The organism is Campylobacter sp. RM9328, from assembly GCF_012978615.1.
The window spans coordinates 1-49,282 of sequence record NZ_LIWF01000015.1 but is presented as its reverse complement, the minus strand read 5'-3'; the positions used below and the strand labels follow the sequence as shown (position 1 = coordinate 49,282).

Genomic DNA, 49,282 nt, shown 5'->3' with positions numbered 1-49,282 from the left:
GTTTTTGGTTAGTGAAATTATATATTATTTACTATGAGAAAAACATGAGAAATAATGAAAAATTAAAAATACCGTATTTTGGGCATATACAAGTATATTTTGACATAATAAATAGGTATTATGAGATTTTTTTTTAAATATAAGCTTGATTTTTTTAAGAAATTATTAAATATAAGAGAAGTGACATTTTTTGATAAACTAGTGTAAATTTATAAAAAATAAATTTTTAAGCAAAGAAAAATGAAATTTTTAATATAATCCCAAAATATTTTTGGTCCCGTAGCTCAGTTGGTAGAGCACTACCTTGACATGGTAGTGGTCGATGGTTCGAGTCCATTCGGGGCCACCATTTATGCTTTATCTCCCCATAATTTTGATTTATATTTTAAATTTAAATATCTGTGCATGTTTGTATTATTGTTTGATAATAAAATGTGCGAGGTAATCTCCCCGCACGATCCTTGGAGAAGGAGAAAATGTTTTTGAGTAATGCAAAGACAAAACATTTGTGAAAATACTAACGCCTTTTCTCTTAAAATATAATTAATTATATAGATAAAATATATTTAAATATACTATTAAAAGCTATTTAAATTTTATTAAAATATTAAGTTTAGCTTAAAGTCCATTTGGATACAATCAAAACCTAGTTCTTTTAATGTAAAAAAGACAATCCAGTAAAACAAAGGAAATCAAAATGAGCGATATAATCGCATACAAACTAAACGGCGAGATAGTCGACACTCAAAGCATCGCAGGACGTGAAAGCGAAGCTTCTCCTATATATTTCGACAACTCACCGGAAGCATTAAATGTCATTCGTCACTCCTGTGCTCACCTCATGGCACAAGCCATAAAAGAGATCTACCCTGGGGCTAAATTTTTTGTCGGACCAAATGTAGATGATGGTTTTTACTACGACTTTAAAGTAGATGAGGCAAATACCAAACTTACTGAAGATGATCTAGCGGCAATAGAAAAAAAGATGAAAGATCTTGCGGAAAAAAAGCAAGATATAGTCAAAACAAGCTCTACAAAAGCTTTTATGAGCGATAAATTTAAAAATGACGAGCTAAAACAAGAGGTGCTAAAACGCATACCAGATGGTGAAGTTAGTAGCTATACACAAGGAGAATTTGAAGACTTGTGTCGCGGACCACACCTTCCAAATACAAAATTTCTAAAATTCTTTAAGCTAACTCGCGTAGCCGGAGCTTATCTGGCAGGCGATGAAAATCGCGAGATGATAAATAGAATTTATGGCACAGCCTATGCCGATAAAGAGAGCTTAAAAGAGCATATTCGTGTTATCGAAGAGGCAAAAAAGCGCGACCATAGAAAACTTGGCGTAGAGATGAAACTCTTTAGCTTTGATGAAGAGGTTGGCGGCGGTCTTGCTCTGTGGCTACCAAACGGCGGACGCTTAAGAAGTAAGCTAGAGCAATTGCTTTATAAAGCTCACCGCGTGCGCGGATATGAGCCTGTTAGAGGTCCGGAGCTTTTAAAAGCAGATGTTTGGAAGAAGTCGGGACACTACGCAAATTATAAAGAAAATATGTATTTTACGACCATAGACGAGCAAGAGTATGGTATAAAGCCGATGAACTGCGTTGGTCACATTAAGGTATATCAAACAGATATTAGAAGCTACCGTGACCTACCACTTAAATTTTTTGAGTATGGTGTAGTGCATCGCCATGAAAAAAGCGGTGTTCTTCATGGACTTTTTAGGGTTCGCGAATTTGCTCAAGATGACTCGCATATATTTTGTATGCCAAGCCAAATAAAGGAAAACATACTTGAAATTTTAAGTTTTGCCGGCGCTATCATGAAAAGTTTTGGTTTTGAATACGAAATGGAAATTTCTACAAAACCGGCTAAAGCTATCGGTGATGATGAAATTTGGGAAACAGCAACAAAAGCACTAAAAGAGGCTCTTGACGAAAATGGTTTTAAATACGGCATAGACGAGGGTGGCGGAGCGTTTTACGGACCAAAGATCGACATAAAAATCACTGACGCATTAAGAAGAAAGTGGCAGTGTGGCACTATCCAAGTAGACTTTAACTTACCTGAGAGATTTGATCTTGGATATATAGATAGCAACAACGAACGCCAACGTCCGGTTATGTTACACCGTGCATTACTTGGAAGTTTTGAGAGATTTATAGGAATTTTACTCGAACACACAGCAGGTGAGCTACCGTTCTTTATCGCTCCAACGCAAGTTGTTGTCGTGCCGATAAATGACGCTCATCTTGAATACGCAAAACATGTTTCAAAAGAGCTTATGAAGGTAGGTGTTGATGTTGAAATTTCAAGTAAAAATGAGAGCTTAAATAAAAGAATAAGAACGGCTGAGAAACAAAGAGTGCCTATGATACTTGTGTTGGGTGATAGCGAGGTAGAAAACCAAACTGTAGCTCTACGCGATAGACAGGCTAGAACGCAAAGCGAAATGAGCTTAGCGGAATTTGTAAATTTAACAAAGGAGAAACTTAGTGAGGTGCATTTTTGAGTAAAGAACAAGAAGTATTGCTCAATGAAGATATTAGGGCGCGCGAAGTAAGATGTGTCGGAGATGACGGCACTGCTTACGGTGTTGTTTCAAGAGACGAGGCTTTAAAGATAGCTGAAAAACAAGGGCTTGATTTGGTGCTTATAGCACCTGATGCAAAACCGCCTGTTTGTAAGATAATGGACTATGGAAAATTCCGTTATCAACAAGAAAAAAGGCAAAAAGAGGCTAAAAAGAAGCAAAAAGTCATTGAGGTAAAAGAGATAAAACTCTCTGTTAAAATCGCACAAAACGACATAAACTACAAAGTAAAACATGCTTTGGAGTTTTTAGAAGACGGAAAACATGTTAAATTTCGTGTATTTTTAAAAGGTCGCGAGATGAGCACGCCGGAAGCCGGTATTATCATGTTAAATAAAGTCTGGGAGTTGGTTAAAGATGTTGCAGACCGTGACAAAGAACCACTCTTGGAAGGTCGCTATGTCAATATGCTAGTAACCCCTAAAAAAGGCTAAGAAGACTCAAAGAGTGGAGCTATCCACTCTTTTATTATTAATCCAAATTTTCTTTTCTTTCGCTACTAAATACTCTTAATATAACAAAACCTATAACCCCTGATATAACAGAGCCTATCAAGATAGCTAGCTTATCAGTGTAGGCAAAGGCATCTGTGTCGTTATAGGCTAAACCGTTTACAAAAAGACTCATTGTAAAACCAACTCCGCAAAGTATCGCTACTCCGTAAAGTTGCGCCCAATTTACGCCGTCTGGAAGTTTTGCCATCTTAAATTTTATAGCCACAAAGCTAAATCCAAATACACCAAGTTGTTTGCCTATAAAAAGACCAAGAGCGGTTCCAAGAGCAACAGGAGATAAAATTTCATTTAGTCCAACACCTTTTAAGGCAATACCCGCATTTACGAAAGCAAATATCGGAAGTATCGCAAAAGCAACCCAGGCGTGCAGGTCGTGCTCTATCTCTTTTAGCATTGATTTTGGACTATTTTTAAAGCTTAAAGGTATAAAAAATGCCGCCACAACGCCTGCAAGAGTGGCATGGACACCTGATTTTAGTACTGCAACCCACATGATAGCACCCACTAGTAGATATGCTGCCTTACTTTTTACTCCGTAGCGATTTAGTGCAAAAAGAGCTATAAGGCAAAGAGACGATATGCCAAGTGATAAGACGCTAAGCTCGCTTGTATAAAATAGTGCGATGATTATAATGGCACATAAGTCATCGATGATCGCTAACGTCATAAGAAAAATTTTAAGACTAGTTGGCACGCGTGAGCCAAGCAGGCTAAGTATGCCTAGGGCAAATGCTATGTCGGTAGCCGTTGGTATAGCCCAGCCCTTAAGTGCAAAACTATCATCTGCGGCAAAGATGTAAAAGATCAGCGCAGGAACTATAACGCCACCGGCAGCCGCGATCGCAGGAAGAGCTATTTGCGATGGATTTCTAAGCTCACCTTCTAAGACCTCACGTTTTAGTTCAAGACCGACTAAAAAGAAAAAAACCGCCATCAAGCCATCATTTACCCATAATATAAGAGCCTTGCTAAGTCCGATATCTCCGAAGCTTATAGTGAATTTCGTCTTTAAAAATTCATTATAAAATTCGCTTAAAAATGTATTTTGGCAAACTAAAGCCAAAATAGTTGCTATCATCAACAAGACACCACCGCTAGCCTCGTGCCTTAAGAACTCTTTGATATTTGACATTTTTTTCCTTTAAAATTTTTTCTATCTTAGCAAAAAATTAAAAATATACCAAATTTTAGTTATAATCTTACGTAAAATTTTTAAGGCTACATACAATGCATCGTAATTTTAAAAACATCAAGAAAATCGTAATAAAAGTCGGCACTTCAACTCTTACAAATTCCGATGGCTCTCTTAATGAAACGCTTATAAAATCCATAGTAGCTCAAATTTGCGATTTTAAAAATCGCGGCTTTGAGGTGATTTTAGTGAGTTCTGGCGCTGTAGGTGCAGGCATGGGGTTGCTTGGGCTTGATAAAAAACCGAGTAATATAAATGAAAAACAAGCTCTAGCGGCGGTAGGTCAAGTGGCTTTAATGCATCTTTATGAGCGAATTTTTTGGGCACATTCTAAAAATATCGCCCAACTTCTACTTACAAGAGGCGACTTTAGTGATCGCAAAAGATATTTGAGTGTTAGAAATGTTTGCTTAAAGCTTTTAAGTTTGGGTATCGTGCCTATCATAAATGAAAATGACCCGGTGGTTGCTGATGAGATCAAGGTGGGCGACAACGATACTCTAAGTGCACTTGTAGCAGGCTTAGTTGATGCTGATTTACTTATTATACTAAGCGATATCGATGGGCTTTATGATAAAAATCCAAATACAAATTTGGACGCAAAACTAATAAACACCGTTGAAGAAATCGACGAAAATATAGAAAAAATGGCTGACGGTGACGGGGGTAAATTTGGCACAGGGGGTATGACTACTAAGATCAGCGCAGCCAAAATGGCAAATAAGATCGGCACAAATTTAATCATTGCAAATGGCAAAATGCCAAATGTGTTGTTTAAAATTTTAAATGAAGAAAAGATAGGAACTCTCTTTTTGGCAAATCAAAAGAGGCTAAGCTCAAGGAAGTATTGGCTTGCTTACGGCGCTACGCAAAAAGGTGAGATAGTGGTTGATGATGGAGCGATAAAGGCTTTAGCGCAAGGTAAAAGCCTGCTTAGTGTTGGAATTTTAGATGTTATATCGGAGTTTGAGAGAGGTGATATGATAAGCGTAAAAAGTCGCGAAGGCAAGGTCGTCGCCAAAGGCATAAGCAATTACTCAAGTAGTGAAATTTCTCTTATAAAGGGTCATAAAAGTGATGAGATAGAGCAAATTTTAGGTCACAAAAGTGATAATGACGTTATACATGCAGATAACTTAGCCTCTAAAGATCAAAACTAAAAGGTATGAAATGAATGAAATTTTAGATATTGCAAAACTGGCAAAAGAGGCAACTGGCGAGCTTGTAGCATTAAAAAGTGAGACGAAAAATGAAATTTTACGAGCCGTATCTGCTGAAATTTTAGCAAAAAAAGAGCAAATAAAAGCTGTAAACGAGATAGATATAAAAAACGGAGAAGCGTCAGGTCTTAATGTTGCTTTGCTTGATCGTTTGAGACTAAGTGACGCCAGGATAGAGGCGATGGCTAACGGATTGCTTGAAGTGGCTGACTTTGCCGATCCTATTGGTGAAATTTTAGATGGATGGCGGCATAAAAATGGCATGCAAATAACAAAAACACGTGTTCCTCTGGGCGTTATCGGCATGATATATGAGTCAAGACCAAACGTTAGTATAGATGCGGCGGCACTTGCATTAAAAAGCTCGAACGCTATCATTCTTAGGGGGTCGGCAAGTGCGATAAATTCCAACAAATTTCTTGTAAATTTATTTAACGAGGTAGGATCTAAAGCAGGGCTTGTAAAAAATGCCGTGCAACTAGTGCAAAGCACGGATCGAAGTGTGGTAGAGCAGATGATAAAAATGCATGAATTTATCGACGTTTTAATCCCTCGCGGTGGTAAAAATTTAAAAGAATTTATAATCAAAAACGCAACTATCCCTGTGGTTGAGACAGGTTCTGGTGTTTGCCAAATTTTTATCGATGAAAGTACCAATATAAATGAAGCCGTAAATATCGTAAAAAACGCAAAAACACAGCGACCAAGCGTATGTAATGCGGTTGAATGTGTGCTTGTGCATGAAAATATCACGGATAAATTTATACCTGCTCTTATCAAAGAGTTAAGTGAAGTAGAGTTAAGACTAGATGATGAAATTTATACTAAATTTATGAATGAAAAAAATGTTGTAAAAGCTAAAGATACGGACTTTGGAGCAGAATTTTTAGATCTTATCTTGGTTGTTAAAAGCGTTAAAAATACAACCGATGCTATAAGGTATATAAATGAGCACTCAAGCGGACACTCAGACGCGATACTAAGCCAAAACTACGCCAATATAGAGCTGTTTTTAAACTCGGTAAATAGTGCCGTCGTGTATGCAAACGCTTCAACTAGATTTAGCGACGGTGGGGAATTTGGCTTTGGCGGAGAGATAGGAATTTCGACACAAAAACTTCATGCAAGAGGTCCGATGGGTGTTAGAGAGCTTACGACTTACAAATATGTCGTAAGAGGAAACGGGCAGATTAGGGGGTAATGATGAAGGTTGGATTTATAGGTGTTGGAAATATGGGCGAGGCGATACTTGGCGCGGCTATAAAACAGGAATTTGTAAAAGAGCAAGAAATTTTTGCCTTTGCAAGAAGTAAAAACAGCGCGTTAAAAGATAAATTTGGCATAAATGTATGTGACAATGAGCACGAAGTGGCTAAAAATGCCGACTTGTTAATTATCGCTATTAAGCCTGCAGGATTTGAAGAGTTGCTAAAAGCAATAAAAGACGACACTAAAGACGGTGCGATAATCTTAAGCGTTGCAAGCGGGATTAGCATAAATTTCATGAGCGAAAGGCTAAATAAAAATGTCAAAATAGTTCGCAGTATGCCAAATGTCGCAGCCGCTATCTCTCAAAGTGTAACCGCCATATGTTTTGGTGAAAATTTTACACATGAGGATCGTAAAATTGTGATGAAATTTATAGAGAGTTTTGGCTCTGCTCATGAGATAGAAGAGAAGCTGTTTGCTGCTTTTGTAGCGATAGCCGGAAGTCTTCCTGCTTATGTTTTTGTCTTTATCGAGGCTTTGGCGGATGGAGCGGTTTTAGAGGGTATGCCACGCCTTAAGGCTTATGAGATCGCATCTCGCGCGGTTGCCAGCTCTGCAAATTTAATCTCACAAACCGGCAAGCATCCAGCGCAGCTAAAAGATGCCGTCTGCTCGCCCATGGGGACTACTATAGAAGCGATCGCGGCACTTGAGAAAAATGGTTTTAGAAATGCCGTGATAGAGGCGGTAAAGGCTTGCAGTAAGAAAGCAAAGTCGTAATGGATGCTTTTGAGCGATCTGTTTTTGCTGCGATCGTTGGCGAGAAGAAGATGGTGGTGATAAGCGAGCTTTGCAGGCTGCGTGATGAGAGAGGATTTGCTTTTGCAAGTATCGAAAAACTTTGTGAGTTGGCAAATGCAAGCAAGCCTACTGTTATAAATACGCTAAATTTATTAAAAGAAAAAGGCGTAATAGAGCGCGTAAAAAACGGTGTTTATAAATTTTGTATTTAAACTTTTACACCTACTATTATTTGAGAAGTTTTAATGATAGCCGTTACTTTATCGCCCGTCTTTAAGGCTAGCTTCTTACAAGAGCTCTTTGTTATAAGGGCTGAAATTTGATCATCTTTTATATCGATAATGATCTTGGAATTTGTTGCAGTGTCTATGATCTTGCTGATTGTTCCTGAAATTTGATTTGTCGCACTTAGCTTTAAATTTCCGTCTTTTGCAACGACAACATTTGAAGCTTCAAATAAAAATACCGCTTTTTTGCCGATTTTTAACTCTAAATTTTTCTCGCTACTAACACTAATGGTTGCTTTTAAAATTTCACCGTTTTTTAGTTTAGCGGTTATTAATGAATTTATAGCACCTGTTTTAACGTTTGAAATTTCAACATCAAGTCGGTTTCTAACACTAATCGACATTTTTATAAGCCGGCAGCTGTTAATGCCTCGGCTTGATAGTGGGCGATAAGCGGTTCTATGATCTCGTCAAACAACCCAGCCATCATGATAGCGTCCAAACGGTAAAGGGTCAGGTTTATGCGATGATCGCTTATACGGTTTTGCGGGAAGTTGTAAGTGCGTATACGACCGCTTCTGTCGCCGGTTCCTACTTGTGATTTACGTTCATTCATCTCTTTTTCAAGACGCTCAGCCTCTTGCATTTCGTAAAGGCGTGCTTTTAGTACTTTCATCGCAGCTTCTTTGTTTTTGTGTTGCGATTTGCCGTCTTGGTTGGTTACGACTAGACCTGTTGGGATGTGTGTGATACGGACGGCCGAGTCGGTTGTGTTTACGCTTTGTCCGCCATGTCCGGAGCTACGCATAACATCTATACGAAGGTCGTTGGGGTTTATCTGCACTTGGCTGTCTTCAACTTCCGGCATGATGGCTACAGTAACGGCTGATGTGTGCACGCGACCTTGGCTTTCGGTTTCGGGCACACGTTGAACACGGTGTGTTCCACCTTCAAATTTGAGCCTTGAGTATGCACCAGCGCCTTTGATAAGCACGATGATCTCTTTAAAACCACCCGCACTTCCCTCACTTTGACTTACTATCTCAAATTTCCATCCGTGAAGTTCGGCGTATCTTATGTATGCATTAAAAAGATCGCCGACAAACAGAGCTGCCTCATCGCCGCCTGTTCCGGCACGGATCTCTAAAAAGATATTTCTATCGTCATTAGGATCTTTCGGTAAGAGTAGAATTTTTATATCGTCCTCAAGCTTAACGATACGAGATTGAGCGTTTTTTAACTCCTCTTTGGCTAGTTCGCCAAGTTCTGGATCGTCAAGAAGGGATTTGTTTTCTTCTATATCGTTAAGTGTTTGCAGATACTCACTTGCCGCATTTTTGATATCTTCTAAAGATGACTGCTCTTTTGAGAGCTTAGTCATCTTTTCTATATCGTTGATTATGCTTGGATCGCTTAGAAGTAGAGAAATTTCATTATAGCGATCCAAAAACGGTTGGAGTTTATCGGCAAACATTAAGGGTTAATTACGCAGCTTTTAATGTATTTACAAGTTTTGCAAGACGACTAACACGGCGTGCAGCTGTTTCTTTTTTGATTACGCCCTTGCTCACAAAGCTATGAATACTTTTGTTTGCAACTTTTAAAGCCTCGTTAGCAGCGTTTAGATCTTTAGCTTCAACAGCTACGCGCACAGCTTTTGTTATGTTTTTAAGTCTTGTGCGGTAAAATCTATTTCTCTCAGTTCTTTTTATAGTTTGTCTTGCTCTTTTTTCAGCAGATTTGTGATTTGCCATAATTTACCTTTTTGATAATTTTAGTCCGTGATTATATGTAATTTTTATTTAAATATTGCTTAATTTAAGTAAAATTTAAAATTTTTTAGATCGCTGTAAATTTTATCGGCCATAAAAGCGATAACTGCCATCTTTTTATAATATTTTAGTGTTTTTGGTTTTTATATAAATTTATATTTTTTTGATAAAATAGCAAAATTTGCGTATGAATTATTTTATATGCATAAATTTACTAGGAAGTAAAGTCTTAGAATAAGGAACAATTATGAAACTATTTGGTACCGACGGAGTTCGTGGCAAAGCGGGAGAAAAACTATCCGCACAAACGGCTATGCGCCTAGCAATGGCAGCGGGAATTTATTTTAGAAAGTATTCGGTTACAAATACGATTTTGCTTGGAAAAGATACAAGAAAAAGCGGTTATATGATAGAAACGGCCATTGTTGCTGGTCTTACGGCTGTTGGCTATAATGTCTTGCAAATAGGACCTATGCCAACTCCTGCGGTAGCGTTTTTGACTGAAAATATGCGATGTGACGCTGGTATCATGATAAGTGCCTCACATAATCCTTTTTATGATAACGGCATTAAATTTTTTGACGGAAAGGGCGATAAACTTGAAGAGGATATCGAAGCCGAGATAGAAAAAATTTATTTTAACGATGAGTTGATAGCAAATGCGCAAAAGACAATGACTGAAATTGGTGCAAACAAACGTATAGATGACGTTATTGGAAGATATATCGTGCAGATAAAAAATTCTTTCCCAAAAGAGTTAACTCTTAAAAATTTACGAGTTGTTCTTGATGTGGCAAACGGTGCTGCATATAAAGTCGCTCCGACTGTTTTTAGCGAACTTGGAGCCGATGTTATCGTTATAAACGATGAGCCAAACGGCAGTAACATCAACCAAGGGTGTGGCGCGCTTCATCCTGAGGAGCTAGCAAGCGAGGTTAAGAGACTTCGTGCGGATATAGGATTTGCCTTTGACGGCGATGCAGATAGGATAGTGGTTGTTGATGAGCGTGGCGAAGTGGTGCACGGCGACGCGCTAATTGGCGTTTTAGCCACGTTTTTAAACGAGCAAAATATGCTAAAAGGCGGCGGCGTAGTTGCTACTGTTATGAGCAATGCGGCTCTTGAGGATCATTTAGCTTCACACGACTTAAAGCTCATTAGGGCTAATGTCGGTGATAAATACGTTCTTGAGCTTATGAAAAAACATGGTATAAATTTTGGCGGAGAGCAAAGCGGACATGTGATATTTAACGACTTTGCAAAGACGGGCGATGGGCTTGTAACATCCATGCAAATAGTTGCGATGATACTTAAGAAAGGTAAAAAAGTAAGTGAAATTTTTAGCGCGATAAAACCTTACCCGCAAATTTTATTAAATTTAAAGATAAGCGAGAAAAAACCTCTTGACAAGATAGATGGGCTTAAAGAGCTTGAGGCAAGTCTTAAAAAAGACGGCATAAGGGCGTTATTTCGTTACTCCGGGACAGAAAATCTCATCCGCCTTTTGCTCGAAGGTAAAAATCAAGCCTTGGTTGAAAAGCGTATGGCAGAGGTTGAAAAATTCTTCATAAAAGCCTTAAATGCATAAAATTTTATTTAAATTTTTAGTTGTTTTTGTTTTTGTATTTTTACTTGACCAGGCGATAAAACTAGCCTATGTCGCAGGATACGGTAGATATGAGGGGGAGTTTTTCTCTCTCATACTTACTTATAATTTTGGCGTGGCATTTTCTATGTTTTCTTTTTTGGGGGAGAATTTAAAATTTATTCAGCTAGCACTTCTTGTGGCTGCTTTTATGTATCTTTTAAAAGAGAGGGAAATTTTAAGCTCAAACACAACCGCGGTCGGTCTGATCTTTGGTGCAGGATGCTCAAATATCCTTGATAGATTTGTTCATGGCGGTGTAGTGGATTATGTATTTTGGCATAAGTGGTTTGAGTTCGCGGTGTTTAATCTTGCCGACGTGATGATAGATCTTGGCGTTGTTTTAATACTTTGGCATAGTTTTTTTGCTAAAAAGAGTAAAATTTAAAATAATTTAATAATTTTTAATTTAGAATTAATATTTAAGATCAAAAAGGAAGAGCAATGAATAACATATATGTAGCTTACGCGCTTTGGTTTTTCTTGGGCTGGCTTGGTGCACATAGGCTCTATCTTGGTAAATTTATAACAGGCTTTTTAATGATGGGGCTGTTTTTTATGGGGACCATGCTTCAAGTTGTGCTTGTGGGATATGTTTTTCTCTTGATCTGGGGCATTTGGTGGATAGCGGATGTATTTTTAACAGGTAAGTATGTCGATGAAAATATCCTAAAAGAGGGGCTTAAGCGAGATCTTAAAAATCAAGATATCGCAAATGACCTAAAACGTCTTTACGAGCTTTATGAAAAAGGTGAGATCAGTAAAGCCGAATTTGAAGCCAGAAAAGAAATTTTATTTAGATAACAAAACAATTCAAAGGAGATAATATGTCAGATATTTTGGCGGAGTATTATAATTACTTCAGATTTGCACACTATATATTTTTCGTATCGTGGATGGCGGTATTGTTCTATCAGCCACGACTTTATGTCTATCATGCGGAAAATATGGATAAACCAGACTATGTAAAAGTAGTTGAGGTTATGGAATACAAAATGTATCATTATATCGGCTGGATCGCGTTAATAGGCTCATTCGCAACGGGAATTTTAATCATCCTTTCGATGCCTGACTTGCTAAGATCAGGTTATATACATGTAAAGCTGACCGTGGTTGTGCTAATGGCGATATACCATCTTGATCTTGGCAGATACATGAAGTTGCTTCGCGAAAAGCGCTGTAATAAATCGGGCATGTTCTTCCGTGCTTATAACGAAGTACCGACTGTGGCTATGCTAATTATCATCTGGATGATAGTATTTAAACCGTTTTAATAACCCTCTAAAGGCGTCAAATTTTATCTAAATTTAGACGCCAAATACACTTTGTTATTATTTTTACCTTGAAATTTTGTTAATTGTTAATGGATAGAATTTATAAAATTTAAATTACAAGGATAAAAATGAAACTTTCCATACTAAATTTAGTTCCGATCCGCGAGGGACAAACTTACAAAGAAGCCGTAAATTCTATGCTAAATTTAGCCAAATTTGCTGAAAATTTAGGCATAGAGCGCTACTGGATAGCAGAGCACCACAACATGCCGCATATCGCAAGTTCGGCTACTGCCTTGCTTATAGAGCATACACTTTCGCATACAAATACATTGCGAGTTGGATCCGGGTGAGTGATGCTGCCAAACCATAGCCCATATGTTGTAGCTGAACAATATGCTACCTTAGAAAGGCTTTATCCCGGTCGTGTCGAGTTAGGGCTTGGTAGAGCTCTCGGCACTGATACTCCGACGGCAAGAGCTCTAAGAAGGGGGCGTAGCGAGGTTGACTTTAGAGACGATCTTGCAGAGCTTAGAGGGTATTTTGAGGGAACAAATAACGTGCAAGCATATCCTGCAAAGGGCTTAAATTTACCATTTTATATACTCGGCTCAAGCCTGCATAGTGCGTATTTAGCGGCAGAGCTAGGGCTTACTTATGCGTTTACGTCTCATTTTGCTCCAAGGGATTTATATGATGCGGTAGAAATTTATAGAAGAAATTTCAAGCCATCTAAATTTTTGGATAAGCCCTATGTTATCATCGGTGTAAATGCTTATGTTGGTGACAGCGATGAAGAGGCGATGAGTCTTGCTACCTCTCAAACCATGTTTTTCATAAATGTCGTAAGCGGCGGCAATCAAAATTTAATGCCTCCTGTAAAAGACGATGAGGCTGTATGGCGAAATTACCAAAAGGCAACGCAGGCTCCACATTTTGGTCCGGTTGATTTTAAAAATACAAATTTGATAAATCAAGAGCGAGCGGTAGTTAGACAAATGACCGCATGCTCTTTAATCGGCAGTAAAGAGAGTATTAAATTTCAACTTCAAAGCTTGGCTCAAGAGGTTAAGGCAGACGAGATAATGGCTGTTAGTTATATATTTGACGAGCAAAAACAGCAACGATCTTATGCTTTATTAAAAGAGATCGTTGATGAAATTTAGCGAAAATTTTTTAACACTGTTTTAGTTGTTCTTTGGTATTATTGAGATCAAATTTCATTAAGGAGAGAAGATGGACTTAAAACACATCGTTAAAATCGCAACTGTTGCAGCACTGGGCATGCTACTTGCCGGTTGTGCAAGCGAAAGTTCAAGAACGCTTGAAACGCCAAAAGTAAGGGCTGCTAGCACTGTTTATCACGGTGAAAAACATACCGTATCGGTAGGTAGATTTAACAACCAATCCTCATATCAAAACGGAATTTTTAGCGACGGCGAGGATAGACTAGGCAATCAAGCCGCAACTATACTTGTGACCAATTTACGCGATAGCGGTAGATTTAACGTGCTTGAGCGCACAAATATGAAAGCTCTTGAGCAAGAGAATAAATTTAACAAAACACAGGCAAATTTTAAAGGCGCAAGATATGTTGTTACCGGTGATGTAACGGAATTTGGCAGAAAAACTACCGGCGATCATCAGCTTTTTGGCATACTTGGTAAAGGTAAAAAACAAACCGCTTATGCAAAAGTAAATTTAAATGTCGTAGATACAAGCACTTCAGAAGTAGTATACTCATCACAAGGTGCAGGCGAGTATGAGCTAAGCAGTAGAGAGATTATTGGATTTGGCGGTAGTTCAGGATATGATGCGACACTAAACGGCAAAGTTTTAAGTTTAGCCATAAGAGAGGCGGTAGACAACTTGGTGACAGGACTTGAAAGTGGCAGCTGGAGCATCAGATAAGCATGAGATATAAAATTTTATTAGTTGCGCTTTGCGCTTTTATATTTGCTGGTTGTGCTGGAGATAAGTCAAGCGCGCTTTACTACTGGGATGGCTCATATACAAGTGCCAACTACAAGTATCTAAGCGATGAGTATGACTTAAATGAGCAAATCTCTATGTTAAGAGATAGCGAGCAAAGAGCGTATGAGAAAGGCTTAAAAGTTCCTCCGGGGTTTTATGCTCATCTTGGTTTGCTTTATTCAAATTTAGGCAATATGCCTCAAGCTAAGGCGTATTTTCAAAAAGAAGTAGAGCTTTTCCCTGAGTCTAAAAGCTACATCGAGTTCTTGCTAACTCAAGACAAAACCACAAAGGCTAAAAAATGAAATTTTTAAATATATTATTTCTAGCGTTTATTGCGCTATTTTTTAGTGCTTGTGCTGCTTCAAAAGGTTATGACTACTCGAATTTCTTACAGACGAAGCCGCGCTCTATCTTGGTGCCTATGCCTACGAATGAAACAGCGGAGATCAAAGCTTCAGCAGCTGTTTTAGCACACTCTCTTGCGCCGTTGTCAGAGGCTGGATACTATGTATTTTCACCGGCTTTAGTAAATGACACTTTTAAGCATAACGGTATAACAGAGCCAAGTGAGATCGCTCAAATTCCTCTTAGTAAATTAAAGCAAATTTTTAACGCAGATGCGGTGCTTTACTTAAATGTATCACAATACGGCACCTCTTATCAGCTAATAAACAGCAAAACAGCCGTTGCCGTAGAGGCAAAGCTTGTTGATATAAATACAGCAAATACCCTTTGGGAAAGAACGGTTTTAGCACAACAAGACTCAGGTGGAGGTAGCGGCGGTTTGCTAGGCATACTGGTTTCGGCTGTTGTAAATCAGATAGTAAACAGTGTCGGTGACGCAGGATATGATATGTCGGCGCAAGCCATGATGATGCTTTATGCACCCGATTGTTATGATTGTTTATTGCGCGGACAATACTCTGCAAAATACATGCAAGACAAGCAGCTAACGCGCTAAGACTAAGCCGAGTTCTCGCTCGGCTTAAAATTTAGTTACCAACGCATATATAAAAAACCCACCACATAAAAAATTACATATCATAACAGCACTACTAGCGGCATCTTTTGCGCATTTTGCTAGAGGATGGATGTTTGGACTTGCAAGATCAACTACTCGTTCGATGGCTGAGTTTAAACACTCGCATACCAAAACCAAGGTCATTGAAAAGATAATGGCTAAATTTAAAATCAAGTCAAATTTCCAATAAAAAAGACTTAATCCAAGTGCCGTAAATACGACAAGCTCTAAGCGAAAGCTACTTTCGTTTGCGTAAATATCTTTAAATCCATCTATAGCATAGCTCCAGTTTTTAAAAAATTTATATTTTGGTTGATTTCTCATGCCAGGCCTCTTGTTTTATAAATAAATAAAACACAATAATACTATAAAATAAATTAAACCCGCCGCCTGATAAGCGTTAAAAGCTAAAATTTTTTTGCTATACTTCTTTTAAAAAGGATAAAATTTGAAACTTATTAGTTGGAATGTAAACGGACTTCGTGCCGTAACTGCAAAGGACGGTTTTTCGTGGCTTAACGAGCATGATCCTGATTTTCTAGGGCTTCAAGAGGTTAAGGTAAAAGAGACTGATGTACCAAAAGAGATATATGCCTTAGGCTTTAATGAGATAAATATAAACTCTGCCCAGCGTGCCGGATACTCGGGCGTGATGAGTATGTCCAAATTTGATACAAGCACTTTTAAGTCGCAATTTTTCGAAGATAGTGAGGGGCGAGTTTTGGAACATCGCCTCGGTAATTTAGTGATCTTTAATATTTACTTTCCAAACGGGCAAAAAGATGAAATCCGCCTTGCTTATAAAATGGACTTTTATAGCAAATTTTTAAAGTATATAAACGAGCTTACGGCGGCCGGATATGATGTGATATTTTTTGGCGATGTTAATACCGCACACAAAGAGATAGATCTTAAAAATCCAAAGTCAAATTCCAAAACCTCTGGCTTTTTACCTATAGAAAGAGCTTGGATAGATGAGGTTATAAAAAGCGGCTTTATCGACACTTATCGACAAATTCATGGCGATAAAGAAGGGGCTTATTCGTGGTGGAGTTATAGATTTAACGCAAGAGCTAAAAATGTCGGTTGGAGGATTGATTATTTCTTTATTTCACAAAGCCTTAAAGATAGACTAAAAGACGCTTTTATATTAAGTGATATAGCAGGCAGCGACCACTGCCCAGTTGGCATCGAGATACAAATGTAAGGTTTTAGCTACGAGCAGGACTTATTAAAAGTTAAATCCATGATCAAGTAAGTGTGTTATCAAAATTTCACAGCCTAGAAAAATAAGTATCGCTCCGCCTAGCACCAGAGCTTTTGAGTGTAGATATGAGCCTATAAATTTTCCAATATAGCAAGCTATGATACAAAGCGCAAAGCAAAATATCCCGATGATAAGACAGGCACTTAAGATGTTGGTTTGTTCAAAACTAAAAGTTACGCCAACGGCTAGTGCGTCTATACTGGTTGCTATGGCACCTAAAAGTAGCTCTTTTAGGCTAAGTTTTTCTAAATTTTCATCGCACTCTTCACGGCTTTCTTTTATCATTTTTATGCCTAAAAACAGCAAAATTCCAAATGCTATAAAGTGATCTATGCCGGCGATAAAAGAGATGAAACTAAGCCCTAAAGTAAATCCTATCAAAGGCATTAATGCCTGAAATACTCCAAATACCGCAGAAATTCTAAGTATATGAGAAATGGATATTTGCGGGTTTTTGGCGCCGTTAATGATAGAAAGGGCAACAGCGTCCATAGCAAGGGCAATGGCTAGAAGAAATATCATTTTACACCTCTAAATTTAAAAGGGCTTATTGTATCTTAAAAAGCTTTTGGGTAAAATTAAAAATTTTAACAAGGACACAAATGAAAAGCAAACTTATACTCGCGCTTTGCGTTGCGCTAAACCTTAATGCGTTTGATATAACAAATGTCTTAAAACAAGGCGGAGAGATACTAAATAATTCAAATTCACAAGACTATAAAAGCCTTTTAAATGTAGCGATCTCAAAAGCTGTAGATGAGCTAAAGGGCGGTTTTATAAATAACGCTACAGCCAAGATCGACCTACCTCCGACTCTTAAAACGGCTGCAAATTTAGCTAAAAGCGTTGGCGGAGAAAAGTGGGCTAAAGATATGCAAACGAGCATAAACGAAGCCGCCACTCAAGCCGTCGCAGGTGCGGCACAGATTTTTACGGATAGTATCAAAAACATGAGCCAAGATGATGTTAAAACGCTTATACAAGGCGGAGATGACGCCATGACAGCCTATCTTGAAAAGAGCTCAAGCGCCAAATTAGAAAAAGTTTTTACTCCTATTATCGAAAAAATAATGAGTCAAAACAGCTTTGCAAACGCGTATAACGGACTAAATTCCTTCATCTCAAATACGGCTTCAAATTCTCAAACCGCAAAGGAGCTAAAAAGCTTAGCCTCAAATTTAGGAGCCGATAAGTACATACCGCAAGATGGCGAAAATTTAAACGAATACATCAGCAAAAAGACGCTTGAGGGCTTGTTTGCAGTTATGCGCGAAAAAGAGAGCGCACTTAGAGCCAACCCATTAAACGGGGGTAAAAAGCTACTTGATGGACTACTAAAATAAATTAAAGGCAAAATTTGACTACCGCAAGCGCAATAAAAGCAGATAGAAGAAAGGAATTTTACGCCGATTTTACCCTTGTTATTGTGGGTATCGTGTGGGGAGTTACCTTTTTGCCAATGGCAAAGGCTCTTGATACAAACGGCGTTTTTACTATACTTTTTTGGCGATTTCTTATCGCATTTGCGTTACTTTCGCTTATATCATTAAAATTTATAAAGAGGATCGATCCAAAAAGCATAAAATACGGCGCGATAGTGGGTGTGTTTTTATTTGCGGGATTTGCCCTGCAAACCTTTGCTCTTAAATACACTCTAAGCTCCACAGTTGCCTTTATAACGGGGCTTATCGTCATATTTGTTCCGTTTTTGATGTTTGTATTTTTTAGAACCAAAATTCGAGCCTACACATATATAGGAGCTAGTTTGGCTACGGTTGGGCTTTATATGCTTTGTGACGGTGAGCTTGGATTTGGACTTGGTGAGCTTTTAAGTTTGTTTTGTGCTTTTGCTTATGCGTTTGAAATCATGCTTGCCGGATATTTTGTTAAAAAATGCGAAATTTTTGTCATGGTTGCGACGGAATTTTTAGTAGTTTGCGCCCTATCTTTGATATGCGCCGTAATTTTTGAAGATACGCCTGTGCCCGTGCTTGATAGAGAATTTGTCGTTGCTGTCGGAGTAACGGCTACTTTGGCTACGGTTTTTGCATTTTTTGCACAAAATATAGCACAACGCTATACAACACCCGTTAAAACCGTGCTTATCTTAACTCTTGAGCCGGTTGTGGCGGGCTTTGTGGGGTATTTTTTCGGTGCGGAAATTTTAAGTTCATGGCAAATTTTAGGTGCATTTGTCATACTTGTGGGTATTTTAGCTAGCGAACTTGGTTCATACATAACTCCAAAGATAAGACGCAAAAGAGGCTTTGACGAGTAGTTAAATTTGATAAATTTTATGTAAAGTTCGTCTTTATGGGCTTTTCATGCACTTGGTTAAAATATTTTAAAGCATAATTAAATTATCATTTCATCTTTACAAAAATGTGATTTTAGTGAGATTAGGAGGAGATATGCTTAGAAATTTATCTACAAAAGAGACTTACGCGGACCTTGCTCTTATTGCTACGGCTATTGTTTGGGGTGCGACGTTTTTACCTATGGCTACCGCCACGCAGACAAATGGTGTTTTCACGCTACTTTTTTGGCGCTTTTTGATAGCTTGTTTTATCATGGCGTTTATAGCCTTTAAATTTGATAAGAAATTTGACATAAATAGCATTAAATACGGACTTATCCTTGGCGTGATACTATTTTTTGGATTTGCCTCACAAACCTTTGCTTTTAAATTTGCCCAAAGTGCAAATGTAGCGTTTATTAGCGGACTAAACGTAGTCATCGTTCCATTTGTGGTTTATGCTTTTTTTCGCGAAAGGATAAGCATATATGCCTATATCGGCGTTGCTTTAGGATGTATAGGGCTTTACTTTTTGAGCGATCCTAGTGTTAGCTTTGGCAAGGGAGAGGCTTTAAGTATAGTTTGTGCGTTTGCCTGGGCTTTTCACATCGTATTTACTAGCTTTTATGCTAAAAAATGCGAACTATTTACTCTTCTTGCGACACAGTTTGGTGTCATCATCGTGTTAAGTGCGATTTTTGCATTTGCTTTTGAAGATGGTATAACGCCGAATTTAGACTATGCTTTTTACAAAGCGATGGTGATATCTATCTTGTTTGCAACCATTTTTGGCTTCATCATGCAAGCAACCATGCTAAAGCTAACGACACCTGTAAAGGCCGCTCTTATCTTTACGCTTGAGCCTGTTTCTGCGGGAGTTTTGGGGTATTTTGCGGGTGGAGAGATGTTTGGTGTGTGGCAAATTTTGGGTGCGCTTATCATACTTGCAGGAATTTTAATCAGCGAGATAGGAACTATTTTACAAAAAAACTCTTGCGCTAAGACGCAAGCCGTGCACGTGTAATGGATTTATTGTTAAAATATTGTTTTTTAGATATAATCCAAACTTATGTTCAAATTAAACAAATAGGAGGAAACCGATGAAAAGAGGTTTTACTATGATCGAGTTGATCTTCGTGATCGTTATACTTGGTATATTGGCTGCGGTAGCGGTGCCAAGACTTGCTGCGACTAGAGATGATGCCGAAGTGGCAAAAAGCTTAAATGAAATTTCAATGGCTGTTGGCGATATCACACAGTATTATGTAGCTAGAGGTGCTATAAGCACAAATATATCTGACATGACAAACGTGCGTTTAACAGGTGCTTTTACTAACGATAATAATGTTCCAGGCGGCTCTGTTACTTATGATACAAGAAACGCATCTGGCACCAATTCAGCTTGTGTAACAATAGCGATAGAGGCCGTAACTGAAACAATCGCCGCAACTACTCCTGGTGGTCAGTCTACTACAAGAACTACAGGTTATGCCCTAACCTTAGCTCCTGTTACTGATAATACAGGAACAATATGTCAAGCTATCCGTAATTCGGAGTCTTTCCAAAGGCTTGCTCATAATCAAAATAATAACGGAGCATATGATACTTCAACTAAAAAACAACACATGATAACCGGTGCAGGTGTAAAATTCTAATCCAAGCCCCTTTTGGGGCTTTCTTCTACTATTTTTCTATCCTCTAAAGCGTCTAAAAAATATACTAAATACAAAAAAACAAACCGAAGCCACAAGTATAATACTAGCTCCGCTAGTTAAATTTAACCAAAAGCTCAAAAATAGCCCTACAACGCAAAATACAGCCGAAAAGAGTGCGGAGATAAGCATCATAGAGCCAAGTCTGCTAGCAAGACCTTGCGCTATATAAGGCGGTATAGTAAGAAGAGCGATAACAAGTATAAGACCTACTACTCGTATGGTGGCTACCACGCAAAGTGCAGTCATGCAAACTAGGATATAGTAAAAAAGCTTTGTATTTACTCCGCGCAAGCTTGCAAATTCGCTATCAAAACTAACCGCCACAAACTGACGGTAAAAAAGAACGATAACGGCGGTAAAAACCACACAGATAACACTCATAAAGTAAATATCCGTATCACTTACGGCTAGTATCGAGCCAAAAAGATAACTCATCAAATCAGAGCTATATCCAGGAGTAAGGTCTATAAATATAATACCTATCGCCATGCCAAATGCCCATATAGCCCCTATGACGGAGTCGATACGAGCCTTGTCGTTTAGGGTGATGGTTGCGATTATGAGAGCAAGCAAGAGCGAGAAAACCCCTGCTCCTAAAAGCGGCTCAAGCGAGAAGAAAAACGCTATGCCTATACCGCCATACGCCCCATGGGCTATGCCTCCTGCGATAAAAGTCATGCGATTTATCACGATAAGAGAGCCGATAAGACCACATATAATACTTACTAAAATTCCAGCCATCAAAGCATTTTGCATAAAATTTAAATTTAATACCTCAAGCATGAAAACCGCCTAAAATTTTATGTTTTGCAGGAGTGAATTTAATAGCGCTTGCATGTAGTGAGTCTTTGCATTCGCACTCACCAAGGGCTATCTCAACATCGCAAAAATGGCTATGAGAGCTGCTTAGGTGGTTTATAAATTCTTGTTTTTTAGCGCTTTTATCGATGTCGTGGATATATAAATTTTTACTTACGTAAGCGACTTTTGTGGCAAAATTTAGCGTGATATTTAGGTCGTGGCTGATCAAAACTATGCCGGTTCCTTGGGAGTTTATGTTTTTTAATATATTATAAATTTCAGTTTGCCCTTTTGTATCGATACTTGCGGTCGGTTCGTCAAGCATTAAAATTTTAGCATTTGCGCAAAGCGCTCGCGCTATATAAGCACGTTGCCTTTGTCCCCCGCTAAGCTCTCCGATACGGCGATAGACGAAGTCTTGCATGCCAACTTTTGCAAGGGCTTGCATGGCACTTTCTTTTTGGGCTTTTGTGTAAAAACCAAAAATTTTTTTATCGATAAGCCCCATCAAAACGACCTCTATAACGCGCATCGGGAAATTCGGGTTGGATATTAAATTTTGTGGAACATAGCCGATAAGCTTGCTTACTTCATGCGGAGCTTTGCCAAAGAGCTTTATCTCGCCGCTTTGAGGCCTTAAAAGCCCTAGCATGAGTTTAAGCAGGGTGCTTTTACCTCCTCCGTTTGGCCCGACGATAGCTAAAAAGTCGTTACTGTTGTAGGTTAGGTTGATATTTTCAAGGACAACTTGATCGTCGTAGTTGAAATTTAAATTTGAAATTTCTATCGTATAGCTCAAAATACACTCACTTGTAACACCGATGTAAAAAGCATAAAAAGCCCAAGACTAAACATAAACAAAAGCGCGATGAGTTCTGGATAAATTTTAAATTTTTCCAGCTTTTTAAACGCACCTTTGTTTACGGTCGCTCCAAAAACTGCCGCTATAAATATCACCGCACTCATGCCAAGAGCCATGAAAACCCCACTTAAAAACCCTAGAAGATAGCTTCCAAGCTCATAAGCTAGGATAAAAACAAGTATAGTCCCAGGGCAAGGAACTAGCGCAACCGCCGCCGAGATCAGCCACTCTTCGTAGGATTTTTTATCATCTTTTGCTAACGCACTGCAGACATGGCAACCGCAACCCGGCTTATGTGGACTAAATTTATAGTCGTGAGCATTTTTGCTTTTGGTGTAAAATTTGAGTTTATTATATATCATATAAAGTGAAATAGCAATGATAATAATCGCCGAAGCTATCGTAGTAAGTCGTGCGGCATCTTTGGTATATGTCGGGCTTATTTGCGAGATGCTAAAAAACATTATAAATACAAACAAAAACGCCCCAAGAACATGCATGAAGCCGATCTTTAAAGAAAATATCGCCGCTTTTGTGTAGCTACCGCCGGTTGCGGCAAAATACGAACTTGTAAGCATTTTGCCATGTCCTGCTCCAGCCGCATGTAAAAAGCCGTAAACAAACGAGCAAAACAGCATAAAAAATAACCCCGCGCTTGTGCGTGTTTCGTTGTTGTTTTTGATAAGCTCTTTAAGTCTATCAAGATAACTTAGTCTCGCTTTTGCGATGAAGTTAAATTTCTCTTCGTCTATACGGTCGATCTCTTCGTGTTCGTTTTGGTTTGTTACTATGGATTTTAAGGTCGGCTTGTCGTTGTGCGCTTTTGCCTCGTGTTTATTTGAGAGAGTGTAAAATGCGATGTTTGAATTTAGGTTGGGTATGACCCAAAAGCCGTCATTTATCTCGTAAGCATCGCTATCTATAAATTTAAAATGAAAATACTCCTCTTTATCTAGTATCTCAACAGATAGCACAAATCCCTCTTTAAGCGGTAGTTCACTCTTAAAAGATAGGTCAAATTTTAGCCTTCCTTCATCAAAATAAAGCTCATAATCTTTCAAATAAAGCTCAAATTTAACGGCATCAGTATCTTTTTCGTAGTATTCGACGTTTGTGAGATAGTGTCTTGGAACTAGATAGTCAAGTAAAAGCAGTCTTATCTCTCTTATCTCTTTTTTATCGATAATTTTGTCGGAGTTTATATCAAAATTTTGTCTCATCAGCTCTGAGAAATTTTCAGAAAAACTCCATGTAAAATTTACGCCTGTGATATTTGTCGAGTTTGTATCAAATTTTGTGCTAACATGCGCAGTCGGCGAGTAAAGGGAGCAAAGAGCGCACCCAAATGCGTTAATGCTAAAAAGTATAAGCACTAAGATGCGCGTCATCATTTACAGACTTTTGGCTAAAATTTCAGCCGTTTTTTTCATCTCTTCTTCCCATTCAAGCGGTAGTTGATCGATAGAAACGACATTAGCGTTTATTTGACTTGCTATAAGCTTTGCGGCTTTTTGCGAAAATTGTGGCGCAACAAAGATAACTTTTACGTTATGCTCTTTTGCTTCCTCGATAAGTTCTGCGATCTGAGCCGGCTTTGGCTCCTTGCCCTCGATCTCTATGGCGATTTGCTCTAGGTCATATCGGTGTGCAAAGTATCCCCAAGATGGATGATAGACTATAAATTTACGGTTTTTAGTATCTTTTAAAAGGTCTGAAATTTTCTTATCAAGCGCGTCTAGCTTAGCTTGAAATTTGGCTAAATTTTGCTCATAAAGCTCTTTGTTTTGCGGGAAAGTTTCCAATAGAACTTTTGCTATATTGTTAGCTTGCGCCTTTACAAGCACGGGATCAAGCCAGATATGCGGGTCAAGTCCGCCGTGATCGTGGTCGCAGTGTGGACCATGTTCGTGATGGTGCTCGTGTTCGTTTACCATGGAGATCTTTTTGATACCTTCATCGGTGTGGGCTATCTTTAAATTTTTAAATGTTTTAGTAAATCTTTTTAGCCAAACTTCTTCAAATTCCGTTCCGACGGCAAAATAAATTTCGCTTTTTTCAAGCTCTTGCATCTGCTTTGGTTTTGGCTCGTAAGTGTGTGGATCGGCTCCTTTACTAACCATGACATTTACCGTAACGGTATCTTGAGCGATTTGTTCGATGAAGTATTTTGTAGGTAAAATACTTGCCGTAACTATCGGTTTTGCAAACAGTGCGATTGCACTTAACATTAAGAAAGTGAAAATCTTTTTCATGTCATCTCCTAAAAAATAATTCGCAAAGTCTAGCAAAATGCAACTAAGTTGCAACTTAAATGCCAAAATAGCGCGAATTTTATCTTAACTTTTGAAATTTATATTAAATTTACTCTTTTTGGCGTAATATGAAAGCAAAATTTAAAAGGCTAATCGTGCAAGCAGAAAATATTTTACAAGAACACGGAGTAAAACCGACCGTTCTTCGCGTTAGGATAGTAGAAATTTTAAAAGCAAGCCAAACTCCGCTTAGTTATGATGAGATACTACAAAATTTAGACGCAAATAAAACCACTTTTTATCGCAGTATGCAACTTTTTGAAGAGCACGGGCTTATAATTAGAACTGAAAATAACCACAAAAGCTATTATGAATTAGCAGACGGTGCGAAAGCGTATTTTATATGCGATATTTGCCACAAAGTAACAAATATCGAAGTGCCTATGCCAAAAGAGGCAAAGGTGGTAAAAAGCGCCGTTATAAAGGGGATTTGCGGCGAGTGTGAGGCTTAATCACTCATAAAGTTTTAAAATTTCTTGCGGTATGGCTTTTGGACGGCTCTTTTGCGGATCAAAATAAACAAAACAAGTCTTTGCCGTAGCAAAAATTTCGCCGTCTTTTTTAAATTCGAAAAATCTAACCGAACTCGCACGCTTTAAAGCCTGCGTCCAGGTATAAATTTCTATCTTATCACCAAGCTTGACAGGAGCGATATATGAGGCCTCGTTTGTCGTGATAAGCCAAACCCCGTTTCGCTCTTTTTGCGCCTCTATCGTATCGCCGACCGTGTTTGAGTGTGCAAAAGCCGCCTCTTGCATAAGTATGAAATAATACGTGTTGTTCATGTGTCCGTGCATGTCGATGGCTTGCGGGGGAACTGTGGTTTTATATATAAATTCTTTCATTTTGTCGCCCTTTTTTGCTAAAATTATATCAAAAATTTGGAGTATGACATGAAAAACATGTGGGATAAAAAAGCGAATAATTATCAACGATATAATGGGAAACTCGGTGAATTTCAAGCTAAATTTTTTGAAGTTTTGCATAATTACGGTATAAATTTCACAGATAAAACACTTGTTGATATAGGTTGCGGAACGGGAGTTTATACGCTTTACTTAGCTACAAAATGTGCTCACATAACAGGGGTTGATAACTCACGGGGTATGCTTGAAATTTTAAAAGAGGATGCGGATAAATTTGACATCAAAAACCTTAGCCTCATTTGTAAGCCTTGGAGTGAGTTTAAAAGTGATAAGAGCTATGACATCGTATTTTGCACGATGAGTCCTGCGATACAAAGCGAGGCTGATTTTGCCAAATTTAACACCCTTGGTAATGAAAAAATTTATCTTGGTTGGGCAAAACCTAGAAGCTCTGATTTGCTTGAGCCGTTTTTTGAAAAATATGGAAGAAAAACCACAAATTTTATAGTTGCAAATAAGCTCAAGTCATGGCTTGAAGCACAAAATATAAAATTTAAACATGAAATTTTAAGTGAAACCAGAGTTGTAACTAGAAAATTTGATCAAGCTTTTGAAAATATCTGCTGGCATCTTGAGATAAATGAACTTGTGTATGATAAAAACGAAGTTTACGTTATGCTTGAAAAAATGTGCAAAAACGGTGAAATAAATGAAAAAATCGACTCTTTAATGAGTGTTTTTGTATTTTAAAGGTATAATGGCGGCTAACTTTTTGGAGAAAGCATGAGAAAAATTTTTTTACTAATGTTTTTTATGGTGTCTATTTTTGCAGATAGCCTATCATTTTCGCCACTTGTAAAAGTAGAATACGACAAAGAAAAAGCCATGCTTGGCAAAAAGTTATTTTTCGACAAGCGCATAAGCAGAAGCGGAACTTTGTCTTGCGAAAGTTGCCATAACCTCTACTGGGATCTAAGCGGCACGAGCAGGGAGCGTCCGCAAAAGGGCATGCTAAATCCTATAAGCGTTTTAAACGCAGCCTTTACTTATATATTTTACAGTGATGGACGAAAGCGAGATATATACGATCAAGTCGTTGAGTCTATCACTTCAAGATCAGAACTAAATTCAGACGAAGACCAGATAATGAATGTCTTAAACTCTATACCGGAGTATAGAATTTTATTTAGAAAAGTCTATAAAGATGATATTAAATTTAAGCATATCGTAGACTCAATAGTTGAATTTGAAAAATCCGTCTCAAGCGTAAATTCAAGATTTGATAAATATCTGTTAGGTGATAGCAGGGCGCTTAATAGCGAAGAAAAACGGGGATTTGAGCTTTTTCAAAAGATAGGTTGCATGGCATGCCATAACGGTAAAAATTTAGGTTCAAATTTACTTCAGGATACGGATTTTCATAAACATGCTAACTCGTGTGTCATAAACGCGGATGAAAAATCAAACAAAAGACTTCATAAAGTGCCTTCTCTAAGAAATATCGCTAGAACCGCTCCGTATCTATATGACGGAAGTATAGAAGATCTGCGTGATGTTATAAGGATGGTAAGCCATCATCAACTACAATACACGATAAACAAGGAAGAGTTAGATAGTATATATAGCTTTTTGTTATCGTTGGATGGGGAAGTCCCAAGGATAATCAATGACTCCGCATCTAATTAAATTTTTAACATCTTTAATAACAATAATATTTTTAATATGCTCGTTTAACCTATATAAACTAAACCAAGTTTCTGTTGTAAATGATAAAATAAGCTCTGAAATTTTAAATTTAAAGCTTATAAATAAAGACATAGACAATGGCTTGGAGCATAATATCTTCTCGTCAAGTCTGGATAAACTAAACGACGATATCAAGAAATTTAGCACCGCACTTACAGCACTAAAAGAGATAAATACAAAAACTCTTTCAAAAGGTTTTTACGATCTTTCGGCAAAGATAGAGGGGCTTGATGAGCTTTATTTGCAAAAACAACTTTTGATAGATAAGTCAAACTATATCAGCTCAAGCATAATGTCTTTTATCTATATCGGCGAGCATGAGGCTAAAAAATACGAACTTCAAGACTTTGACTCATTGTTTTTAAAACTAAGAAGTATAATCGCATTTAATGCCGAAAAGCCAAAGTCGATAGAGGCTGATATTGATCTATTTTTTAGCATGTTCCCAAAAGATCAAAACATACTCAAAATGATAAATAGTGCCAAATACGCACTTAACCTATCTTACGAACTAGATGAAATTTTAAATAAAAACAATGAGCTAAAGCTAAATAAATTTATAGATGATTTTGAAAAAGAGCATATCGAGTGGAGACAAAGCTCGCTAGAGCGCTTTGAAAGACTTCAGGTTGTTACGTTTATAATGTTTTTTATCCTTTTGGGATTTATCATACGTCAATTAAGGCGTATCGAAAACGACGAAAGAAGTATAAGAATTTTAAAAACAACTATCGATAACGATCACAGCTCTATCGTTCATACCGACCATAACAACCGCATACTTTACGTAAATAAAACATTTGAAGATACGACCGGTTATGCCTTTAAAGAGGTTAAAGGCAAGGATCCAAATTTACTAAAATCATACATGCACACACCAGAAATTTACGACTCGATTAAAAATTCGGTCACAAAGGCACTTCCTTGGGAGACCGAAGAGCTGATAAGCAGATGTAAAGACGGTTCGCTTGTGTATGAAAAGGCTAAATTTATACCGTTTTTCTTTAAGTCTAAGCCCGAAGGTTTTATTGCTATAAAGCTTGATAGGACGCGTGAAACTAGAGTCTTAAATGAACTTACGATAAAAAATGAGCAGGTAAAGGCACAGTCTGTCGTGGATAAATTAACAGGCTTTGGTAACTATTTCGCACTAACGGAAAAACTAGAAGCAGGTAAAGACGGAATGCTCGTTTGCATCAGCGTTAGAAACTTTAAAATGCTGAGGTTTTTTTACCAAACAAAGATCATAGACGCAATGCTTAAAGCTCTTGCTAACACGCTTAAGCTTTGCGTTGATACTTCCGAGATAAACGCAGAGTTGTTCCGCTTTCAAGATGATGCGTTTTATATTTGGTACTACGGCGATACTATTGTTAGAGATATCGAGCTTATAAAGGATTATTTTGATTTTAACAAGATCGATGTCGTAGTAGACGGCAAAACCGAGACCTTGCCAGGACCAAAAATCGTCATAGGTGTTTCGCTCGCCGCCGATACGGTGCAGACAAACCGCTTGATGCAAGCCGTGCTAGCCAACCAACAAGCGCTTAATCTAGGAACTGATGTTTATTACTATCAAGAAAACGACGCGATCGAGATACAATACTATAAAAACCAGTTGATAACTCAACTTATCGAGTATGCACTTGAAAATAACATGGTTATAGTAGAATGTCAAGGCATATATGATATATCACAAGATGAAAAAGAGCCGAAATTTTATGAAGTCTTGGTTCGTATAGTGGATCAAAGCGGTAAAATTCGCTATCCGGGAGAGTTTTTGGAAGTTGCTATGCAGACGCAACTTTATGTGCAAATCACAAAAAAAGTTATACTCCACGCATTTTCGCTTGTCGAGCGTTACCCGGAGTATACGTTCTCCGTGAATTTATCAAGCTCGGATATCGCCGATGTATCAGTGCGCGAGCTACTTGAAGAGAAGTTAAAACTTTGCTCTAACCCTAGCCACATTTGCTTTGAGATGCTTGAGAGTGAAGAGATTAGCGACTATGCGACGGTAAATTTATTTATCAAGCGCGTAAAAAGTTATGGTTGTAAAATTTCTATCGACGACTTTGGCTCAGGATACTCAAACTACTACCGAATTTTAGAGCTTGATATAGATAATATCAAAATCGACGGCTCTATCATCAAAAAACTTCCGTTTGATCAAAATGCAAGGGTTTTGGTCGAAACTATCGTGAGCTTTGCAAGCAAACAAGGCTATAAAATAGTAGCTGAATTTGTAAGCACGCCTGAAATTTTAGAACAAGTTAAATTTTTTGGCATCAAGTATGGACAGGGATTTTTCTTAGGAAAACCAAAGCCTATGGACTTTTAATTGAAATAAAGTTTTATAAAGATATTTAAAATTTGGAAGTAAAGTTAAGAAGTGGTGACCCATACGAGACTCGAACTCGTGTTACCGCCGTGAAAGGGCGATGTCCTAACCGCTAGACGAATGGGCCATCCGTCGGTTTGAAGTTGGGATTATATATCAAATTTACTTAAAATAAAATAAAAGGATTATTTTTGAATAAAATTTATTTAAAATTTCTATTTTTGTCTATTTTTTGCATCGTCTTTTTTGGCTGTGCTACCTTAAATCCGCAAAGATCGGACGCATTGCAAGTTACCATAATCTCACCCATGTTGAAGATAAATGACACAGGATTTTTGCATGCATATAAAAATAGCTTAAATTTGCAAATTTATAGTATTGGAGTTAATAGCGCAAACATCAAAATAAACTCTCAAATTTGTGTAAATCGTGCTTGCTATGATAAGTTGGAATTTAATAGAAAATTCTTTTTGCAAGAGCATTATGAAAATTTTCTTAGTGATATCTTGCAAAAAAAGCATATTTATAATTCCAAAGGTGTAATACAGACTTCATGTGGATTTGACCAAAATATAAGCAATAATTCAATAAAATATGAAGTTTGTGACAACTATGTTAAATTTATAGATACACAAAATAAGGTAAAAATCATAATCAAAGAGTTAAAATGAGATATATCGGAGCGCATGTCAGCAGTAGCGGAGGAGTTGAAAATGCGCCTTTAAATGCAGCAAAGATCGGTGCAAACGCTTTTGCACTTTTTGTTAAAAATCAGCGCCAATGGAGTGCAAAACCACTTGAAGACAAAAGCATAAAAGCCTTTAAGCAAAATTGTATCGACGCCGGAATTTTACCCAAGCACATCCTACCTCACGATAGTTACCTTATAAATTTAGGTCATTTTGATGATATAAAAAGAGAGCAGAGTTTTAATGCCTTCATGGACGAGATCGAACGTGTCGAGCAACTTGGCCTTGAGCTTTTAAATTTTCATCCAGGCTCTCATCTAAAAGAGATAAGTGAAAGCGAGTGCTTAAGTCTTATCGTAGAGTGTATGAATGAGGCTATAAGACGCAGTAAAAATGTCAAACTTGTCATAGAAAACACCGCCGGTCAGGGTTCAAATTTGGGTTATAAATTTGAACATTTGGCGTTTTTGATAGAGCGTATAAATGATAAAAGCAGGGTTGGGGTTTGTCTTGATACCTGTCACACATTTGCCGCAGGCTATGATCTAAGAACGCCCGAGGCATATAAAAAAACAATGGATGAGTTTGATAATATCGTTGGATATGATTTTTTATCAGCCATGCATTTAAACGACTCTAAATTTGACCTTGCGTGCAAAAAAGACCGCCATGAAAGCCTTGGAAAGGGCTTTTTAGGCATGAGCGCTTTTGATAATATCATAAATGATGAGCGCATAGAGGATATTCCGCTTATTCTTGAAACTATTGATGAGAGTATTTGGAAAGACGAGATAGAAATTTTAAGAAATTTACAAAAGGATAGAAATGTTTAAAAAAGGTGCGTTAGGCGTTGTTGTAGCTAGTACTTTGCTTTACGGCGGAGCATATAAAATTCCCGAGCAAAGTTCTGACTCACTTGGCCTTTTAGCTAGTAACGTTGCGATGAGTTTTGGTGCGGATGCCGCGTATTTTAACCCGGCAAATATGATGTTTTTAGACCCTAGACATAATTTTGAAAACACGGTTGGCTGGTTTCATACCGGCGAAGTAGGGCTTAATACAAACGATGGAAAATCATATCGCTCAAGAAATTTTGACTCTCTTGCAACCACTTTTAACTTCGTATCGCCGGAATATTATGAAAACTGGCGTTTTGGTTTAGCTCTTGCCGTTCCTGCGGCTCTTGGCATGGGCTGGGATGATCCTGCTACCGCATTTAGCGCGCATAGGTTTAAACTTCAAGTTGTTGAGCTAAATCCGACCGTTGCTCATCGTATAAATGATCAGTTAGCTGTTGCAGTGGGCTTAAGAGCTGTTTATAGTAAAGGCAGAGTAGCAAACGACTATGGTGCTCTTGGAAAAAGGGAGCTTACGGGCGATAGTATAGATGGTGGTTATAATGCCGCGATAACATATAGACCTATCCCGAATTTATCATTTGCCGCGACTTACCGCTCAAAAGTAGATCTTACTATAAACGGTGATGCCGACGGTAAATTTGCAAACCCTGCCGCAAATTATAATGGTTATGTAAAGGTGGAAATTCCACTGCCTGCGCAACTTGTTTTAGCTACGGCGTATAAACACGAAGACCTTACATTACTTCTAGCTCTTGAGAGGACTTATTGGTCAAGTTTTAAGGGTTATGACTTTAATTATCCCGACGGAGCCTATAAAAGTAATCCATTTTTTGCAAATTTAATGGACAGACCAAGCACAAGAAAGTATAGAGATACTAATACTTACCGCGTTGGCGTGGCTTATGACGCAACCGATAAAATAAGACTAATGTTTGGTTTTGCTCACGATCAAGATGTTGCAAAACCGCAAGAAACAGGACTTGAGCTGCCAAACACAACCTCAAGGGCGTATTCGTTTGGTATAAATTATAAAATATCAGATAACTGCGAGATAGCACTTGGCTATGTTTATCAAGATAGAAGCTCAAAAAATGTCGTAGGAGTGCCAACAGGTCTTGGAACTACGGCTTCGGGTAAGATCGATAGAGCCGATGTTCAGATCGTAGGAACAAGTTTAAAATATAAATTCTAGGTGCAACCATGATGTATAAGTATCAAAATCTTTATAAAATTTTAATTGATGCCGCAAAGGATTATCCAAGAGCGGTGGCGATATTTGATGATAAGGATAAGCTAAGATACGGTGAGCTTAAAGCCTGTGTGGATAAAGTCGGAGCATATTTGCAAGCCGTAGGGATCGGTTTTGGAGATAGAGTAGCGATGTGTGTGAGCAACTCGCAAGAATTTATCATCTCGTATTTGGCTATCACTGCTATCGGTGCGGTTGCCGTGCCTATGAATACATTCTTAAAAAATGAAGAATTTAGCTATATTTTAAAAGATTGTGATGCTAAAATACTTATCGCTTCAAGTTCTTTAAGCAAAGAGCTTATCAAACTAAACGAGCTTGAAAGCCTTAAAAAGATAATTTGGATAGGCGAGATACCAAAGGCTCTGCAAAATACAAGCAGTTATGAGGGCATGGATGAGGAGCTTGGCGAGAGTGTATATCTTGATGTAAATCTCCATCCTAGCACAAGCCCTAGCCTTTACTCTAAAAGCACAAGAAATGTTAAATTTAACGATATGCTAGATCACAAATACCTCCTAAGTATACCAAAGTCCCCGACATTAAACGATATAGTCCATATCATCTACACTTCCGGAACTACTGGCAAGCCAAAGGGTGCGATGATAAATTATAGAAATATATTTTCAAATTTAGAGGGCGCCCATAGTCGTTTTGTCGTTAAGAAAAACGATAGATTTATTGTATTTTTACCGATGTTTCATAGCTTTACGCTAACAGCTACGATACTTTTACCTCTATATACCGGCGCATCTATGGTGCTTGTAAAGTCAGTTTTTCCGTTTTCAAATGTGCTTAAACAGACATTATTTAAAAGAGTTAGCGTGTTTTTGGGAATTCCTGCCATCTATACCGCCATCGGCAAGGCTAAAATCCCTTGGTATTTTCGCTGGTTTAACCGCATTCGTCTATTTGTTAGCGGAGCAGCTCCTCTTGCAAAACAAACTATCGACGACTTTAAGTTAAAATTCCCTCGCGCAACACTGGTTGAAGGATACGGTCTTAGCGAGTGTTCTCCGATAGTTGCGGCAAATTTATTTGATAAACAAAAGCCTATGAGCGTTGGTCTGCCGCTTGATGGGTATGAGGTAAAGATCGTAAATGACGAGATGATGGAGCTTCCTGTGGGCGAGATCGGCGAGATCATTGTTAGGGGTGATTGTGTTATGCAAGGATATCTTGGGTTGCCAACAGCAAATGATGAGACGATACTAAACGGCTGGTTGCGCACCGGAGATCTTGGTAAGGTTGATGACGAGGGCTTTATCTATATAGTCGATCGCAAAAAAGATCTTATCATATCAAAGGGTATAAATATCTATCCACGTGAGATCGAAGAGGTGCTTTATAAACTAGACGAAGTTGAGGCGGCAGCTGTTATAGGCGTTAGAGACACTCATGCAGATGAGGAAGTTGTGGCATTTATCCAGTTAAAAGATGGCATGGACCTTGATGAAAAAGCGGTTCGAGCGTATCTTAAAAAACACCTTGCGAATTTTAAAATACCTAAGAACATCTACTTTGCCGAAGAGCTTCCTAGAAATGCTACTGGCAAGGTGTTAAAACGCGTTTTAAAAGAGCAGATAAAGGATAAAATTTAGTGCAGTATTTGCTTGATTTTCTTAATTCCGACATTAAAAAAAGTAAAATTTATACTCTTATAAAGTGTAATATCGACGAAGCTAAAATTCTAAGACATTTAAGTAGAATTTATATAGACGGTATAGCTAGCATTAGCGTATATGACGTGCTTTGCGCTGTTTATACGTCTGAGAGTTTTAAACATCTCGAACATCTTAAAGATATAAAGTCACTACTGGATTATGGTTGGATAGCACAAAGTTATAGTATATTTAAAAGCTCGGAAAATATAACAAAAACAAATCACATAAATTTGCTATCTTTGCTTCACTGTGAAATTTCACTTTCGCCGTCGTTTTTAAAAATTTTACAAGATGGAAATATCAGCATAGAACTTCCAAGTCAAAGTGCGTATGAAGATCATTTAGAATATCTAAAAGATCAGTTCTTGCGTATAGAGCTTTATGCTAAAATTTCAATGTTTCAAAACGAAGCCAAAGATGCAAAAATCCGCATAAAACAGCAGATAGGCGAGCTTGAGATCCGTATAAAAGAGCGCATGGAACTTAGCAAAACACCTATAAAAATAGAGCAAATTTTTAAAGAAAATGCACTTGAACCAAAAGAACAGTTGATATTTTTAGCTCTTTTAAAAGAGGAGTATGCAGGGGATTTTGAAAACGGTCGCGACCTAAATACACTCATGAGTCTCGTAAGTGACAATGAATTTGAACGTATAAAAAACAGATCTTTGCTCGAAGAGGGCGCAAGGCTTATCGAAAACGGCTTGATAGAGTATGATGAGGTATTAAACGCCTTTGGCAATGTTAGTAGAAATTTCTTTATCAACGAAGAGATTTTGCAAAGCATAATGCACCCGCAAAGCGAAAAAGTAAGCAAAAAACTTAAGCTTGAAAGTCTTGTAAAAGAGCAAGAAATTTTTGAACTCATAGAGCCAAGCTCAAGCATAGACGATGTTGTGTTAAGTGACAATACCAAAGAGCTTCTTAATGCTATACTAAAACAACTTGATAAAAAAGTCCTTGCAAGGCTTTCTAGTTGGGGCATAAAAACTCGTCGCGGCATAGACGCTAAGATCGTATTTTACGGAGAGCCCGGCACCGGTAAAACCATGAGTGCGATGGGGCTTGCAAAAAGCCTTAAGAAGCAGATCTTAAGTTTTGACTGCTCTAAAATTTTAAGTAAATATGTTGGCGAAAGCGAACAAAATGTTAGAAAAATTTTTGACACATACAAAGAAATTTGCAAAAAAAGCAAGAGTGAGCCCGTGTTGCTTTTAAATGAGGCTGACCAGTTTTTAAGCGCACGTGTAGAAAGCGGTAGCGGAACCGAAAAAATGTATAACCAAATGCAAAATATATTTTTAGAGCAGATTGAGAGATTTGAAGGTGTTTTGATAGCTACGACAAATTTTTTGCAAAGCTTTGATAGTGCGTTTTCAAGAAGATTTGACTATAAGATAGAATTTAAAAAGCCTGATTTTAAAGCTAGACTTGCCATTTGGCGTAAAATTTTACCCGAAAATGCAAGCTTTGAAGAGAATTTTGATATAGAAAAATTAGCGGAGTTTAATTTAAGCGGCGCGCAAATCGCTCTAGTATTAAAAAACACAGCACTAAAAGTCGCAGCTAGAGATGATGGAATTTTTACCTTTAACGACTTTAAAACAACAATCGATCGTGAGCTAAGTTCGGCATTTGGCGAAGATAAAAAAGTAGGACTTTTATAGCCTTACTTTTATACTCTTTTGCCCATTATCAAAACATCGGCGATAAATTCTTGCATGTCGCAAACTTGTGGCAGTAGTCCAAATTTTTCAAAGCCAAATTTATTAAAAAGCGAGATGCTTGGTTTATTGTGAGCGAAGATAATGGCTAAGATAGTTTTTATGCCAAGGCTTGGAGCGATATCAAGCATAAAAGCAAGTAGCTTTGAGCCAATTCCTGATTGCCTAGCATTTTTGTCAACATAAATGCTAATTTCCGCGGTTATATCATAGGCAGACCTCTTATAAAAGTCGCTAAAGCTTCCCCACGCAACAACGCTGTTTTCAAGCTTTAGGACAAATATCGGACGAGTTTTAGAGTGCGCGTCAAACCACTCTTGGCGCGAAGCTATACTAACGGGAGTTAGGTCGGCAGTTGCATTTTTGGTGGCTATATTTTGGTTGTAAATTTCCGTTATCTTTGCCAAGTCATCTTGTGTTGCGTGCAAAATTTCCATATTTTTTCCTTTAACGGCAATTGTTTTTAGCCAAGTAAAATTTGTAAAAAGTCGAAATTTAAAGGCTTTTTAACTATTTATCTGTGCTAAAATTTCCTGTGTTTTTTCAAATTCAAAAGCCTCGTCAGAGTCTTGTTTTAAGAAATTTTCCATGTATTCTTTTTTAGATATAGCAAGGTCAAGCTCCTTGTCGCTACCTCTTTGATATGCGCCGATACGAAGCAGGACTTCATTTTCTTTTAGGAGTGAATAAAGACGTTTAAATTTCATGGCATTTTGACGATGTTCTTTGGTTATGACATCGCCCATGACGCGAGAGGCGGAGTTTTGGATATTTATTGGCGGATAAATTCCAAAGTCTGTTAGCTCGCGGCTAAGCACGATATGTCCGTCAAGTATCGAACGACTTTGATCGGCTATAGGGTCGCTCATATCATCGCCCTCAACTAGCACTGTAAAAAATGCCGTGATCGAGCCCTTGCCCTCCTCTTTGCCTGCGCGCTCCATGAGTTGAGGAAGTAGCGTAAGCGAGCTTGGTGGATATCCTTTTGAGGTCGGCGGTTCGCCAAGGCTTAGCCCGATCTCTCGTTGTGCCATGGCAAAACGGGTTACGCTATCCATGATAAAAAGCACATCGTTGCCTTGCTCTTTAAAATACTCAGCCACGCTCATTGCGCAAAATGCACCGTATTTTCGCATAAGTGAGCTATCATCGCTGGTTGCCACGACGATAACTGTTCCGCTTAGATCTCCACCTAGGTTTTTTTCTATAAATTCAGGCACTTCGCGTCCGCGCTCTCCGATAAGTGCTACTACTTTTATGGGCGCTTGAGTATTTTTTACTATCATACCCATTAGCGTGCTTTTGCCAACCCCAGAACCTGCAAAAATTCCAAGTTTTTGCCCTTTACCGCATGTTAAAAGACCGTCTATACTCTTTATCCCAACACTAAAAGGTTCGTTTATAAGCCCTCGCTTCATAGCGTCTATAGGGGATTTCATTATGGGTGCAAATTCGCTCATATCAAGAGCTCCTTTGCCGTCTATGGGACGCATAAACGGATCTACTACGCGCCCAAGCAGTGCTTTGCCAACCGGGATATTCATACCCTGATCGCTGCCATAGACAAAGTCGCCTATCTTAAAACCCTCAACAAAACCAAACGGGCTGACGTAAGCCTCGCCGGTTTTTATCTGTGTAACCATGCCGATTTCGCTTTTGCTTTTATCTTTTGCAACGATACGGACGATATCTCCGATACTTGGGCGAAGTCCGGTTATTTGTATGGTTGTAGCAGTTATCTTTGTTATAACGCCAAAGGTGTTAGAAAGAGAGATATTGTCGTTTTTTAGCTTTGATTTTAGGCGTTCTAAGCTCAAAAGTGAGTTTCCCTTGGTGAGTTTATAAGCGAGAAAAATTCCCGTCTAGTGCCCTCGTTTTTGATAAAACATCCGCGAAGAGCCGACGTGGTAGTGGTTGAATTTATCTTTTGCACGCCCCTCATTTCAACACACATGTGTCTAGCCTCGACAACTACACCCACGCCTTTTGGCGCGATAACTTCCTCAAGAGCCTGAGCTATTTGCTCGGTCATTTGTTCTTGGATCTGAAGTCTTCTGGCATAGATATTTACCATGCGAGGAATTTTAGAAAGCCCCACAACCTTACCGTTTGGTATATATGCCACATGTACGCGGCCGATTATAGGAAGTAGGTGATGTTCGCAAAGGCTGTAAAATTCGATATTTCTAATAAGCACCATTTCATTGTTTGAACTTGTAAAAAGCGCATCGTTTAATACTGTTTTTGGGTCTTGTTCGTAGCCGCTGGTTAGAAATTTAAACGCCTTATAGACGCGTTCAGGGGTCTTAAGTAACCCCTCGCGATTTGTATCTTCTCCGATGATTTGTAGTATATTTTTTACTGAGTTTTCAAAACTTTCTTGCATAAAATTCTCCAAAATTTTTAAAAGATCATTTTATATAAAAACGCCTTTGTGATCTATAAAATTTAGTAATTTATACTATAAATAAGGAAAAATTTGATATATTTTAGACTAAATTTTTGTAAATAAAAGGAAATAAATGCAAATCGACTCAAAACAACTTGATAGCGTTAACGTAGAAGTAAACGCAAAAGTATCAAACGACGAAGTTAAAGCTAAGGTTGAAAAACTAGCTAAACAAGCGTCTAAAAGCATGAAAGTGGATGGTTTTAGAAAAGGACATGTTCCTACCGCTGTTGTATTAAAACGCTATGAAAAAGAACTAACAGGCGACGCTGAGCAAGAGATTTTAAGAGATATAGTAAATGAAGCAGTAAAGCAAGCTGGTAAAAAAGCAGACGATATCATCGGCGAGCCAAGTGTTTCTAAATTTGATAAAAACGACGATAGCCTTGATGTAGAGATGACTGTTTCTTTCAAACCAAATGTAGATGTAAGTGGATATGAGGAGCTTATACCTGATTTTGCAACTCCACGCGTGCTTAAAAAAGATATCGACGAGAAGAAAAACGAGCTTTTAAAGATGATGGCTCCACTTGAAAAAGTAGAAGCTGATAGAGAGCTTGCAAATGGGGATTTTGCTAAATTTGACTTTGAGGGCTTTGTTGACGGTGAAGCGTTTGACGGCGGTAAGGCCGAAGGCTACGTGCTTGAGATAGGCTCTGGTCAATTCATCCCTGGTTTTGAAGATGGCATGGTGGGTCTAAAAGTAGGACAAGAGTGCGATGTTGAGGTAAAATTCCCTGATAATTACGGTGCTGCTCATTTAGCCGGCAAACCTGCGGTGTTTAAAGTAAAACTACTTGAGATCCAAGAGCGCAAAGTGCCTGAAAATATAGATGAGCAAACACTAAAAGCTATAATGCCAAACGAGGAAAATCCAACCGAAGAGCTACTTGAAGAGCGTATAAAAGACCAAATTCGCCAAGAGAAAATTTTTAACCTTATAAGCGAAGAGTTAAAGCCTAAATTTGCAGAAGCGGTAGTTGAGAAATTCCATTTTGATATACCAAAAAATATCGTTGAGCAAGAGATAGATATGCAGTTTAGAAACGCATGGGCTGGTTTTAGCGAAGAAGAGATGAAAACATTTAGAGAAGATCGTGATGCAGTTGTTAAAAAGCGTGACGAATACCGCGAAGATGCTCAAAAAAGTGTTCGCTTGACATTTATTATTGATGAGCTAGCTCGTGTTAGAAATGTAAAAATCAGCGACCAAGAAGTTGTTCAAGCTGTGTATTTTGAAGCTTATAGAAGTGGACGTGATCCTAAACAACACCTTGAGATGTATAGAGCGCAAGGTATGCTTCCTGCTATAAAAATGTCAATGATCGAAGAGAAATTATTTAACGAAATGTTTAATAAAGAGGATAAAAAAGCCAAAAAAGAGAAGGCTGAGTAATGAGCTATTATGTTCCTGTCGTAGTTGAGAGAACAAGCAGGGGTGAGAGAAGTTATGACATCTACTCTCGCTTGTTAAAAGATAGGATCGTTATGCTAAGCGGAGAGATAGAAGACGGCATGGCTGCTTCTATCGTCGCTCAGCTTTTGTTTTTAGAAGCAGAAGATCCTGAAAAAGATATATACCTATATATAAATTCACCCGGTGGTGTTATAACTAGCGGATTTAGTATATATGATACGATGAACTATATAAAGCCTGACGTTTGCACGATTTGTATCGGTCAAGCAGCATCTATGGGTGCGTTTTTGTTAAGTTGCGGTGCTCCAGGAAAAAGATATGCTTTACCAAATTCACGTATAATGATACATCAGCCTTTAGGCGGTGCTAGAGGTCAGGCAACCGATATAGAAATTCACGCGCGTGAAATTTTACGCTTGAAAGAAATTTTAAACGATACTTTGGCTAAAAATACCGGTCAAAAGTTATCAAAAATAGCAAAAGATACCGAACGAGATCTTTTTATGAGCGCACAAGAAGCTAAAGATTATGGTCTTATCGATAAAATTTTGGAGAAAAGCTTTAAATAGGAAAAGGCTATGATAAAGATAGATAGTGCTCCCGCCCCTGAAAATAAAATGGCCATTAGAAGACCGGGGCTGAAAAAGAAAAACGATATAAACGAATTTTCAGAAAGCGTTTTGCGAGGATTAGCCGCCGATAATGTCCCCTCTATCCCAAGCAATTATCTTATATATTTTGAAAAGATGCTTGATGATCAGCCGGAAGAATTTAAAAAACATGTCGGCGAGGCTATACAGTCGCAACACGAAGGCGTAGCAAAAGATATCGAGAGTAACTTTCGCATAGAAAAAGAAGTTAGACAAAGTCTTATGCAGATAAAAGGCATGCTTCAGTCTATAGCTCTCATATATAAAAATTTAAACGTTATGAAAGGCATCATGCGTAGGCATGTCGATAGCCTTGATAATAACGTAAATTTACTTGCCGTCCAAAATGTCTTAAATGGCTTTAACTCCGATCTCTCAAAGTTAAACAACCTAATGGATAAGCATATTGAGGTTATAAAGGCTAACTACGAAGAGATCGGCAAGATGTTTAAAGTCATCGAAGAAAGATCGATACACGACATAGCCTATGATGTTTATAATAAAAAATTCTTTATATCAACGCTTCAAGATGAGATAGATGCGGTTAAAAGATACGGATATAACTCATCATTCTTATTTTTAAAGGTTAGGGACGAATTTTTAGGCCAAGTAAAAAGCCTAAAAGAGCAAAATAATATCTTTAAAACCATCGCTCAACTTTTGCTAAGAACATCAAGAAGAAGCGATATAGTGGCTCATTACGGAGATGGCTGTTTTGCTATGGTTATGAAATACACAGACGAAAACGGCGCAAAGCTTGCGTGTAGCAGGATAGCTTCTATGCTTTCAAATGTTCCTTGTAGGCTAGGTGATAGCGAGTATAAACTCGATGTTCAGATCGTGGCCAGCTTGCTTTCAAAAAACAAAACCATAGAAGAAACCGTATCAAGAGCATTAGATAAATTATACGAAAACAGCACAGATGAACAGCCTGTATTTTTAACTAACGAATCGGAGTAATTTTGATCTTAGAAATTTTATCTTATCCAAACAAAAAACTTTACGAAGTCTCTTCTGAAGTAGTTGAATTTGACGAGAAGTTACATGAGCTACTTGATGATATGTATGAAACCATGATAGCAAAAGAGGGTATAGGTCTAGCTGCTATACAAGTGGGCGTTGCAAAGCGTGTTTTGATCATAAATTTAGTAAATGAAGAGGGTATCCAGGATAAGACAGATCTACTTGAAGTGATAAATCCCAAATTTGAGCTAAAGCAGGGCGAATGCGTCTATCAAGAGGGTTGTCTTAGCGTTCCTGGTTTTTACGAGGATGTAAAGAGAGCGGAATTTGTAAAAGTATCGTATCAAGATCGTTTTGGCAATGCTCAAAGCATCGAAGCCGACGGGCTTTTAGCGATCGCGCTTCAACACGAAAACGACCATCTTGAAGGTCATCTTTTTATAGAGAAAATAGGCTTTAATAAGCGAAAGAGATTTGATAAAGAATACAAAGAAGCGCAAAAAACTTCATCTACCAAAAATAAATCCGAGCGAAAAATTCGCCATCAAGATGACAAATAGCCTTAAAATATCTAAATTTTAGATATTAAATTTAAGGCGGACTTTGAAATTTACCAAGAAAGGAAGATGTTGAAATCTCTAAAATGCGCCGCATATAGCGACGGTCTAAAGATAATTGAAGTAGAATCAACATTTTCAAGAGGGCTTCCTGGATTTAGCATAGTGGGACTTGCGGGTGCTAGCATAAAAGAGAGTGCAGAGCGAGTTAAAGCCGCACTTCTTGCGTTAAATTTTAGCTTTCCCGCACAAAAAATCACCATAAATTTATCTCCGTCAGACCTTCCTAAGTCTGGCTCGCATTTTGACCTTGCCATCGCTCTTTTGATAGCCCTTCAAAAATCGCCAAATCTTGATAAAATTTTTGTTTTTGGAGAGCTTGGACTTGACGGAAGTATTAAAAATACCGCAAATTTATTTTCCATTTTATTGTTTTTAAGTACAAGCGTTAGCAGGGCAAAAGTGCTTGTGCCACACGAGATAGCGCAAAAAGCCTCAATGATACCAAATCTTGAAATTTACGGCGTATCAAATTTAAAAGAAGCTATAAATTTTTTTCAAGATGACGAGTTTGCAAGTAGTTGTGTTTTTAAAAACTCACATCCTCTCTTTCAAAACGTAATTGATATAAACGGCGAAAGCTATGTTCCTAATCAAAATTTTGAGCTTGATTTTAGTGATGTTTTGGGGCAAAGTAGAGCAAAGAGAGCTTGCTTGATCGCGGCAGTCGGCATGCACAACATCATCTTTGAAGGAAGCCCCGGATGTGGCAAAAGTATGTGTGCAAAACGACTTGTTTACATACTTCCACCGCAAAGTTTAAGTGAAATTTTAAACACTGCCGCATATCGTTCGTTAAGTTTACAAGATAGCGAATTTAGCGCTCTTAGGGTTTTTAGAGCGCCTCATCACACAAGCACCAAAAGCTCGATATTTGGCGGAGGATCTAGTGTTGCAAAGATCGGAGAAGCAGCTCTTGCAAATGCCGGAGTGCTTTTTTTTGATGAGTTTGTTCACTTTCCAAAACAGATCATCGAAAGTCTTCGCGAACCACTAGAAGATCATAAAATTCATATCTCGCGCGTAAATTCTAAGATAACTTACGATACTAAATTTTTATTTGCGGCTGCTCTTAATCCATGCCCTTGCGGAAATTTACTCTCACAGGAGTTAAACTGCAGATGTAGTGAAAACGAGATAAAAAACTATAAATCTAGACTCTCAGAGCCTATACTTGACCGCATGGATTTATACGTGCAAATGGAAGAAGTTAGTAAAGACGACCGCAGTGATATCACCTCAAAACAGATGAGCGATCTTGTCTTAAAGGCATTTAAATTTCAAAAAATGCGCGGGCAAGCGGAGCTAAATGGCAAACTAAGCGACGCTGATATTGCTAAGTTTTGTCTTTGCGATGATGTAGCAAAAGAGATTTTAAACACTGCTGTATCAAGATATCATCTCTCGCAACGTGCCATAAAAAAGGTTTTAAAAGTGGCTAGAAGTATTGCTGACTTAGAGCAAAGTAAACTTATACAAAAAGCACATATCTTAGAGGCTTTAAGCTTTAGAGCAAGGAGTTAGAGTGAAAAAGCTATTTGTCCAAACAAACGAACTTGATGAACGAGCGACGCTGGAGCTAGGACTTAGTGGCGAAATTTTAATGGAAAATGCTGCTAGTAAGATAGCAAATTTAATAAGAAAGAAATTTAAAAAAGGCTCTAAAATCTTAGGCGTAGCAGGTAGCGGCAATAACGGTGCCGATGTGATAGCCGCGCTTAGAATGCTTTACGGAGATTATGATACGGAAATTTTTCTTTGCAAAGAGGAGCTTGGAGAGCTAGCCAAAAAGCAATTTTTAGCCGCGCAAAAGGTCGGCGTTAAAAGAATTTACGAGATAGAAGGCTTTAAAAGCAGCACTCATTTGATAAAAGACGACAAATTTATACCGACAAAAAAGCAAAATATAAAATGCGTGATAGATGGAATATTCGGCTCGGGACTAAGCAGGGAGCTAGACGATGGGTATATTGAGATAATCAATGCTTTAAATGATATAAAATCTTATAAAATAGCCTGCGACGTGCCAAGCGGACTAGATAAAAACGGTAAAATTTTAGGGGCATGTTTTAGGGCGGATGTTACCGTAACCATGGGAGCTAGAAAGCTAGGGCTCTACTCTGATGCGGCAAAGAATTTCACCGGTAAGATCAAAGTTGCCAGGCTTGGCGTTAGTGATAAAATTTTCCAAACACAAACACAAAATTTCTTACTTGAAAAATCCGATATGAAACTTCCATTTAGGGATGATAAAAATGTAAATAAAGGAAATTTCGGCCATATTTTTGTTATGGTAGGCGAGCATGAGGGTGCGGCTAGGATGTCGGCACTAGCCGCTAGTGCGATGGGCGCAGGGCTTGTTAGTGTGATAAGCGATGAGAAGATTTTAACGCTTGATGATAAGCTAATGCAAAGCAAGGATGTAAGCGAGAAAATGAATGCCGGAGCCGTTGGCATGGGACTTGGCAAACAAGGGATACAAAAGCTTGATTTTGAAGTGCTTAAGTGCAAGTCGCTTGTTTTAGACGCTGATATGTGCCACGAGCCTCGCACGATAGAGCTTTTAAGGGCAAACAAAAATATAGTTATCACGCCTCATCCCAAAGAGTTTAGCTCGCTTTTAAATTTGGCTGGATTTGGGGAGCTTGAGGTTGGCAAGATACAAGAGGATCGCTTTTGTTTGGCTAGGAAATTTAGCCTTGAATTTAAATGCGTCCTCTTACTTAAAGGTGCAAATACGATAATCGCGCAAGATGGTAAAATTTACGTCATGAGATACGGCACGAGCGCACTAGCAAAGGGCGGTAGTGGAGATGTGCTTTCGGGTCTTATAGTAGGGCTTTTGGCGCAAGGCTACACTCCGCTTGATGCGGCGATAACGGCTAGCTTGGCTCATGCTTTATCTGCTCGCAAATTTAAGGCTGCCAACTACGCGCTAAGTCCAAAAGATATCATAAAGGGGGTAAAATGCTTACGAAAAAAATAGCCATACTTTTTAGTGGATCAGGGTCAAATTTAGAGGCGATTTTAAGCAAGGTTCATGGGAAAATTTTTAACGGCGTTAAGCTTGAGGTCGTGCTTACTTTATCAAATAAAGCCGACGCTTACGGCGTACAAAGAGCAAGAAAATACGGGCTTGAAAGCGTTATTATAGAAAATAAAAATTTTAACTCGCGTGAAGAATTCGACACTGCTCTTGTAAAGGAGATTGAAAAATACGATGTTGATCTGGTTGTTTTGGCTGGATTTATGCGAATTTTAACAAGTGTTTTTACTTCTAAGATCAAAGCCATCAACCTTCACCCATCGCTTTTGCCATTATTTAAGGGTGCTCACGCCATCAAAGAGAGCTTTGAGAGCGATATGCAAGTAGGCGGTGTTAGCGTGCATTGGGTTAGCGAGGAGTTAGACGGTGGTAAGATCATCGCGCAAAGAGCTTTTGAACGCGAAAATCAAATGAGTTTTGAAGCCTGGGAGGATAAAATTCACGCTTTAGAGCATGAAATTTTACCCGAAAGTATAATAAAAATTTTATCTAAAAATGAAAAATAAAGGAAGTAGATGACGTATTTTCAGTGTGATTACGCAAGTGGAGCACATCCAAAGGTTGTAGAAAGCTTGATCGTTACAAACGAAGACCAGACGTTAGGATACGGGGATGATAAATACTGTCAAAGCGCAGCGCAAAAGATAAAAGAGGCATGCGCACAACCAAATGCACAGGTCCATTTTTTAATCGGCGGTACGCAAACTAACTCAACCGTTATCACATCCATACTTCGCCCACATCAAGGTGTTATCTCGGCCCATAGCGGTCATATCGCGGTACATGAAACAGGGGCGATAGAGGCTGGTGGGCACAAGGTATTAACACTGGATGCGATAGATGGCAAGATCACAGCCGAGCAGGTAAAAGAGTGCTACATGCAACATAAGATCGACCCGTCAAGAGGTCACACCGTCCAGCCGGGCATGGTTTATATATCATTTCCAACTGAAAGCGGCACACTGTATACAAAAGAGGAGCTAATAAGACTTTATGAAGTTTGCAAAGAGTTAAATTTACCGCTTTTTATCGACGGAGCAAGACTTGGTTATGGTTTGATGAGCCAATACTGTGATGTTAGCTTAAAAGATATCGCAAATTTATGCGATGTGTTTTACATAGGAGGAACTAAGTGCGGTTCGTTATTTGGCGAGGCAGTTGTTATCGTTAACGACGCTTTAAAGCGTGACTTTCGCTATATCATGAAGCAACGTGGCGCACTTTTGGCTAAAGGCAGGATGCTAGGTGTTCAGTTTGATGCGTTATTTACTGATGAACTTTATTTTAAAATTTGCAAAGATGCCGTCAAATACGCGCTTATGATAAGAAAAGCCTTTGAAGAAAAGGGTGTAGAGGTCATGGCAAATTCCACGACAAATCAGCAATTTTTCGCGATAAGCGACGAGTGGCTTGAAATTTTAAGTAAAAAATACATCTTTGCATTTTTCTACAAATTGCCTGATGGACGAAATTTTATTAGAATTTGCACGAGTTGGGCTAGTAAAGAAGAGGAAGTTTTAAGTCTTATAGAAGACATCAGATCGCTATAAATTTACTTGTTTGATGTATAATCGCGTTTTTAAATTTAAACCATAAGGAAAAAGATGTTTGAATGGATGAGTTCACCCGAGGCGTGGATAGCGCTTTTGACGCTTACGGGGCTTGAGATAGTTTTGGGTATAGATAATATCATTTTTATAGCGATCCTTGTAGGCAAGTTGCCCGCGCATCAGCGAGATAAGGCGCGTATTATAGGTCTTGCATTTGCGATGATTACTAGAATTTTGCTTCTTCTTTCGTTATTTTGGATCATGAAGCTTACAAAGCCGCTCTTTAGTGTGTTTGACTTTACGATAACGGGGCGAGACTTGGTGCTAATTATCGGCGGCTTGTTTTTAATAGCCAAATCAACCCTTGAAATTCACTCAAATGTCGTAGGTGAGCAGCATGAAGAAAAGATCGTCAAAGCGGCGGGATTTACTTTAACTATTATTGAGATTGGTATTTTGGATATTGTATTTTCTCTTGATAGTGTTATTACTGCGGTTGGCATGGCAAATCATATCGAGATCATGATCTTAGCTGTTATTATAGCTGTTGGAGTGATGATGTTTGCCTCAAAGTCTATTTCTGACTTTGTTGATAATAATCCGACTATTAAAATTTTGGCTCTAGCATTTTTGATCCTTATCGGTTTTACGCTAGTTGGAGAAGGACTTGGACTTCACGTGCCAAAAGGCTATATTTATTTTGCGATGGCATTTTCGTTATCGGTTGAGCTTATCAATATATATGCTAGAAAAAAACAAGAGCAAATTAAACATTAAAATTTATAGTAAAAGGCGGTTTTTCCGCCTTTAAAATTAAACCATGAACCTCACAAAAGACCCTATAAACAAACTCATCGTATCTCTTTCTACTCCAGCGGCTTTAGCTATGCTTTTTAATACTATCTATAATGCTACCGGGACATTTTTTGCTGCTAAAATTTCAACTTCAGCTACGGCGGGGCTTTCCATGAGCTTTTTGCTCTATCTTAGCGTTGTCGGTATGGGGCTTGGTTTTGGTTCGGCATTATCGGCGCTTATCGGCAATGCACTTGGGGCCAACAAGCTCTTTTTAGCTAAAATTTACGCCCAAAAAGGGGCGGTTTTTGTATTGATATTTGCTATTTTTATGGGGAGTTTGGGTTATGCGGTAGCGCCTAAATTTCTTGTATTTTTAGGAGCAAATGAGGAGTTTTTAACAGAAGCGCTTGAGTATATACGAGTGATATTTGTCGCTTCGCCGTTTTTCTTATCTATAAAGGCTTTTAACGGTATTTTGATTGCTCTTGGCGATACAAAAAGCCTTAGAAATTGGCTATTTTTTGGTGTTTTTATAAACATTGGGCTTTGTTTCATTTTTGTGAAGATGTTAAATTTGGGAGTCGCAAGTATTGCTTTTTCTACTGCGTTTGTGCAGTTTATGGGATGTATTTTTTTATTTAAGAAGACATATAAAAGTGGCATGATAAATTTTGAAAATATGAGAAATTTCTTGCCTGATATTAGAATTTATAAAAAAATTTTAAATCAAGCATTTCCTGCTTGCCTAAACTATCTTTCAATGTCGCTTGGCGGTCTTGTTTTGCTTAAATTTATAAGCTACTACGGCACTGATGCTGTTGCAGGATATGGTGTAGCACTTCGTATCGAGCAGCTTACCACTCTTCCTACTATCGGTATCGCTGCGGCAGTTTTGAGTATCGTTTCTCGTAACCACGGAGCAAGAAAGCACGATCGCGTTTTGCTTTGTTATAAAAATGCGATTAAAATTTTGCTTTTACTTTTTGTATTTGCGGCAATGTTTTTGATATTTGTCGCACCTAGGGTTATTTCATTTTTTGACATAAATGACAGCGCCACGGCAATTGCTAAGGGTTACTTGCTAATTAGCGCTTTTAGCTTTTTAGGCTATGGCGTTATGAATATCTCAGGAAGCGTTCTTCAAGCGGTTAAAAAGCCAAAAATGGTTTTTGTATTAAACGCAACAAGGCAACTGATCTTGCAAAGCGTTGCCTATAGTACGGTTATTTATGTTTTAAAAGGCACGATAGAGCATATCTGGATAGCGATGTTTATAAATGTCTATTTTACGGCCTTGTGCTTTGCTTGTGTTAGTGTTTATGTGTTAAAACGTAAAATGAAAGGTGATGGCTATTGAAATTTGAATTATAATGCTCAAAGTAGAAAATTTGATAAAAATATTTTGATTACTTTAAGCGTAAATTTATTGACATTAAAATACTTTTTAGCTAAAATAGCGCTTTTTAATGAGGTAGTGGCAAATGCTCACAACTCAGGCGGGGTGTAGCGCAGTCTGGTTAGCGCATCTGGTTTGGGACCAGAGGGCCGAAGGTTCGAATCCTTTCACCCCGACCACTTTGAAATGGTGAGTGTAGCTCAGTCGGTTAGAGCATCAGATTGTGGTCCTGAGGGTCGTGGGTTCGATTCCCATCACTCACCCCATTTTGGGCGCTCGTAGCTCAATTGGATAGAGCGACAGACTTCGGATCTGTAGGTTATGGGTTCGACTCCTATCGGGCGCGCCACGTTATTTCATATGCGCTCATAGCTCAGCTGGATAGAGCAACGGCCTTCTAAGCCGTAGGCCTCAGGTTCGAATCCTGATGGGCGTACCATTTTTGGTTTATTTAAGTTTATTTTAGATAAACTACGATTTCTTTCTTGCGGATGTGGTGAAATTGGCAGACACGCCAGACTTAGGATCTGGTGCTTCACGGCGTGGAGGTTC

At 38.3% G+C, this 49,282-nt stretch carries 52 protein-coding genes, 6 tRNA genes and 1 pseudogene; 44 read left to right on the top strand and 15 right to left on the bottom strand.

Annotated elements, in window-relative coordinates:
* The first annotated feature begins 273 nt into the window (after positions 1 to 273).
* The 3 genes from CCAL9328_RS09425 (at position 274) to infC (ending at position 3,033) form a co-directional block, all read left to right on the top strand.
* Positions 274 to 349: transfer RNA gene (locus CCAL9328_RS09425), tRNA-Val, on the top strand.
* Between the two features lie 348 nt (positions 350 to 697).
* On the top strand, positions 698 to 2,518 hold the full coding sequence (gene thrS / locus CCAL9328_RS09420) for a threonine--tRNA ligase (RefSeq protein WP_169972319.1): 1,821 nt from the start codon (positions 698 to 700) through the stop codon (positions 2,516 to 2,518).
* On the top strand, positions 2,515 to 3,033 hold the full coding sequence (gene infC / locus CCAL9328_RS09415; RefSeq protein WP_170000510.1) for a translation initiation factor IF-3: 519 nt from the start codon (positions 2,515 to 2,517) through the stop codon (positions 3,031 to 3,033). Before thrS ends, infC begins: the two co-directional genes overlap by 4 nt.
* A 37-nt stretch (positions 3,034 to 3,070) precedes the next feature.
* On the opposite strand, the gene nhaA is transcribed toward infC, so the two are convergent.
* Positions 3,071 to 4,246 carry a Na+/H+ antiporter NhaA gene (gene nhaA, locus CCAL9328_RS09410; protein ID WP_169937862.1) on the bottom strand — a complete coding sequence of 392 codons (1,176 nt, stop codon included), beginning with the start codon at positions 4,244 to 4,246 and terminating at the stop codon, positions 3,071 to 3,073.
* Between the two features lie 95 nt (positions 4,247 to 4,341).
* Between nhaA and proB the strand changes: the two genes are divergently transcribed.
* The 4 genes from proB to CCAL9328_RS09390 are packed head-to-tail and all read left to right on the top strand — an operon-like array spanning position 4,342 to position 7,748.
* Positions 4,342 to 5,466 carry a glutamate 5-kinase gene (proB, locus tag CCAL9328_RS09405; RefSeq protein WP_169972318.1) on the top strand — a complete coding sequence of 375 codons (1,125 nt, stop codon included), beginning with the start codon at positions 4,342 to 4,344 and terminating at the stop codon, positions 5,464 to 5,466.
* A 10-nt stretch (positions 5,467 to 5,476) separates the two neighbouring features.
* On the top strand, positions 5,477 to 6,727 hold the full coding sequence (locus CCAL9328_RS09400; protein ID WP_170000509.1) for a glutamate-5-semialdehyde dehydrogenase: 1,251 nt from the start codon (positions 5,477 to 5,479) through the stop codon (positions 6,725 to 6,727).
* 2 nt (positions 6,728 to 6,729) lie between these two features.
* A complete protein-coding gene (gene proC, locus CCAL9328_RS09395) occupies positions 6,730 to 7,515 on the top strand; it encodes a pyrroline-5-carboxylate reductase (RefSeq protein WP_211436848.1) in 786 nt (261 codons plus the stop codon).
* Entirely contained in the window at positions 7,515 to 7,748 is a 234-nt protein-coding gene (locus CCAL9328_RS09390; protein ID WP_169937870.1) for a helix-turn-helix domain-containing protein, read from the top strand. The genes proC and CCAL9328_RS09390 overlap by 1 nt, the downstream gene beginning before the upstream one ends.
* On the opposite strand, the gene CCAL9328_RS09385 is transcribed toward CCAL9328_RS09390, so the two are convergent.
* The 3 genes from CCAL9328_RS09385 to rpsT are packed head-to-tail and all read right to left on the bottom strand — an operon-like array spanning position 7,745 to position 9,517.
* The gene (locus tag CCAL9328_RS09385) at positions 7,745 to 8,167 is read right to left on the bottom strand and encodes a TOBE domain-containing protein (RefSeq protein WP_169937872.1); all 423 of its coding nucleotides are present in this window, start codon (positions 8,165 to 8,167) and stop codon (positions 7,745 to 7,747) included. The two genes, CCAL9328_RS09390 and CCAL9328_RS09385, sit on opposite strands and share 4 nt — an antisense overlap.
* A 2-nt stretch (positions 8,168 to 8,169) precedes the next feature.
* Positions 8,170 to 9,237 carry a peptide chain release factor 1 gene (gene prfA / locus CCAL9328_RS09380; protein WP_170000508.1) on the bottom strand — a complete coding sequence of 356 codons (1,068 nt, stop codon included), beginning with the start codon at positions 9,235 to 9,237 and terminating at the stop codon, positions 8,170 to 8,172.
* A gap of 10 nt (positions 9,238 to 9,247) precedes the next feature.
* Complete coding sequence (rpsT, locus tag CCAL9328_RS09375; RefSeq protein ID WP_169972313.1) at positions 9,248 to 9,517, bottom strand: 30S ribosomal protein S20; 270 nt, start codon at positions 9,515 to 9,517, stop codon at positions 9,248 to 9,250.
* Between the two features lie 265 nt (positions 9,518 to 9,782).
* Between rpsT and glmM the strand changes: the two genes are divergently transcribed.
* The 8 genes and pseudogenes from glmM to CCAL9328_RS09335 all read left to right on the top strand — a co-directional run bounded on the left by glmM (position 9,783) and on the right by CCAL9328_RS09335 (position 15,392).
* Positions 9,783 to 11,123: a phosphoglucosamine mutase gene (glmM, locus tag CCAL9328_RS09370; RefSeq protein ID WP_170000507.1), complete on the top strand. Its 1,341-nt coding sequence runs from the start codon at positions 9,783 to 9,785 to the stop codon at positions 11,121 to 11,123.
* Positions 11,116 to 11,568 carry a signal peptidase II gene (gene lspA, locus CCAL9328_RS09365; RefSeq protein ID WP_169937879.1) on the top strand — a complete coding sequence of 151 codons (453 nt, stop codon included), beginning with the start codon at positions 11,116 to 11,118 and terminating at the stop codon, positions 11,566 to 11,568. The genes glmM and lspA overlap by 8 nt, the downstream gene beginning before the upstream one ends.
* Before the next feature lie 56 nt (positions 11,569 to 11,624).
* Positions 11,625 to 11,984, top strand: coding sequence for an NINE protein (locus CCAL9328_RS09360; RefSeq protein ID WP_169937881.1), 360 nt, complete (start codon positions 11,625 to 11,627; stop codon positions 11,982 to 11,984).
* Between the two features lie 35 nt (positions 11,985 to 12,019).
* Positions 12,020 to 12,454 carry a protoporphyrinogen oxidase HemJ gene (gene hemJ, locus CCAL9328_RS09355; RefSeq protein ID WP_169938037.1) on the top strand — a complete coding sequence of 145 codons (435 nt, stop codon included), beginning with the start codon at positions 12,020 to 12,022 and terminating at the stop codon, positions 12,452 to 12,454.
* A gap of 128 nt (positions 12,455 to 12,582) precedes the next feature.
* Positions 12,583 to 13,620: pseudogene (locus CCAL9328_RS09350) on the top strand (LLM class flavin-dependent oxidoreductase).
* Between the two features lie 70 nt (positions 13,621 to 13,690).
* On the top strand, positions 13,691 to 14,365 hold the full coding sequence (locus tag CCAL9328_RS09345) for a CsgG/HfaB family protein (protein ID WP_169937885.1): 675 nt from the start codon (positions 13,691 to 13,693) through the stop codon (positions 14,363 to 14,365).
* A gap of 2 nt (positions 14,366 to 14,367) precedes the next feature.
* On the top strand, positions 14,368 to 14,733 hold the full coding sequence (locus CCAL9328_RS09340) for a DUF4810 domain-containing protein (RefSeq protein ID WP_169937887.1): 366 nt from the start codon (positions 14,368 to 14,370) through the stop codon (positions 14,731 to 14,733).
* A complete protein-coding gene (locus tag CCAL9328_RS09335; protein ID WP_169937889.1) occupies positions 14,730 to 15,392 on the top strand; it encodes a DUF799 domain-containing protein in 663 nt (220 codons plus the stop codon). The genes CCAL9328_RS09340 and CCAL9328_RS09335 overlap by 4 nt, the downstream gene beginning before the upstream one ends.
* A 24-nt stretch (positions 15,393 to 15,416) precedes the next feature.
* Here CCAL9328_RS09335 and CCAL9328_RS09330 read toward each other — a convergent pair whose 3' ends face one another.
* Complete coding sequence (locus CCAL9328_RS09330; protein WP_169937891.1) at positions 15,417 to 15,776, bottom strand: diacylglycerol kinase; 360 nt, start codon at positions 15,774 to 15,776, stop codon at positions 15,417 to 15,419.
* A 124-nt stretch (positions 15,777 to 15,900) separates the two neighbouring features.
* On the opposite strand from CCAL9328_RS09330, the gene CCAL9328_RS09325 reads away from it, so the two are divergent.
* Complete coding sequence (locus tag CCAL9328_RS09325; RefSeq protein WP_169972310.1) at positions 15,901 to 16,659, top strand: exodeoxyribonuclease III; 759 nt, start codon at positions 15,901 to 15,903, stop codon at positions 16,657 to 16,659.
* A gap of 24 nt (positions 16,660 to 16,683) precedes the next feature.
* Here the strand turns inward: CCAL9328_RS09325 and CCAL9328_RS09320 are convergent, their stop codons facing one another.
* Entirely contained in the window at positions 16,684 to 17,241 is a 558-nt protein-coding gene (locus CCAL9328_RS09320) for a manganese efflux pump MntP (RefSeq protein WP_169972309.1), read from the bottom strand.
* Positions 17,242 to 17,321: 80 nt separating this feature from the next.
* Here CCAL9328_RS09320 and CCAL9328_RS09315 point away from each other — a divergent pair, with 80 nt between their 5' ends.
* From CCAL9328_RS09315 to CCAL9328_RS11205, 4 genes are all read left to right on the top strand, one after another.
* Entirely contained in the window at positions 17,322 to 18,062 is a 741-nt protein-coding gene (locus CCAL9328_RS09315) for a DUF4197 domain-containing protein (RefSeq protein ID WP_170000506.1), read from the top strand.
* Positions 18,063 to 18,094: 32 nt separating this feature from the next.
* Complete coding sequence (locus CCAL9328_RS09310) at positions 18,095 to 18,997, top strand: DMT family transporter (protein WP_169972322.1); 903 nt, start codon at positions 18,095 to 18,097, stop codon at positions 18,995 to 18,997.
* Between the two features lie 133 nt (positions 18,998 to 19,130).
* A complete protein-coding gene (locus CCAL9328_RS09305) occupies positions 19,131 to 20,039 on the top strand; it encodes a DMT family transporter (protein ID WP_169972307.1) in 909 nt (302 codons plus the stop codon).
* Positions 20,040 to 20,115: 76 nt separating this feature from the next.
* Positions 20,116 to 20,670 (top strand): type II secretion system protein, encoded by a 555-nt coding sequence (locus CCAL9328_RS11205; protein ID WP_283240782.1) that lies wholly within the window; start codon positions 20,116 to 20,118, stop codon positions 20,668 to 20,670.
* A gap of 36 nt (positions 20,671 to 20,706) precedes the next feature.
* On the opposite strand, the gene CCAL9328_RS09295 is transcribed toward CCAL9328_RS11205, so the two are convergent.
* From CCAL9328_RS09295 to CCAL9328_RS09280, 4 genes are read right to left on the bottom strand one after another with little or no spacing between them, the layout of a single operon-like run.
* On the bottom strand, positions 20,707 to 21,513 hold the full coding sequence (locus CCAL9328_RS09295) for a metal ABC transporter permease (protein ID WP_169937901.1): 807 nt from the start codon (positions 21,511 to 21,513) through the stop codon (positions 20,707 to 20,709).
* Positions 21,506 to 22,330 carry a metal ABC transporter ATP-binding protein gene (locus CCAL9328_RS09290; RefSeq protein WP_169972306.1) on the bottom strand — a complete coding sequence of 275 codons (825 nt, stop codon included), beginning with the start codon at positions 22,328 to 22,330 and terminating at the stop codon, positions 21,506 to 21,508. Before CCAL9328_RS09290 ends, CCAL9328_RS09295 begins: the two co-directional genes overlap by 8 nt.
* The gene (locus CCAL9328_RS09285) at positions 22,327 to 23,784 is read right to left on the bottom strand and encodes a HoxN/HupN/NixA family nickel/cobalt transporter (protein WP_170000505.1); all 1,458 of its coding nucleotides are present in this window, start codon (positions 23,782 to 23,784) and stop codon (positions 22,327 to 22,329) included. Before CCAL9328_RS09285 ends, CCAL9328_RS09290 begins: the two co-directional genes overlap by 4 nt.
* The gene (locus tag CCAL9328_RS09280) at positions 23,785 to 24,645 is read right to left on the bottom strand and encodes a metal ABC transporter solute-binding protein, Zn/Mn family (RefSeq protein ID WP_169972305.1); all 861 of its coding nucleotides are present in this window, start codon (positions 24,643 to 24,645) and stop codon (positions 23,785 to 23,787) included.
* 155 nt (positions 24,646 to 24,800) lie between these two features.
* On the opposite strand from CCAL9328_RS09280, the gene CCAL9328_RS09275 reads away from it, so the two are divergent.
* Positions 24,801 to 25,157 (top strand): Fur family transcriptional regulator, encoded by a 357-nt coding sequence (locus tag CCAL9328_RS09275; protein WP_169938041.1) that lies wholly within the window; start codon positions 24,801 to 24,803, stop codon positions 25,155 to 25,157.
* Here the strand turns inward: CCAL9328_RS09275 and CCAL9328_RS09270 are convergent, their stop codons facing one another.
* Positions 25,158 to 25,550 carry an acyl-CoA thioesterase gene (locus CCAL9328_RS09270; protein WP_169937909.1) on the bottom strand — a complete coding sequence of 131 codons (393 nt, stop codon included), beginning with the start codon at positions 25,548 to 25,550 and terminating at the stop codon, positions 25,158 to 25,160.
* A 48-nt stretch (positions 25,551 to 25,598) separates the two neighbouring features.
* Here CCAL9328_RS09270 and CCAL9328_RS09265 point away from each other — a divergent pair, with 48 nt between their 5' ends.
* Genes CCAL9328_RS09265 through CCAL9328_RS09255 form a run of 3 tightly spaced genes read left to right on the top strand, consistent with a single transcriptional unit; the run spans position 25,599 to position 29,658 of the window.
* Positions 25,599 to 26,321, top strand: a complete 723-nt coding sequence (locus CCAL9328_RS09265) for a class I SAM-dependent methyltransferase (RefSeq protein WP_169937911.1) — start codon at positions 25,599 to 25,601, stop codon at positions 26,319 to 26,321.
* A gap of 33 nt (positions 26,322 to 26,354) precedes the next feature.
* Positions 26,355 to 27,257 carry a cytochrome-c peroxidase gene (locus CCAL9328_RS09260; RefSeq protein WP_169972304.1) on the top strand — a complete coding sequence of 301 codons (903 nt, stop codon included), beginning with the start codon at positions 26,355 to 26,357 and terminating at the stop codon, positions 27,255 to 27,257.
* Complete coding sequence (locus tag CCAL9328_RS09255) at positions 27,238 to 29,658, top strand: bifunctional diguanylate cyclase/phosphodiesterase (RefSeq protein ID WP_170000504.1); 2,421 nt, start codon at positions 27,238 to 27,240, stop codon at positions 29,656 to 29,658. The genes CCAL9328_RS09260 and CCAL9328_RS09255 overlap by 20 nt, the downstream gene beginning before the upstream one ends.
* Before the next feature lie 52 nt (positions 29,659 to 29,710).
* Here CCAL9328_RS09255 and CCAL9328_RS09250 read toward each other — a convergent pair.
* Positions 29,711 to 29,785, bottom strand: a tRNA-Glu gene (locus CCAL9328_RS09250).
* Between the two features lie 64 nt (positions 29,786 to 29,849).
* Between CCAL9328_RS09250 and CCAL9328_RS09245 the strand changes: the two genes are divergently transcribed.
* The 5 genes from CCAL9328_RS09245 to CCAL9328_RS09225 are packed head-to-tail and all read left to right on the top strand — an operon-like array spanning position 29,850 to position 35,787.
* Positions 29,850 to 30,329: a hypothetical protein gene (locus CCAL9328_RS09245; RefSeq protein ID WP_228026626.1), complete on the top strand. Its 480-nt coding sequence runs from the start codon at positions 29,850 to 29,852 to the stop codon at positions 30,327 to 30,329.
* The gene (gene nfo / locus CCAL9328_RS09240; protein ID WP_170000503.1) at positions 30,326 to 31,180 is read left to right on the top strand and encodes a deoxyribonuclease IV; all 855 of its coding nucleotides are present in this window, start codon (positions 30,326 to 30,328) and stop codon (positions 31,178 to 31,180) included. Before CCAL9328_RS09245 ends, nfo begins: the two co-directional genes overlap by 4 nt.
* Positions 31,173 to 32,399: an OmpP1/FadL family transporter gene (locus tag CCAL9328_RS09235; RefSeq protein WP_169937919.1), complete on the top strand. Its 1,227-nt coding sequence runs from the start codon at positions 31,173 to 31,175 to the stop codon at positions 32,397 to 32,399. The genes nfo and CCAL9328_RS09235 overlap by 8 nt, the downstream gene beginning before the upstream one ends.
* Before the next feature lie 8 nt (positions 32,400 to 32,407).
* Complete coding sequence (locus CCAL9328_RS09230) at positions 32,408 to 34,057, top strand: fatty acid--CoA ligase (protein ID WP_169937921.1); 1,650 nt, start codon at positions 32,408 to 32,410, stop codon at positions 34,055 to 34,057.
* On the top strand, positions 34,057 to 35,787 hold the full coding sequence (locus CCAL9328_RS09225; RefSeq protein WP_170000502.1) for an AAA family ATPase: 1,731 nt from the start codon (positions 34,057 to 34,059) through the stop codon (positions 35,785 to 35,787). Before CCAL9328_RS09230 ends, CCAL9328_RS09225 begins: the two co-directional genes overlap by 1 nt.
* An 8-nt stretch (positions 35,788 to 35,795) precedes the next feature.
* Here the strand turns inward: CCAL9328_RS09225 and CCAL9328_RS09220 are convergent, their stop codons facing one another.
* From CCAL9328_RS09220 to folE, 3 genes are all read right to left on the bottom strand, one after another.
* Positions 35,796 to 36,281 carry a GNAT family N-acetyltransferase gene (locus tag CCAL9328_RS09220; protein WP_170000501.1) on the bottom strand — a complete coding sequence of 162 codons (486 nt, stop codon included), beginning with the start codon at positions 36,279 to 36,281 and terminating at the stop codon, positions 35,796 to 35,798.
* A 69-nt stretch (positions 36,282 to 36,350) separates the two neighbouring features.
* Entirely contained in the window at positions 36,351 to 37,661 is a 1,311-nt protein-coding gene (gene fliI / locus CCAL9328_RS09215; RefSeq protein WP_169972298.1) for a flagellar protein export ATPase FliI, read from the bottom strand.
* Positions 37,658 to 38,230 carry a GTP cyclohydrolase I FolE gene (gene folE / locus CCAL9328_RS09210; RefSeq protein WP_169937928.1) on the bottom strand — a complete coding sequence of 191 codons (573 nt, stop codon included), beginning with the start codon at positions 38,228 to 38,230 and terminating at the stop codon, positions 37,658 to 37,660. Before folE ends, fliI begins: the two co-directional genes overlap by 4 nt.
* A 136-nt stretch (positions 38,231 to 38,366) precedes the next feature.
* Here folE and tig point away from each other — a divergent pair, with 136 nt between their 5' ends.
* The 15 genes from tig to CCAL9328_RS09135 all read left to right on the top strand — a co-directional run bounded on the left by tig (position 38,367) and on the right by CCAL9328_RS09135 (position 49,169).
* Positions 38,367 to 39,689, top strand: coding sequence for a trigger factor (gene tig / locus CCAL9328_RS09205; RefSeq protein ID WP_170000500.1), 1,323 nt, complete (start codon positions 38,367 to 38,369; stop codon positions 39,687 to 39,689).
* Positions 39,689 to 40,279 carry an ATP-dependent Clp endopeptidase proteolytic subunit ClpP gene (gene clpP / locus CCAL9328_RS09200; RefSeq protein WP_169937932.1) on the top strand — a complete coding sequence of 197 codons (591 nt, stop codon included), beginning with the start codon at positions 39,689 to 39,691 and terminating at the stop codon, positions 40,277 to 40,279. Before tig ends, clpP begins: the two co-directional genes overlap by 1 nt.
* A gap of 9 nt (positions 40,280 to 40,288) precedes the next feature.
* Positions 40,289 to 41,320 (top strand): GGDEF domain-containing protein, encoded by a 1,032-nt coding sequence (locus CCAL9328_RS09195; protein ID WP_169937934.1) that lies wholly within the window; start codon positions 40,289 to 40,291, stop codon positions 41,318 to 41,320.
* Positions 41,321 to 41,322: 2 nt separating this feature from the next.
* The gene (gene def, locus CCAL9328_RS09190; protein ID WP_170000499.1) at positions 41,323 to 41,883 is read left to right on the top strand and encodes a peptide deformylase; all 561 of its coding nucleotides are present in this window, start codon (positions 41,323 to 41,325) and stop codon (positions 41,881 to 41,883) included.
* Positions 41,884 to 41,952: 69 nt separating this feature from the next.
* Complete coding sequence (locus tag CCAL9328_RS09185; RefSeq protein WP_170000498.1) at positions 41,953 to 43,464, top strand: YifB family Mg chelatase-like AAA ATPase; 1,512 nt, start codon at positions 41,953 to 41,955, stop codon at positions 43,462 to 43,464.
* Between the two features lies 1 nt (position 43,465).
* Positions 43,466 to 44,926 (top strand): NAD(P)H-hydrate dehydratase, encoded by a 1,461-nt coding sequence (locus CCAL9328_RS09180; RefSeq protein ID WP_170000497.1) that lies wholly within the window; start codon positions 43,466 to 43,468, stop codon positions 44,924 to 44,926.
* Entirely contained in the window at positions 44,908 to 45,492 is a 585-nt protein-coding gene (purN, locus tag CCAL9328_RS09175; protein WP_169972295.1) for a phosphoribosylglycinamide formyltransferase, read from the top strand. Before CCAL9328_RS09180 ends, purN begins: the two co-directional genes overlap by 19 nt.
* Before the next feature lie 9 nt (positions 45,493 to 45,501).
* Positions 45,502 to 46,536, top strand: a complete 1,035-nt coding sequence (locus tag CCAL9328_RS09170; RefSeq protein WP_170000496.1) for a threonine aldolase family protein — start codon at positions 45,502 to 45,504, stop codon at positions 46,534 to 46,536.
* A gap of 54 nt (positions 46,537 to 46,590) precedes the next feature.
* Positions 46,591 to 47,313 (top strand): TerC family protein, encoded by a 723-nt coding sequence (locus CCAL9328_RS09165; RefSeq protein WP_169937946.1) that lies wholly within the window; start codon positions 46,591 to 46,593, stop codon positions 47,311 to 47,313.
* A 43-nt stretch (positions 47,314 to 47,356) separates the two neighbouring features.
* Positions 47,357 to 48,691 carry an MATE family efflux transporter gene (locus CCAL9328_RS09160; RefSeq protein ID WP_170000495.1) on the top strand — a complete coding sequence of 445 codons (1,335 nt, stop codon included), beginning with the start codon at positions 47,357 to 47,359 and terminating at the stop codon, positions 48,689 to 48,691.
* A 3-nt stretch (positions 48,692 to 48,694) separates the two neighbouring features.
* On the top strand, positions 48,695 to 48,841 hold the full coding sequence (locus CCAL9328_RS09155) for a hypothetical protein (protein WP_170000494.1): 147 nt from the start codon (positions 48,695 to 48,697) through the stop codon (positions 48,839 to 48,841).
* Positions 48,832 to 48,909, top strand: a tRNA-Pro gene (locus CCAL9328_RS09150). Before CCAL9328_RS09155 ends, CCAL9328_RS09150 begins: the two co-directional genes overlap by 10 nt.
* Before the next feature lie 10 nt (positions 48,910 to 48,919).
* A tRNA-His gene (locus tag CCAL9328_RS09145) sits at positions 48,920 to 48,996 on the top strand.
* A 6-nt stretch (positions 48,997 to 49,002) separates the two neighbouring features.
* Positions 49,003 to 49,079: transfer RNA gene (locus tag CCAL9328_RS09140), tRNA-Arg, on the top strand.
* A gap of 13 nt (positions 49,080 to 49,092) precedes the next feature.
* A tRNA-Arg gene (locus CCAL9328_RS09135) sits at positions 49,093 to 49,169 on the top strand.
* The last annotated feature ends 113 nt before the right edge of the window (positions 49,170 to 49,282 follow it).

What these genes read in the sequence shown, in the direction of transcription:
- rpsT (WP_169972313.1), bottom strand. Translation starts at nt 9,517, where the DNA reads ATGGCAAATCACAAATCTGCTGAAAAAAGAGCAAGACAAACTATAAAA.
- CCAL9328_RS09340 (WP_169937887.1), top strand. Translation starts at nt 14,368, where the DNA reads ATGAGATATAAAATTTTATTAGTTGCGCTTTGCGCTTTTATATTTGCT.
- CCAL9328_RS09280 (WP_169972305.1), bottom strand. Translation starts at nt 24,645, where the DNA reads ATGAAAAAGATTTTCACTTTCTTAATGTTAAGTGCAATCGCACTGTTT.
- CCAL9328_RS09400 (WP_170000509.1), top strand. Translation starts at nt 5,477, where the DNA reads ATGAATGAAATTTTAGATATTGCAAAACTGGCAAAAGAGGCAACTGGC.
- CCAL9328_RS09230 (WP_169937921.1), top strand. Translation starts at nt 32,408, where the DNA reads ATGATGTATAAGTATCAAAATCTTTATAAAATTTTAATTGATGCCGCA.
- CCAL9328_RS09315 (WP_170000506.1), top strand. Translation starts at nt 17,322, where the DNA reads ATGAAAAGCAAACTTATACTCGCGCTTTGCGTTGCGCTAAACCTTAAT.
- CCAL9328_RS09285 (WP_170000505.1), bottom strand. Translation starts at nt 23,784, where the DNA reads ATGATGACGCGCATCTTAGTGCTTATACTTTTTAGCATTAACGCATTT.
- CCAL9328_RS09170 (WP_170000496.1), top strand. Translation starts at nt 45,502, where the DNA reads ATGACGTATTTTCAGTGTGATTACGCAAGTGGAGCACATCCAAAGGTT.
- CCAL9328_RS09260 (WP_169972304.1), top strand. Translation starts at nt 26,355, where the DNA reads ATGAGAAAAATTTTTTTACTAATGTTTTTTATGGTGTCTATTTTTGCA.
- proB (WP_169972318.1), top strand. Translation starts at nt 4,342, where the DNA reads ATGCATCGTAATTTTAAAAACATCAAGAAAATCGTAATAAAAGTCGGC.
- tig (WP_170000500.1), top strand. Translation starts at nt 38,367, where the DNA reads ATGCAAATCGACTCAAAACAACTTGATAGCGTTAACGTAGAAGTAAAC.
- nfo (WP_170000503.1), top strand. Translation starts at nt 30,326, where the DNA reads ATGAGATATATCGGAGCGCATGTCAGCAGTAGCGGAGGAGTTGAAAAT.
- lspA (WP_169937879.1), top strand. Translation starts at nt 11,116, where the DNA reads ATGCATAAAATTTTATTTAAATTTTTAGTTGTTTTTGTTTTTGTATTT.
- purN (WP_169972295.1), top strand. Translation starts at nt 44,908, where the DNA reads ATGCTTACGAAAAAAATAGCCATACTTTTTAGTGGATCAGGGTCAAAT.
- thrS (WP_169972319.1), top strand. Translation starts at nt 698, where the DNA reads ATGAGCGATATAATCGCATACAAACTAAACGGCGAGATAGTCGACACT.
- CCAL9328_RS09265 (WP_169937911.1), top strand. Translation starts at nt 25,599, where the DNA reads ATGAAAAACATGTGGGATAAAAAAGCGAATAATTATCAACGATATAAT.
- nhaA (WP_169937862.1), bottom strand. Translation starts at nt 4,246, where the DNA reads ATGTCAAATATCAAAGAGTTCTTAAGGCACGAGGCTAGCGGTGGTGTC.
- CCAL9328_RS09330 (WP_169937891.1), bottom strand. Translation starts at nt 15,776, where the DNA reads ATGAGAAATCAACCAAAATATAAATTTTTTAAAAACTGGAGCTATGCT.
- CCAL9328_RS09320 (WP_169972309.1), bottom strand. Translation starts at nt 17,241, where the DNA reads ATGATATTTCTTCTAGCCATTGCCCTTGCTATGGACGCTGTTGCCCTT.
- CCAL9328_RS09295 (WP_169937901.1), bottom strand. Translation starts at nt 21,513, where the DNA reads ATGCTTGAGGTATTAAATTTAAATTTTATGCAAAATGCTTTGATGGCT.
- CCAL9328_RS09220 (WP_170000501.1), bottom strand. Translation starts at nt 36,281, where the DNA reads ATGGAAATTTTGCACGCAACACAAGATGACTTGGCAAAGATAACGGAA.
- CCAL9328_RS09235 (WP_169937919.1), top strand. Translation starts at nt 31,173, where the DNA reads ATGTTTAAAAAAGGTGCGTTAGGCGTTGTTGTAGCTAGTACTTTGCTT.
- proC (WP_211436848.1), top strand. Translation starts at nt 6,730, where the DNA reads ATGAAGGTTGGATTTATAGGTGTTGGAAATATGGGCGAGGCGATACTT.
- CCAL9328_RS09160 (WP_170000495.1), top strand. Translation starts at nt 47,357, where the DNA reads ATGAACCTCACAAAAGACCCTATAAACAAACTCATCGTATCTCTTTCT.
- CCAL9328_RS09390 (WP_169937870.1), top strand. Translation starts at nt 7,515, where the DNA reads ATGGATGCTTTTGAGCGATCTGTTTTTGCTGCGATCGTTGGCGAGAAG.
- CCAL9328_RS09385 (WP_169937872.1), bottom strand. Translation starts at nt 8,167, where the DNA reads ATGTCGATTAGTGTTAGAAACCGACTTGATGTTGAAATTTCAAACGTT.
- CCAL9328_RS09335 (WP_169937889.1), top strand. Translation starts at nt 14,730, where the DNA reads ATGAAATTTTTAAATATATTATTTCTAGCGTTTATTGCGCTATTTTTT.
- CCAL9328_RS09360 (WP_169937881.1), top strand. Translation starts at nt 11,625, where the DNA reads ATGAATAACATATATGTAGCTTACGCGCTTTGGTTTTTCTTGGGCTGG.
- CCAL9328_RS09270 (WP_169937909.1), bottom strand. Translation starts at nt 25,550, where the DNA reads ATGAAAGAATTTATATATAAAACCACAGTTCCCCCGCAAGCCATCGAC.
- glmM (WP_170000507.1), top strand. Translation starts at nt 9,783, where the DNA reads ATGAAACTATTTGGTACCGACGGAGTTCGTGGCAAAGCGGGAGAAAAA.
- CCAL9328_RS09345 (WP_169937885.1), top strand. Translation starts at nt 13,691, where the DNA reads ATGGACTTAAAACACATCGTTAAAATCGCAACTGTTGCAGCACTGGGC.
- CCAL9328_RS09195 (WP_169937934.1), top strand. Translation starts at nt 40,289, where the DNA reads ATGATAAAGATAGATAGTGCTCCCGCCCCTGAAAATAAAATGGCCATT.
- folE (WP_169937928.1), bottom strand. Translation starts at nt 38,230, where the DNA reads ATGCAAGAAAGTTTTGAAAACTCAGTAAAAAATATACTACAAATCATC.
- CCAL9328_RS09165 (WP_169937946.1), top strand. Translation starts at nt 46,591, where the DNA reads ATGTTTGAATGGATGAGTTCACCCGAGGCGTGGATAGCGCTTTTGACG.
- CCAL9328_RS09255 (WP_170000504.1), top strand. Translation starts at nt 27,238, where the DNA reads ATGACTCCGCATCTAATTAAATTTTTAACATCTTTAATAACAATAATA.
- CCAL9328_RS09305 (WP_169972307.1), top strand. Translation starts at nt 19,131, where the DNA reads ATGCTTAGAAATTTATCTACAAAAGAGACTTACGCGGACCTTGCTCTT.
- CCAL9328_RS11205 (WP_283240782.1), top strand. Translation starts at nt 20,116, where the DNA reads ATGAAAAGAGGTTTTACTATGATCGAGTTGATCTTCGTGATCGTTATA.
- prfA (WP_170000508.1), bottom strand. Translation starts at nt 9,237, where the DNA reads ATGTTTGCCGATAAACTCCAACCGTTTTTGGATCGCTATAATGAAATT.
- clpP (WP_169937932.1), top strand. Translation starts at nt 39,689, where the DNA reads ATGAGCTATTATGTTCCTGTCGTAGTTGAGAGAACAAGCAGGGGTGAG.